43 protein-coding genes and 5 pseudogenes are annotated in these 52,340 nt (G+C 63.2%); 23 read left to right on the forward strand and 25 right to left on the reverse strand.

Annotation, left to right across the window (positions count from 1 at the left end; genetic code table 11):
* Positions 1–726 (forward strand): IS630 family transposase (locus tag AC1D3B_RS34860; protein ID WP_478195238.1); only part of this gene is annotated, 726 nt, incomplete at its 5' end.
* A gap of 26 nt (positions 727–752) precedes the next feature.
* Here AC1D3B_RS34860 and AC1D3B_RS34865 read toward each other — a convergent pair.
* The 4 genes and pseudogenes from AC1D3B_RS34865 to AC1D3B_RS34880 form a co-directional block, all read right to left on the reverse strand.
* Positions 753–983: pseudogene (locus AC1D3B_RS34865) on the reverse strand (Tn3 family transposase); the annotation flags it as partial.
* Between the two features lie 215 nt (positions 984–1,198).
* A pseudogene (locus AC1D3B_RS34870) lies at positions 1,199–1,746 on the reverse strand (DUF4158 domain-containing protein); the annotation flags it as partial.
* A 158-nt stretch (positions 1,747–1,904) separates the two neighbouring features.
* On the reverse strand, positions 1,905–3,533 hold the full coding sequence (locus AC1D3B_RS34875) for a toll/interleukin-1 receptor domain-containing protein (RefSeq protein ID WP_478195239.1): 1,629 nt from the start codon (positions 3,531–3,533) through the stop codon (positions 1,905–1,907).
* Positions 3,530–5,458 carry a hypothetical protein gene (locus AC1D3B_RS34880; RefSeq protein ID WP_478195240.1) on the reverse strand — a complete coding sequence of 643 codons (1,929 nt, stop codon included), beginning with the start codon at positions 5,456–5,458 and terminating at the stop codon, positions 3,530–3,532. The genes AC1D3B_RS34875 and AC1D3B_RS34880 overlap by 4 nt, the downstream gene beginning before the upstream one ends.
* A gap of 195 nt (positions 5,459–5,653) precedes the next feature.
* Between AC1D3B_RS34880 and AC1D3B_RS34885 the strand changes: the two genes are divergently transcribed.
* The 3 genes from AC1D3B_RS34885 to AC1D3B_RS34895 all read left to right on the forward strand — a co-directional run bounded on the left by AC1D3B_RS34885 (position 5,654) and on the right by AC1D3B_RS34895 (position 11,015).
* On the forward strand, positions 5,654–6,211 hold the full coding sequence (locus AC1D3B_RS34885; RefSeq protein WP_478195241.1) for an RICIN domain-containing protein: 558 nt from the start codon (positions 5,654–5,656) through the stop codon (positions 6,209–6,211).
* 366 nt (positions 6,212–6,577) lie between these two features.
* Positions 6,578–9,928, forward strand: a complete 3,351-nt coding sequence (locus AC1D3B_RS34890; RefSeq protein WP_478195242.1) for a LodA/GoxA family CTQ-dependent oxidase — start codon at positions 6,578–6,580, stop codon at positions 9,926–9,928.
* On the forward strand, positions 9,897–11,015 hold the full coding sequence (locus AC1D3B_RS34895; protein WP_478195243.1) for an NAD(P)/FAD-dependent oxidoreductase: 1,119 nt from the start codon (positions 9,897–9,899) through the stop codon (positions 11,013–11,015). The genes AC1D3B_RS34890 and AC1D3B_RS34895 overlap by 32 nt, the downstream gene beginning before the upstream one ends.
* Before the next feature lie 71 nt (positions 11,016–11,086).
* On the opposite strand, the pseudogene AC1D3B_RS34900 reads toward AC1D3B_RS34895, so the two are convergent.
* Positions 11,087–11,380 (reverse strand): annotated as a pseudogene (locus AC1D3B_RS34900) (ISKra4 family transposase); the annotation flags it as partial.
* Between the two features lie 296 nt (positions 11,381–11,676).
* On the opposite strand from AC1D3B_RS34900, the gene AC1D3B_RS34905 reads away from it, so the two are divergent.
* A protein-coding gene (locus AC1D3B_RS34905) for an IS5 family transposase (RefSeq protein ID WP_478195244.1) occupies positions 11,677–12,440 on the forward strand; the annotation gives its coding sequence in 2 pieces (ribosomal slippage) (positions 11,677–11,992 and positions 11,992–12,440; 765 coding nt in all).
* Positions 12,441–12,446: 6 nt separating this feature from the next.
* Here the strand turns inward: AC1D3B_RS34905 and AC1D3B_RS34910 are convergent.
* Positions 12,447–12,749: a hypothetical protein gene (locus AC1D3B_RS34910; RefSeq protein ID WP_478195245.1), complete on the reverse strand. Its 303-nt coding sequence runs from the start codon at positions 12,747–12,749 to the stop codon at positions 12,447–12,449.
* A gap of 80 nt (positions 12,750–12,829) precedes the next feature.
* On the opposite strand from AC1D3B_RS34910, the gene AC1D3B_RS34915 reads away from it, so the two are divergent.
* A complete protein-coding gene (locus tag AC1D3B_RS34915) occupies positions 12,830–14,788 on the forward strand; it encodes a hypothetical protein (protein ID WP_478195246.1) in 1,959 nt (652 codons plus the stop codon).
* 419 nt (positions 14,789–15,207) lie between these two features.
* Here the strand turns inward: AC1D3B_RS34915 and AC1D3B_RS34920 are convergent, their stop codons facing one another.
* From AC1D3B_RS34920 to AC1D3B_RS34930, 3 genes are all read right to left on the reverse strand, one after another.
* Positions 15,208–15,435, reverse strand: a complete 228-nt coding sequence (locus AC1D3B_RS34920) for a hypothetical protein (RefSeq protein ID WP_478195247.1) — start codon at positions 15,433–15,435, stop codon at positions 15,208–15,210.
* Positions 15,436–15,538: 103 nt separating this feature from the next.
* Positions 15,539–16,504: a tripartite tricarboxylate transporter substrate-binding protein gene (locus AC1D3B_RS34925; protein ID WP_478195248.1), complete on the reverse strand. Its 966-nt coding sequence runs from the start codon at positions 16,502–16,504 to the stop codon at positions 15,539–15,541.
* Between the two features lie 335 nt (positions 16,505–16,839).
* A complete protein-coding gene (locus tag AC1D3B_RS34930; RefSeq protein ID WP_478195249.1) occupies positions 16,840–17,892 on the reverse strand; it encodes a LacI family DNA-binding transcriptional regulator in 1,053 nt (350 codons plus the stop codon).
* Between the two features lie 212 nt (positions 17,893–18,104).
* Here AC1D3B_RS34930 and AC1D3B_RS34935 point away from each other — a divergent pair, with 212 nt between their 5' ends.
* From AC1D3B_RS34935 to AC1D3B_RS34950, 4 genes are all read left to right on the forward strand, one after another.
* Positions 18,105–19,073, forward strand: coding sequence for a Bug family tripartite tricarboxylate transporter substrate binding protein (locus AC1D3B_RS34935; RefSeq protein WP_478195250.1), 969 nt, complete (start codon positions 18,105–18,107; stop codon positions 19,071–19,073).
* 48 nt (positions 19,074–19,121) lie between these two features.
* On the forward strand, positions 19,122–20,318 hold the full coding sequence (locus AC1D3B_RS34940) for an L-talarate/galactarate dehydratase (protein ID WP_478195251.1): 1,197 nt from the start codon (positions 19,122–19,124) through the stop codon (positions 20,316–20,318).
* 150 nt (positions 20,319–20,468) lie between these two features.
* Positions 20,469–21,281, forward strand: coding sequence for a transporter substrate-binding domain-containing protein (locus AC1D3B_RS34945; protein WP_478195252.1), 813 nt, complete (start codon positions 20,469–20,471; stop codon positions 21,279–21,281).
* 134 nt (positions 21,282–21,415) lie between these two features.
* Positions 21,416–23,287, forward strand: coding sequence for an enolase C-terminal domain-like protein (locus tag AC1D3B_RS34950; RefSeq protein WP_478195253.1), 1,872 nt, complete (start codon positions 21,416–21,418; stop codon positions 23,285–23,287).
* A 65-nt stretch (positions 23,288–23,352) separates the two neighbouring features.
* Here AC1D3B_RS34950 and AC1D3B_RS34955 read toward each other — a convergent pair whose 3' ends face one another.
* The 8 genes from AC1D3B_RS34955 to AC1D3B_RS34990 all read right to left on the reverse strand — a co-directional run bounded on the left by AC1D3B_RS34955 (position 23,353) and on the right by AC1D3B_RS34990 (position 30,297).
* On the reverse strand, positions 23,353–24,165 hold the full coding sequence (locus AC1D3B_RS34955; protein WP_478195254.1) for a transporter substrate-binding domain-containing protein: 813 nt from the start codon (positions 24,163–24,165) through the stop codon (positions 23,353–23,355).
* 21 nt (positions 24,166–24,186) lie between these two features.
* A complete protein-coding gene (locus tag AC1D3B_RS34960; RefSeq protein WP_478195255.1) occupies positions 24,187–24,915 on the reverse strand; it encodes an amino acid ABC transporter ATP-binding protein in 729 nt (242 codons plus the stop codon).
* Complete coding sequence (locus tag AC1D3B_RS34965; protein WP_478195278.1) at positions 24,899–25,540, reverse strand: amino acid ABC transporter permease; 642 nt, start codon at positions 25,538–25,540, stop codon at positions 24,899–24,901. The genes AC1D3B_RS34960 and AC1D3B_RS34965 overlap by 17 nt, the downstream gene beginning before the upstream one ends.
* 19 nt (positions 25,541–25,559) lie before the next feature.
* Positions 25,560–26,243 (reverse strand): amino acid ABC transporter permease, encoded by a 684-nt coding sequence (locus AC1D3B_RS34970; protein ID WP_478195256.1) that lies wholly within the window; start codon positions 26,241–26,243, stop codon positions 25,560–25,562.
* Positions 26,244–26,479: 236 nt separating this feature from the next.
* Positions 26,480–27,292: a transporter substrate-binding domain-containing protein gene (locus AC1D3B_RS34975; protein WP_478195257.1), complete on the reverse strand. Its 813-nt coding sequence runs from the start codon at positions 27,290–27,292 to the stop codon at positions 26,480–26,482.
* 33 nt (positions 27,293–27,325) lie between these two features.
* Positions 27,326–28,150, reverse strand: a complete 825-nt coding sequence (locus tag AC1D3B_RS34980; RefSeq protein WP_478195258.1) for a transporter substrate-binding domain-containing protein — start codon at positions 28,148–28,150, stop codon at positions 27,326–27,328.
* 42 nt (positions 28,151–28,192) lie between these two features.
* A complete protein-coding gene (locus tag AC1D3B_RS34985; protein WP_478195259.1) occupies positions 28,193–29,272 on the reverse strand; it encodes an Ldh family oxidoreductase in 1,080 nt (359 codons plus the stop codon).
* Positions 29,269–30,297, reverse strand: coding sequence for an NAD-dependent epimerase/dehydratase family protein (locus AC1D3B_RS34990; RefSeq protein WP_478195260.1), 1,029 nt, complete (start codon positions 30,295–30,297; stop codon positions 29,269–29,271). Before AC1D3B_RS34990 ends, AC1D3B_RS34985 begins: the two co-directional genes overlap by 4 nt.
* Before the next feature lie 93 nt (positions 30,298–30,390).
* On the opposite strand from AC1D3B_RS34990, the gene AC1D3B_RS34995 reads away from it, so the two are divergent.
* Positions 30,391–31,362, forward strand: a complete 972-nt coding sequence (locus tag AC1D3B_RS34995) for a LysR substrate-binding domain-containing protein (RefSeq protein ID WP_478195261.1) — start codon at positions 30,391–30,393, stop codon at positions 31,360–31,362.
* A gap of 17 nt (positions 31,363–31,379) precedes the next feature.
* On the opposite strand, the gene AC1D3B_RS35000 is transcribed toward AC1D3B_RS34995, so the two are convergent.
* From AC1D3B_RS35000 to AC1D3B_RS35020, 5 genes are read right to left on the reverse strand one after another with little or no spacing between them, the layout of a single operon-like run.
* The gene (locus tag AC1D3B_RS35000; RefSeq protein WP_478195262.1) at positions 31,380–32,273 is read right to left on the reverse strand and encodes an aldose epimerase family protein; all 894 of its coding nucleotides are present in this window, start codon (positions 32,271–32,273) and stop codon (positions 31,380–31,382) included.
* A gap of 13 nt (positions 32,274–32,286) precedes the next feature.
* The gene (locus tag AC1D3B_RS35005) at positions 32,287–33,873 is read right to left on the reverse strand and encodes an aldehyde dehydrogenase (NADP(+)) (protein ID WP_478195279.1); all 1,587 of its coding nucleotides are present in this window, start codon (positions 33,871–33,873) and stop codon (positions 32,287–32,289) included.
* A gap of 10 nt (positions 33,874–33,883) precedes the next feature.
* The gene (locus AC1D3B_RS35010; protein WP_478195263.1) at positions 33,884–34,177 is read right to left on the reverse strand and encodes a Dabb family protein; all 294 of its coding nucleotides are present in this window, start codon (positions 34,175–34,177) and stop codon (positions 33,884–33,886) included.
* Positions 34,174–34,626 carry a nuclear transport factor 2 family protein gene (locus AC1D3B_RS35015; protein WP_478195264.1) on the reverse strand — a complete coding sequence of 151 codons (453 nt, stop codon included), beginning with the start codon at positions 34,624–34,626 and terminating at the stop codon, positions 34,174–34,176. The genes AC1D3B_RS35010 and AC1D3B_RS35015 overlap by 4 nt, the downstream gene beginning before the upstream one ends.
* A 13-nt stretch (positions 34,627–34,639) precedes the next feature.
* The gene (locus AC1D3B_RS35020; protein WP_478195265.1) at positions 34,640–35,449 is read right to left on the reverse strand and encodes an RraA family protein; all 810 of its coding nucleotides are present in this window, start codon (positions 35,447–35,449) and stop codon (positions 34,640–34,642) included.
* Between the two features lie 173 nt (positions 35,450–35,622).
* Here AC1D3B_RS35020 and AC1D3B_RS35025 point away from each other — a divergent pair, with 173 nt between their 5' ends.
* From AC1D3B_RS35025 to AC1D3B_RS35040, 4 genes and pseudogenes are all read left to right on the forward strand, one after another.
* The gene (locus AC1D3B_RS35025; RefSeq protein WP_478195266.1) at positions 35,623–37,218 is read left to right on the forward strand and encodes an IclR family transcriptional regulator domain-containing protein; all 1,596 of its coding nucleotides are present in this window, start codon (positions 35,623–35,625) and stop codon (positions 37,216–37,218) included.
* A 244-nt stretch (positions 37,219–37,462) separates the two neighbouring features.
* A pseudogene (locus AC1D3B_RS35030) lies at positions 37,463–37,733 on the forward strand (transposase); the annotation flags it as partial.
* 232 nt (positions 37,734–37,965) lie between these two features.
* Positions 37,966–39,321 (forward strand): IS110 family RNA-guided transposase, encoded by a 1,356-nt coding sequence (locus AC1D3B_RS35035; RefSeq protein ID WP_478195267.1) that lies wholly within the window; start codon positions 37,966–37,968, stop codon positions 39,319–39,321.
* A gap of 2 nt (positions 39,322–39,323) precedes the next feature.
* Positions 39,324–40,247: pseudogene (locus AC1D3B_RS35040) on the forward strand (IS3 family transposase); the annotation flags it as partial.
* A 453-nt stretch (positions 40,248–40,700) separates the two neighbouring features.
* Here the strand turns inward: AC1D3B_RS35040 and AC1D3B_RS35045 are convergent.
* On the reverse strand, positions 40,701–41,621 hold the full coding sequence (locus AC1D3B_RS35045) for a LysR family transcriptional regulator (protein ID WP_478195268.1): 921 nt from the start codon (positions 41,619–41,621) through the stop codon (positions 40,701–40,703).
* 113 nt (positions 41,622–41,734) lie between these two features.
* On the opposite strand from AC1D3B_RS35045, the gene AC1D3B_RS35050 reads away from it, so the two are divergent.
* From AC1D3B_RS35050 to AC1D3B_RS35085, 8 genes are all read left to right on the forward strand, one after another.
* Entirely contained in the window at positions 41,735–43,222 is a 1,488-nt protein-coding gene (locus tag AC1D3B_RS35050; RefSeq protein WP_478195269.1) for an aldehyde dehydrogenase, read from the forward strand.
* A 57-nt stretch (positions 43,223–43,279) separates the two neighbouring features.
* On the forward strand, positions 43,280–44,350 hold the full coding sequence (locus AC1D3B_RS35055; protein WP_478195270.1) for an ABC transporter substrate-binding protein: 1,071 nt from the start codon (positions 43,280–43,282) through the stop codon (positions 44,348–44,350).
* A 61-nt stretch (positions 44,351–44,411) separates the two neighbouring features.
* Entirely contained in the window at positions 44,412–45,260 is an 849-nt protein-coding gene (locus AC1D3B_RS35060) for an ABC transporter permease (RefSeq protein WP_478195271.1), read from the forward strand.
* On the forward strand, positions 45,257–46,063 hold the full coding sequence (locus AC1D3B_RS35065) for an ABC transporter permease (protein WP_478195272.1): 807 nt from the start codon (positions 45,257–45,259) through the stop codon (positions 46,061–46,063). The genes AC1D3B_RS35060 and AC1D3B_RS35065 overlap by 4 nt, the downstream gene beginning before the upstream one ends.
* Before the next feature lie 71 nt (positions 46,064–46,134).
* Positions 46,135–47,718: a class I adenylate-forming enzyme family protein gene (locus AC1D3B_RS35070; protein ID WP_478195273.1), complete on the forward strand. Its 1,584-nt coding sequence runs from the start codon at positions 46,135–46,137 to the stop codon at positions 47,716–47,718.
* Positions 47,715–49,316, forward strand: a complete 1,602-nt coding sequence (locus AC1D3B_RS35075) for a phytoene desaturase family protein (protein ID WP_478195274.1) — start codon at positions 47,715–47,717, stop codon at positions 49,314–49,316. The genes AC1D3B_RS35070 and AC1D3B_RS35075 overlap by 4 nt, the downstream gene beginning before the upstream one ends.
* A 23-nt stretch (positions 49,317–49,339) precedes the next feature.
* A complete protein-coding gene (locus tag AC1D3B_RS35080) occupies positions 49,340–50,428 on the forward strand; it encodes an ABC transporter ATP-binding protein (RefSeq protein WP_478195275.1) in 1,089 nt (362 codons plus the stop codon).
* 3 nt (positions 50,429–50,431) lie between these two features.
* On the forward strand, positions 50,432–51,286 hold the full coding sequence (locus AC1D3B_RS35085) for an amidohydrolase family protein (RefSeq protein WP_478195276.1): 855 nt from the start codon (positions 50,432–50,434) through the stop codon (positions 51,284–51,286).
* A 298-nt stretch (positions 51,287–51,584) separates the two neighbouring features.
* Here AC1D3B_RS35085 and AC1D3B_RS35090 read toward each other — a convergent pair whose 3' ends face one another.
* Both AC1D3B_RS35090 and AC1D3B_RS35095 read right to left on the reverse strand, forming a co-directional pair.
* Positions 51,585–51,854 (reverse strand): hypothetical protein, encoded by a 270-nt coding sequence (locus AC1D3B_RS35090; RefSeq protein WP_478195277.1) that lies wholly within the window; start codon positions 51,852–51,854, stop codon positions 51,585–51,587.
* Positions 51,855–52,219: 365 nt separating this feature from the next.
* A partial coding sequence (locus AC1D3B_RS35095; RefSeq protein ID WP_478192473.1) for an IS3 family transposase occupies positions 52,220–52,340 on the reverse strand: 121 nt, incomplete at its 5' end.

Here is a 52,340-nt window from a genome sequence, read left to right on the forward strand (position 1 = left end):
CCCCCCACTGGGGAGAATTCGGTTGCCCTTGACAGGAAGCGCAACGGCCTGAAGCCGCATCGCCAGAGCAGCTTCAAGCTCTCGCGTGACCCGCGCTTCGAGGACAAGCTGCTGGATGTCGTGGGGCTGTACCTCAATCCTCCCGAGCGCGCCCTGGTGCTCAGCTGCGACGAAAAAAGTCAGATCCAGGCGCTCAACCGCACTCAGCCGGGCTTGCCGATGAAGAAAGGCCGCGCCGGCACCGTCACGCGCGATTACAAGCGCCATGGCACGACCACGCTGTTCGCTGCCTTGAACACCCTGGACGGCACCGTGATCTCGATGTGCCAGCAGCGACACCGGCACGCGCAGTGGCTGCAGTTCCTGCGCCTGATCCAGTGCAAGACGCCCAGGCACCTGCAGCTGCACCTGATCGTGGACAACTACGGCACGCACACGCATCCCGACGTGCAGGCCTGGCTCGCCAAGCACCCGCGCTTCGTCATGCACTTCACGCCCACCAGCGCGTCGTGGCTGAACATGGTCGAGCGCTTCTTCCGCGACATCTCGGAGAACCGCATCCGGCGCGACAGCTTCACGAGCGTGCCTGAACTCGAATTGGCGATCGATCTCTATGTAGAGCATCACAACGCCAATCCCAAGCCCTTCATCTGGACCGCCAGCGCGACCGACATCCTGGTCAAAGTCACGCGCGCCAAGGCCGTGCTGGCGAGGGGCAAAAGATAAGTACATATCTGAGTGGCGCGCCACAGTAGGAGCTGAGCGGAATACCGCTCGATGGGGAATCGAAAGATGCCGCGCAGATTGATGCTCTCCAGCCGTGTGGGGGCGATCCGCCCAATGAGTTCGGGCGGCACAACCTGACGTCGATGGGCCCAGCGATCGAGCACTGCCTGCATCTGTGCCGTGTTCCATGCCATCACGATGTTGGCGAGCAGACTCAACGCGTCGGCCACGGCCTGCATCTCGTCCACCCGCCTGGCCGCACGATGAGGTCGGGCAGGGCGCCCAGGTACTTGTGGACGTCAAGGCTCCGAAGCCAATTGATCCGTTCAAGCACCTCGCATCTGGCGCGTCGAGTGCCGAGCGGGCGCCGCCCACACCCAGCTTTGATGGGTAGTCACGCCGGTGGCGTGTGGCTGCGCGATCATTCGGCCCCATTGCTCCGGGGTGTCAGATGGCACCACGCTGCGAATGGACGCCGACGTCTCGGCCTCGAAACGGGCGAGGGCGGTGGCAATCAAGGCGCGGATGGCCCGATCGTGGACGATCAGAAGTCGATGCTCGTACAGCCAACGTCGGGCAAAGACAACCAGTTGCTCACGATCGGCGCACCGGGCGACCTCGTCACTCATCGACCGAACGAGAGCGCGGCGCTAGTGCTCGGTCATCCACCGGAATCCAAGGGCTTCGCAGGCTACTTGCTGGTGGTCGAATAGGGTGCGGCCTCGCCCGTACAAGGTACAAGGCGCGTAGCGAAGCGATCTCGGGAGCATCGACACCCAACTCATTGCCCAGATGGCGCCACAGCGCAGGCGGAACGATCCGAAAGGCGTCGAGCACACGGCCGCACATGCGCAGGAATCCGATGTGCAATGCCAGCCCGAGCTTGAGAGATTCGCCGCGGCACGCGCCGATCAGTTCACGTTCGGCCTGGCTGAAGGTGAAGAACGCCTGCAGCTCGAAACTGCTGATGTCGCGCGGAAGTTCGCGCATGCCCAAGTATGTCGTCTGCCAGCCTTGCATCGCGCGCCTCCGTCAGTGGGGCAGGGACGATACGCCGGTGAAAAGTGAACAGCAACATCAAGATAATCAATGACTTGCGACCCAGCCCCAGCGCCGTTGCTGGCGTTGCGAACCGTCACTGAGTGCACGGAAAACGAGGGGACCCCTCAAAGCGTTGCTTAAGCGACGACGGCCGTTCTCATATCAAAGTGAGTCCGCAATTCATTGAGAAGAGCATCCTGGAACCGTGGATGCGAAGCAGCGTCGAGGTACTGCCGAGTCTGCAGGTAAGTAGCGTATGCAGGTCCGGGGCTCACACCATCAGACAAATGGGCAACCGGTAGAAATAGAAAATCGCGACGTGCGGCGAGCGGAAACGCGTAGTCCAGTTCCCAGCGGCAATAGTCTCGCTCCATATAGTCATCGGACCAGACGCACAGAAAGCACCTGCTTCCCAGGATGCTGAGATTAATGCGGCGAAACCAATTCTGGCCAACGTTGATGCTGCTCTTGTCGAAGAACACGCGTAAGGTCTTGCCGTTTGACAGTGTCATGCTTCGAAGTGGCTCGACGATCTCACGCTCAACCCAGACCGCATTGCTCGGTGCGTGCGAGTAGCTGATGAAGACGTCGAAGTCGGACTTAAATGATTCAGCAGTTGCGCGGCGGGTAAGTGCCGTGAGGATCGTTGCCAGGTTTTCTCGCGTATGCATGTGGCACAACAAGAGTGCAACCAATCCGGCCAGCGCTGGGAATAGGGGCGGAAGTACCCACCCTAGTCGTACTAGCAGCCATTCGCCGAGGGCGAGCGACGCGATCATCGCAAGCGCCGCGCCGGAGTCGACAATCCAGAGGCGGTAGAGCAAGCTGGTCGGCGACCAGATTCGGCCCGCAATGCGAACCCCGAGCAAGTGGAGCACCAGGCTGATCGCAGCCAAACACAAGGCTGCAACCAAAATCCACCCGCCCTGATCTATCGGCTGCACAGCACTCTTTCCATGCGCGCGGAGGCGCAGAAGGTCGGAGAGCGACCACACCAGCAACTCCGGGCCGCTCCACTCGCGGTTCGCCGCCGCCTCAGAACATTGGCCGACAACGTCCCCAGGATGAAGCTGTCGACACTCTCGCGCGGAGCTGGCGACGATCACGAGGCGACCCTCCACGTTTTTCGGCACCCGATCCATGTCCGCATCAAGCGGGACGCCAAGCGGTCCAGACCGTGTTCTCGGAACGCCGATCACCTGATAAGCGGGGAGGACCCATGCATTCAAATCCGCGATCAAGGTGGGTAGATAGGCGAACTCTTTGCCAGTGTCGGGCTGAACGAGCACTGATCGAGAAAAAACAAGTCCTGCTCCTTGTCGAAGTTCCGTATGGCCCACGCCACTCAGCCGGGAATTCTGGTAAATCTCATGCGCTAGAGTGCCTGCTGCTGGATCTGCGTGCATGGCGAAGTAGACTTTCACGCCAGCCTTCAGAAGCGACTCGACACCGCTCGAAATCGCGGCGATTGATTCGCCGTCCTCCATGACCGCTATGTCTACGGCCACACGGTCAGGCGGCGGCGTGCGACTCGCCAGCGTCTCGAGCGTGCTGCCTAGAAGTGCACGGAGCGCCTTGGTTGATGCGTTGTCCGGATTGATATCAGGCAGTTCGAGCAAGATCACACGTGGATCGGCCTCCACCTGCGCCGGCATGAAAACCCTCGCAAAGATCCAGTATTCGATCGGATGCCAATCGCGGGCAAGGAGCATCGTGACGCTTAGGAGTACCACGAAGGTGACCCATTTCCATAGAAGCGATTTCACCGTGGCGCCTCCGCATCGCCGCACGCTGGCAATGTAAGCGGGGGGCCGACCTGTCGAATGTAAGCGGCTGCCGCCGAAAGATCACCGTTTAGTTCGGCCGCAGTCGCTAGGCGTCGAAGCAGGTCTTCGACCCACGTCGGCGACGGCGCTTCAGGCGCGGACGCGCAGCGCTCCCGCATCGCCAGTTCATTTGCACGCGCCAATGTGGCCAACGCCTCTTTGGGCTGGCCCAGTAACAGCTCCGTCTTTCCCAATCCCAGGTAGGCAAAGCGCTGCTCCGCGGAGACGTTGCCCGACACGTTTGCGAACGAGGTCAGTGCGTGTTTGTAGTTGCTCCTCGCGGACTGGTATTCGATCTGTGCTTCCTCGCGCATGCCTTGCTCACCCAGCCAGTCTCCGAGCCTCATCTGAAAGTCCGCCATCCGCCGGGCGACGGCGCCGATCGAGCGATTTTCCCCACCCGGAAAGAGCCGGGACAGCATGCCCAAACTTTCTTCGAAGATCGCGTGGACCTGCATCATGTCGGTGGCAAATTCATCGCGCGATATCGTTAAATCCTTAAACCGTCGGTAGGCGAGTTGTTCCTTGCCCAGTGCCTCGTCCGCCAACATTTGTGCGGTGACGATGTCGTCGCGGGAGTCGAGGATTTCGCGGCGTAGCGCAACCGCTCTCGTGAGGTGCATGTCGGCTTCGGCATAGTCGCCGCGCGCAATGCGTAACAGAACGCCGAGCCCAAAGTGGCTCCACGCCAGGTCAAGCGTCGGGCGCCCATCGGCCGCGGACATCCGCAAGGCCAAGGCACGCTGCATGAAGGACTCCGCCGCGTCAACATCGGCTGCCGGCTTTGCACGGTCGCGCGCGTCGAAGCGGATGCCGCCGTAGCGGCCATAGAGCGCAGCCAGATCGGCCCTTGGCAGCAGCGAGTCGGTGACGTCCGTCATGTCGAACGCCCGCTCAAAATACGCCAGCGCAGATCGATCGCGGTTCTGCTGCCAAGTTTCAAAGCCCAGATCGATCAGGAAGCGGAATTCCCATAGCCGATCGTCCACGGCACTGGCGATCCGAAGTCCCTCTGCAGACAGTTCGGCCGCTTTGGCGGCCTGGTCCCCCAATCGCAGAATGACCGAACTATTGCGCAAAGCCCGAACGAGAATCCTTGGGTCGTTTGTCGCCCGCGCACTCTCAAGTTCCACGGCGAAATGATTATTGGCTTCTGCCCAGTTGTTGAAGCGTAGCGCGAAACGGGAGGGGTCCAGCAGGAACGTCCGTTGGTTGCCCGCGGTCATCGATTCAAACACCCCGACAGTCTCGTCCTCACCACTCGAAGGCGCGCGCAAGCCAGCCATCGTTGCATCAGTTGATTGATCGGTGCCATCAATCAACACGGCCCTGCGCGTTTCCAGTTCGAGGCGACCCTCGCGCAGAGCAATTGAAACGCACGGTGAGCCCGCGGCATCAACGCACGAGGGTGTTGCAGAGACATCAAACAGAGTGCCTTTCGCGACCGCAAAGACCCTTTGAAAGCTGCCGACACCGAAGTAGAAGTCGAGCCGGCCGAGCAGGCTAAAGCCAGCTCTGCCTTGGTCAACTTCGGCGCGCGCAGCGTTCTCCGAATTCTGAAGCACGGTCAATCGCGTGCCCGCCTCCATGGAGATCTCCAGTCTGGGCAACTCTCGCTTGAGAACCAACGTTACTCCGGCGCCGGTTTCGATACGCGTGCCTGCCGACACCGGATCCTTGACAGCCAGACGATGGGTTGGACTGCCTATGGGCGGTCGCACGACAAGGAGGACCGGATCCGAGATCTCATCAACGGCAACGCCATTGTGCGCAAGGCGAGTCACGCGCATCTCGTTCGGGCTCTGGGCCGCAGCCGAATGCAGGAGGATGCAGACCAATCCGAAGGCCAGAATGGTTGCGCGCATAGTTAAGCCCGGATCAAGTTCCGACCCGGCTAGCATAGCGTCCTGGCTGTCGCACTCGACTCTCATAAAGAGCCTATGGCGTACCGGCTATTGACCGGGGCTGAGCTCGGCAGCACGATCTCTGGCGCAAACGACGTCAGGGGTGCGAAAGGTGAACTTCACATCGCCAACTCCTCGCCGTGCATCGAGACCAGCATGAATATTTCAATCAAGACGACCCACATAGCCTCGGCTGTTCTTGTCGCATCTGTGCTCACCGCTCCGGTCGCAAAGGCGGATGACGAAGATGTTGGCTCGACGACGTCGGAGTTGCGAGCCGGCGGAGCGGGAGGCGGACGGAGCGGGCCGCAGCTCTATCGACTTCTTCTCAAGAATGGCGGCCGATACCTGGACCACGGCTGTGGCAGGCAGGTGGTCCTTCGCTCCGGCGGGCGCCGTGGCGATCCGTGCCAATTGTGGCAGATGATTCCGCAAGGCCAGGGATGGTACAGACTTAAGGCCGCCGGAACAAACAAGTTCCTCGACGCCGACCACTGCTCGGCGAAGGTAGGACTGAGCGGAATGTCGGACTATGAAGGAGGCGCATGTCAAGCTTGGCGCAAAGCGGGCAATGCCAACGGCTGGTCACGATTGCAGCTGCGGCATGGCAGCCAATACCTCGACGCGTCCTATTGCAAGGAACTCGTCAGCATGAATCCCGGATCCGACTATGACGGAGGCTCTTGTCAACTCTGGAAGATCGCCCCCGAGTAGCAAACAACGGACGAACGTCAATTGACTGTGATATTCACGGGTTGGCCACCATTCTCACGGCATATTGCAACATCAAGCCCCACCCGCGTGATCGAATCATACTGCGTGCATGCGATAGGCCTGTCAACGGAGGCCGACCTCGCCGGGTCTTGATGTCTATCACGCCCAGCGGACGCCGAAAGGTGCAGCCTGCAAGCTGCGCCACCAGTCGTTCACTGTAGTTCTTGTTTTGCAGGGAATTCCGACGCTTTTAGAGTGCTCGCTTGGCGCATGGGATCCGACCGTCATCAAGCCGGATGACGCGGAGCGCAATCGCAAACTTCAGAATCCGTAGGTAAGCCCTCGGGCTTGTCGAAGGAAACTCCAATGGCCATCACCGAAGTGCGCATCCACCCCGCGATCGGCGTCGCGCGGGTGGGCAACAGCGACTCAGAATTCTTTATCGGGCCCGAGCGCCGCTGGGACCGTGCCGCACCCTCCGGCGGCTACAAGGATCCGCAGTGCCGCATCAAACGCCAAGCCGCGCGCTTTCGCGTCTTCGGCTACGACAACGGCGTGCCAGTCGAACTGACCGCCGCCGACGCGACCATCCTGTGGACCGTCCATCTCGTCAATCGCAAGGCCGTTGCGCCAGGTTTTCCCAATGGAGGTCTGCGCAACGCCAGCTATACCGGTGCCGATCGCGACGCTCTGATCATCGATCCGGGAGCACGAACGCTCGGCGGGCCCGACGGCCGGCAGGTGTTCGACAGCGGCAGCTTCAAGGTCAAGAACCAACCGGCCAAGTCCGTCGCGCTCGGCGAGATCCACACCGACGACGAAGGCCGGCTACTGGTTTTCGGTGGCTTCGGCAGTTCCGGATCGCCCTCCAATCACGCCTTGGGAGGGTTTGCCGACAGCGACGAGTGGCATGACGACGTGTCGGACGGCCCGGTCACCGCGACGGTCACCATCGCTGGCCAGACCTTTACCGCCGCCGGCGCCTGGGTGATCGTCGCGCCGCCAAAGTTCGCGCCGCCGATCGACAACGTATTTCGTCTGTGGGACCTGCTGTTCGACGACTTCGTCACGGCCGGCCAGCTGCAGGTGCCGGCTGTGCCGTCCTATGTCCACGACATCTACCCGATCCTGCAGGGCGCGATCGACATCGCGGCGGTCAACTCGGCGGGCATTGGCCACCACGGATTCACCCACCCGGTGGCAGGCTCTGCCGGACTTGTCAATCGGCTTCTCGCGACCAACAGCTCACACATGCCGCAGCTGAGATCCGTATCAGGCGCCATGGACCTGAAGCTGACCGACAGCCAGATAGCCATCATGCAGAAATGGGCCGCGGGCACCATCAACAACGACTGGAGCAGTGCCTGGGGACGGAACCCGCCACCCGACCTCGCGATCACCCCCGACGGTCTGGACAAGTCGGCCCTCGAGAACTGCGTCGGCGGGGCGCTTTTCCCCGGGATCGAGGCCGGGGCGTTCCTGCACGACGTCACCCGCTTCCTGCCAGTGGTGATGGTCAACGGCGTGCCGTCGTTTCGCATCGACCACACCGTCGTATCAGCCGGCGAGGTCACGCAGAGCATGGCCGTGCCGTGGCAGTCGGACTTCCTCGCCTGCGCCGACTATTGGTGGCCGGTGCCGCGACCGAACCAGGTCACGGTCGCCGGGCAGGGCACCAAGGCGTGGAACCGCCTGGCCACCGATCGCACCGCCTTCGTCGCCGGCCAGTGGAACAGGATGGGCTTCGTCACTCGGCAGGGCAACGACCTGGTGGAGACCGACCGCTGCGACAGCGCAGATACGTGGGTAAGCCTCGTGACGCCCGCGTTGACGTTCCACGATGTGCCCCAAGGGCCGATGGGCACCACCCGCAAGACGGCGCGAGCGATCGTGTTCGAGATCAGCGCGACGGTGCAGGTGACATTGAGCTTCACCGCACCTGCAGACCCCAGTCTCACGCGCTACACCGCGTCGCCCTACATCCAGCCACCCACCGGCGGCGGGACGGCCACGGCTCGTCTGTGGATCATCTACGCAGCGCCCAACGACGCCCACAGCGTCAACGACAGCGTCACCGTCACCTGCGCGCAGACGGGTCAGACCTGGACCATACCCATCAGTGCCAACGCGGTGCCACGCAAGACAGCGGCCGCGGCGCTCGTGCTCGACAAATCAGGATCAATGGGCGAGGACCGCGGCGACGGCCTGGGCACCAAGTCACAAAGCGTGCGCGACGCTGCCAACACCCTCGTCGACGTCATGCTGCCTGGCGATGCGCTGTCCCTCACCGCGTTCGACGACAACGCCTCGGTCCTCGCAGGCCTCACCGCGCTGGGCGATCCCGCAGACCCGTTTGACGCCACGCGGACCAACATGCACGGCCTGATCAACGGCGCAGGCTTGAATCCGGGAGGAAACACCTCCATCGGCGACGGCATCTTCGAAGGACGGGGAACATTGTCCGGCGCAACCGCGCAGGCGCAATCCCTCGTCGTCCTGACAGACGGCAACGAGAACCGCGCCCGGTGGATCGCCGACGTGGCCGGCCAGATCAACGAGAACACGTTCTCGGTGGGCGTCGGCACGGCCGCCAATACCAGCGCCGCGGCCCTGGAGACGATCAGCGGCAACCACGGCGGCTACCTGCTGATCACGGGCGCCGCACTCGGCGGCGACAACGAATTCTTGCTGAAGAAATACTTCCTGCAGATCCTCGCCGGCGTAAGCAATGCCGAAGTGGTACTGGACCCGGTCGGCTTCATCAGCGGGCGGCAGATCCAGCGTGTCCCGTTCGTCGTCTGCGATCAGGACAACCTGGCCGACGTGATCCTGCTGGCGCAGGACCGCAAGTCCCTGCAGTTCCTCCTGGAGACACCCTACGGTCAGCTCGTGGACCCCAACGCGGCGCGCGCCTGCGGCGGACAATTCGTCATGACCGAGCGGGTGTCCTACTACCGGATCCCGCTGCCGCTCTTGATCGACCCAGGCCGGCCCAGCCACGCCGGAACCTGGAATGTGGTCCTCGGCTACGGCCGCGGTGGCGACCCGGGCATCGCGTCGCATCTGGGGCCGAACGCAGTCGCGGCCGGCCGGCAGCGCTACTCCGTGATCGTGCACTCCTGGTCGGATGTCGCTTTCATCGCGGCTGCGCATCAGACGGGTTTCACGCCCGGCGCAGCCGTTAAGCTGAGTGCCGGCCTTAGCACGGCGGGCATCCCTTTCACCGTGGACGCACGCGTGCGCGCGGAAGTCACCCGGCCGGGCGGCACGATGGTGACCGTCGACCTGCAGCCGCAGAACGATGAGTTCGTCGGCAGCTTCACGACCACCGCGCCCGGGGAGTACCAGATCCGGATGCGGGCGGACGGCCGTACCGACCGCGGGCATCGCTTCACCCGGGAGCGGACGCTGTCCGTGGGCGTGTGGCGCGGGGGCGATGCCCCGCCGCGCGGAGGCCCGGGCGACCTCGGCGACGTGATCGAAGACGAGCGCCGCCGGCGTTGTGCGTTCCTGCGCTGCCTGTTGCTGACACTCTCGAAGAACGAGGCGGCCCTCAAGCGATGGCGCGAACTCGGCGTCGATCCCCGCGACTTCCTCAAGTGCGTGGAACTTCTGTGCGGCGAGGAGGCGAATCCTTCGCGCATCACCTCGGGACCGGTCTCCGACGAGGTGCGCAGGCTCGTCGATGAATTGCACCGCACCGTCGGTGGCCAATGACCATGGGTGCACGCCCGTGAGCGGGATGCAGCGCACCTCCGACGTCGCAGTCGTCGGCGGCGGCCCCGCCGGCGCGGTCATCGCGTTGCAGCTGGCGCGCGCCGGCGTGGGCGTGCTGCTGTACGAGCGTTCTCACTACGACGCGTTGCGCCTGGGCGAGACGCTGCCGCCCTCGGTGAATCCGTTGCTGCGCGAACTCGGACTGTGGGACCGGTTCAGTGCACTCGGCGCCCTGGCATCCCACGAGACGGCTAGCGCATGGGGGGGATGCGAGACCGCCGAGCGCTCTTTCCTGTTCAGCCCCCATGGCCACGGCTGGCATGTCGACCGCGCGCGCTTTGATCGCATGCTGGCAGACGCCGCCGAAGAGGCGGGGGCCACGGTGTTACGTGGCTGCCATGTCAGTGCAGTCAGCCTTCACGGCACCGGCCTTCGCGTGGACGCACAAACACCCGCTGCGGAAACACCCGTGCACGTGAGTGCGGTCATCGATGCCACCGGGCGTTCCGCCCGCATCGCGAGAGGCCTTGGCGCCTCACGCGATCAACTCGACCAACTCGTGTGTGCGGCACGTGTCTTTGCCGTGGATGGGCAACCACCCGGCGACACCTTCATCGAGGCGGTGCCCACCGGTTGGTGGTATGTGTCGCCATTGCCCGAAGACCGTCGGCTGATCGCGCTGTTCACTGACGCCCGGCATTTGATCGCAGAAAAGCTCGCAACCGACAGCGGATGGTGTGACGCACTGGAAAGGACCGATCACACGCGAGCGCTCGCACTCGGCATCCCGCAAGGAGAGGTCTGCGTGAGGAGTTGCGCCAGCCACGAGCTGCGCCCGTCTGTGGGCCACGACTGGATCGCGGTCGGAGACGCTGCACTGGCGGTCGATCCGCTGTCTTCGGGCGGCGTCGCGTTCGCATTGCGCAGCGCGGTTGCGGCGGCCCAGGTGGTCCTGTCCGGTGACAGTTCGACATACGAGATCCAAGTCGCCACGGCCGCGAGAGACTATCGCGAACAGCGCGGCCAGATCTACGCGTGGGAACAGCGTTTTTCCGACAACGACTTCTGGCGGGCGCGAGCGGGCTGATGAGCCCACGCAGGTTCGTGCGTTCACGGCGGGAGGTATATCGAATGGACACGAAATCAAGTCGATTTTGCTCATTCGTGCACAAGCAGGCCGCTGACCTTCCAAGAAGCCACCGCGTTGGACGGAAGCCCCGGGTACCAGCGGGCGAAGTCATCGCGGAGTTGGCTGTCGATGACGCGCACCCGCACCTGCAGCAGCAAGTGCGCGCTGCGTGGATCCCAGCGCATTTGCTGCGACTTCGACATTCGCTTGTCGATCAGTTGGTTCACCGCCGACTCCACGAAGGCGCTGGAGATGCGTCGCCCCGCCCGATAGCGCCGGCCGTAGTTGGGCAACGAATCCGAGTTGTTGCGCAGGCAGGTAGCCGAGCAACTCGAGGGTGAGCTTTCGAATCTGACGCGCGGCCGGCTTGCGGCACACCGTCGACTTGCCCGCATCGTGGCCAGGCGCCGCATGGCTTCCGGCGCTCGACCATGCCAAAGCCGCCACTTCAATCCGCCGGCCAGCCTCGACAGCCAATCGTGGTCAGCGGATCTGCGCTGACTGGCCGTTGGTCGACCATGCACGACGGCGTTGAGCTTGGCCACCCGTCGTCGCAGGTGGTACTAGGGCGTGTTAACACTAATTGAGTTGACCATGGATGACGAGAGATACTTCATGCATGGAGATCACACCAGCCCAATTCGCCCAGATCGAGCACTGCCTGCCTCTGCAGCGCGGCAATGTAAGTCTCTCGAATTTTGACGTGTTGAATGCGATCCTTTATGTTGCAGAGCACGGATGCAAGTGGCGCGGCCTGCCCAAGCGCTTCGGCAACTGGCACACCATCTACACGCGCATGAATCGGTGGTCCAAGAGCGGCGTGCTGGATCGCGTGTTTGCCGAGCTTCAGCAGGCCCAGGTCGTGCGCATCAAGATCGAGGCGGTGTCGCTGGACAGCACTATCGTGAAGGTTCATCCCGATGGCACTGGCGCGTTAAAAAAAACGGCCCCCAGTCCATCGGTCAATCTAGAGGCGGGTGGACCACCAAGATTCATATGGTTGCCGCGGATGCTCGAACGGCCGTAACGTTTTCCCTCTCACCTGGCCAAGCGCACGACGCGCCCGCAGGACGCGCTTTGCTGAGCAGCTTGGGTGCACCCGACCGACCTCTCCACCTGCTCATGGATCGCGCCTACGAGGGCAATGAAACACGGCAGTTGGCACTCGATCTGGGCTTCATTCCCGTCGTTCCGCCCAAGCAAACCCGGATGACGCCATGGGAGTACGACCGAGCGATGTACAAACGTCGCAATGAGATCGAACGCCTCTTTCGGCGCCTCAAAGGCTACCGCCGGATCTTCTCTCGCTTCGAAAAACTCGATGTGATGTTCATCGGCTTCATCAGCTTCGCGCTGATCGCCGACGGACTTCGTTTGTGTTAACACGCCCTAGTCCAGAATATGCCTCGCGCGGGGCAGCGTCGACAGTTGCCACTGGCGGAGCTGGATGTTGCCGTCGGTGAACACCTCCATCGGCAAATCCTGTCTGCCGAAAGCGCCCAGGACACGTTTCACCCGCTCGTGACAGTGTTCGTCAACCGTTCGGACGAACGCCACACTGCGCTGACCGACGCCGGCGCGCATGGCGCGGCCGGCGACGACCTCGAACGACTTCTCCTCGTCGGGGTGGCAAAGCCGCAGGTAGCCGCCGTCCAGGCCAACTGTGGTGACGTTCGCGCTACTTTCTTCCAATTCAGCCGCCTCGGACCGGATTTCGCGTTGCCGCTGCAGGCGCGTACCTGTGGTAATGGGTTCGCCAAGCGGAGCGATCCATGTCGGTCATTGCTGAGATTGAGGCGAGGCTTGGCTCTGGTACTGCCTTCACCATCGCGCAACTAGGCGGTGCTGCCGCGATCGCTGCAGAAGCCGATGCTCTGGTCAAGGCTCCATACCTTGACGTGCTCGTTTCACTTGCCTCATCCGCCGATACGAAGGACGAATCGATTCTGGATGCCTTAGTCCTGAGGGGATTTCGAGAGGGCTCCAACGCGCTTCCTTTCCGAGACGCTGCAAATGCCGTTGTGGACAGCGATGCACTCCGCATGCGGATCAGTAAAGCGCTGCAGCCTGTTCTGGCACAGCGCGTAAATGAACGCCAAGGCGTTGCAGACGGACTCGTCGCGGCCTATGCCCTCGAAGCAATGTTTCGTCTCGCGCTGTCGGGTGCCATCAGCAAGTATCAGACGCTTGGATTGATGACGGAGTTGGGCCCAGAGAAAAGCGGTCTCTTTGCAGAGCATGCTGCGAAGCTCACGGGTGCGGCATTTCACATCTGGGGCGAGCAAGATCTGCTTCATGCGCTTGATCGACTACTCACCAACGAAGATGCAGAAGGCGAGGCAGCATTCGAGTTGGGTCTCGCCCATCTCGCCCAAGCGCTTGAAGGAGACTCCCTCCCGAAAATACTAGAAGGCCTGGAGACCGCACGAGTATTCTTCTCGCACGCGCGCCGAGCGGATGAGGATCGCGCTGACGCTGCGGCATATTGCTCATCAATCGATCTGATACGGGGATTTGCAACGGGTGCCGCCGCGGTCGCATTGCGAGGTCCCCTGGAAACCTTGATGGCAGCGGTAGCCGACAGGACTCGGCTCTTGCAATTGGGCGTCCTCCCCTCGTGGCTCAAGCCACGTCAGGATCGCGACATTCAGTGGGCAAGATTTCTTCGGACCGTCGAGTGCCTTGCGAAAGATCTGGAGCGACCAAGCTGGCTCAACGCCTGGGCGGTTATGGATCGACTGCTGGACGTTTACGACGCAGACCGGGCCATTTGCGCTGGTGCAGGTCTTGATGCATTACTCAGACCGCGCATCGAAGCTGCGTTTGCCCGTGAACGCGGGCTCCTTAGTCACCTTGACGATCTCCTGTGTGAGCCTGGCTGGCTGGAAGCGCATGGCGAGGCCTCTAGGACGCTACGCGTGCGTATCGACGAACTCGTAAAAGGCGCTGCACCGTCGGGAAAACCAAAGGAGGGCGCCCCGTACCCCCAACTCCGGCGCGTCCTCCAAGATGATCAACGAGTGGGGGAAATGCCAGCCGACTTCGCCGAACGTCTGGAAGGCTTGCTCGTCGATCGTGCGCGACGAAGCGAACACATCGTTCATCCCGTCGTACAACGTATTCTTTCTGATGTTCGCGTCGCCTTTGCCCAATGCTCAGACTACAACGGCATAGTCCGAGACGATTTCGATGAGCTCGTGCTTCAAGTTGTCCTTTTCTGCAAGGATCGCCAGGACGCAGGTCTCAAGGAGTTGGGGACGCGCGGTGCGTACCTGCGGGATTCAAGCGCGACGGAATTTCAGTTCCAGTCGGATCTTCGGGAGTGGCTGTCCGGAAATTTTCGGCGCGGGGATGTGAGAACGGAAGTCGGAGGCGTCGCGGCCGGACGCGCCGACATTTACGTCGGGTTTGGTACACATCGTTTCATCATCGAACTCAAGCGACATCACGGAATAGTCAATGAGGACGTGGCTCGCCAGTACCTCGGTCAAGCGGGCTCGTACCAGGGTACCAATGTGAAGCTTGGGATGCTCGGTGTTCTAGAGCTCGTGAATCGTGAGGGGCCACCCGCAAGCCTGGAGGAGTGCATTTGGTACGACGCAATCGTCCCCAGTAGTGGGACACGAGTGGCGCGCCACCATGTAGTGTTTCGCGTTCCCGGTGTACTTCGTTCTCCGTCAGCGCTTTCGGCGAAAGCAGGTAAGTTCGTCAGCGACAGCGCCTCGAGCTAGAACCTGTCACGCGATACGTTCGAAATTGATCGCCGGGCGGCGGGATAGATCTTTCGATATGCTTGCACCTGATTGATGATGATGTCGAAAACGTCGATGCCCCGCAAATCGCTCCATCTCCCGCGCCAGCAAAAGATCTGGGTTTCTGACGGTAAAAGCGACGGTATGGACCCATGTCGATCACAGCCAAGTCCTTTTACCATGCGGGTTTAGACGGCCTGTTGATGATCGAGTGGGGCCACAGGGGGCTTCGGCGAATTCTGGCGAAACAGAGCGTTGTTGGTAACCGCTCATAGAGCCTTTATGCTCGCGACGGCTTTGCGCGGCCTGCTCTTCCGCCGGCTTAGTTGTCGACCGCGTGTTCCGGCGGTGGCAGCACCCAGCCGTCTGATTGCAGGAAGGTGAGTACGTCGTCGTAATCATCGGTTCTGGCCGATGCGGCCGCGCAGGTGCTGCCCTCGGGCCAGGCACTGAACCAGGACGTGCTCGACCGCTTGTTGCGCGGCAACAGCTAACAGGGTGCGCCGGCGCCCGGGACGCTGGAGACTGAACGCCAGCGGCGGCCTGCGTTTCTCCGGCAGCGCCTCGCTCGACACTATCGACCCGGGTACCGGGAAGTCCATGCTGGCGGGGCTTGCGCTGGGCATGCTGGCCGCCCGTGCGATTGCATGCATTTGCCGAAGGGGCTAATGCAAGCCGACGACCCCGCTCCAAGCCCGTTGCTTTGCGGCGTTGTCCGGGTCTACGCAGTCACTCGATGCGCGCGCCGGTTGACTTCACCAAGGCGCCAGCCGCCTCGTAGTCTGCCTTCAGCATCCGGTTCAGTTCGTCGACTGTCATAGTGCCGGGCTCCATGCCTAGGCGCAGAAGTCGGTCCTGCACCGCCGGATCGGCCAGCGCGTTGCCCACTGCAGCATGGAGCTTGTCCACCTCTGCCTTGGGCATGCTGGCAGGCGCGAGCACGGCGAACCAAGTGTCGTACTTGAACCCGGGTACCCCGGACTCTGCGACGGTAGGCACATTGGGCATGAAGCGCGAACGCTTGCTGCCCGTGTACGCCAGCAGCTTGATGCGTGGGTCGTTGACGAAGCCTGTGAGGCCAATGGTCGCGGCCATCGTGCCTTGCGCGCGACTAGCTAACACCTCGTTGACCGCCTCGCCGGTGGCCTTCATCGGGATGTGCTGCATCTGCGCACCCGCGGCCGTAAGGAATGCTGCCATGCCCAGGTGCGTAGCACCACCATTGCCTGCGGACGAGTAGTTGAGCTGCCCGGGCTTGCTCTTGATCAGCTTGACGCAGTCCTGCAGCGTGTTGATGCCCAAGCCGCCGGGCGCCGCGATTATGAAGCCGGAGTTGCCTACATAGGCGACGCCGGTGAAATCCTTGATAGGGTCGTAGCCGAGGTTGCGGTACAGGTAGGCGGCGAAGTTGTAGCTGGCCGCCGTCATCAGCAGCGTGTTGTTGTCGGTGACCCTGGCGGCCGCAGCGGTGCCGACGCTGCCACCCGCACCGGGTCGGTTCTCGACGATGACCGTGGCGTGCAGTTCCTTGGCCAGTTCGGCGTTGAAGCTGCGTGCCACCGTGTCGAGCACAGCGCCGGTGGCGTAGGGCACCACCAGCTTGATTACGCGCTGGGCCGACGCCGGCGCTACCACCCCGGCCGCCAGCAGAAGCGCAAGCGCCGCGGCGCGCGAGGGGTTCCACAGGGCTTTCATGGCCGCACATTGAGCTGAGCCTGTGTCTGATCTATCCCAGGGATCGGCCCCGCTCGCGGCTGGCAGTGCGCCTTGCTGAAGGATTGCGGGAACAGTTCCTCTCGGAGACTCGGAGCGTAAGACGGGCCCACCCCGCCAGCACACGTTCGGCCCCACAGTGAGGCGTGAGGCTGTAATGGGCACTGATCAATGCATGCACCGACGCCTGCTCTATCTAGAACGCCTTTTATGTGAGTTGCTGCTGTTCCTGCGTCTGGCGTCCTTTTGGCAATGTCAATGACGGTTAAGGCCCGTTGGAAAGCCGCCCGGACCAAATCGCCGATGGCGCACTTAAATCACGTGCTGCTGCGGGCGATCACTTCGAAGCCGATGTCCACGCATTGCGCGCCGGGGTCTTCGCCGGCCAGCCGCGCCAGCAGCATCTGCCCCGCGCGCTCGCCCATCTCGGCGCGGCGAATGCGCACGGTGGACAGGCGCGGCGAGGCGGCGCGCGCGATCGGCATGTCGCCGAAGCCCATCACCGCGATGCGACCGGGCACGTTCCAGCCGCGCAACTGACACTCGAAGAGCAGGCCAGCCGCGAGCAGGTCGTTGTTGCAGAACACGGCCGTGATGTCGGGGCGCCGCGCCAGCAGTTGCGCGAGGCGCGGTCCGGCGTCGTCGATCTGCACCGGCGGGCGGATCAGTTCGGCGGGCACCTCGCCCGCACCATTCGCGGCTGCTTCGGCGCGGAAGCCTGCGAGACGCAGGCGCGAGCGTTCTTCTTCGGCACCGATGAAGGCCAGAACTTTGTGCCCGCGCGTCAGCAGGTGCTGTGCTGCGGCGCGGCCCGCGCCGATGTTCGAAAATCCCACCAGCATGTCGACCGGCGCCTCGCCTCTCGCGCCGGGCACGTCCCAGGTCTGCACCACCGGTACCCCGGCGCGGCGTAGCTTGAGCCGCTGGGCGCTGGGCTGCGCGATGCCGGTGAGCACCAGCCCGTCGACGCGCCGGCCAAGGAATGTGTCGATCAGCGCGGCCTCCTCGCTTTGGCGATAAGCGCTCTGGCCCAGCAGCAATTGGTAGCCGCCGTCGGCCAGCGTTTGTGCCAGCGCCTCGAGCGTTTCGGAGAACACGAGATTTGAAATGGTCGGCACGATGGCCGCCACGATGCGTGAGCGCTTCGAGGCCAGGCTGCCCGCCATGAGATTGGGCACGTAGCCGAGCCGCTCGACTGCGGCGCGCACGGCGGCCAGCGTGTCGGGTGAAAGCTTGCCGGGCGTGTTGATGGCACGCGAGACCGTGACCAGCGACACGCCGGCTTCGCGCGCCACGTCGCTCATGCGAGCGGTGGCCCGGGCGGTTTCGGCAACGGAATCGGCGGAGGAGTCGGTCGTAGAGGCAGGCATGGCAAGGCGCTGTCGATCATAGCCTCGGCCGGCAGCGAAAACCTTTACCAATGAAAGCGCTACCAGTCTGTCCCGCCGCGTCCCACGCTATGGGAATAGTTGGAGTAAAGCCCGGAGAACCCGGTCTATCAGGGCCTGTCCGGAGACCAAAATGAAAGCGCTTCCATCAACAAGCATCGAACAAGCGAATCCAACGCACAGGAGACAAATCCATGTTCCGCAGAACCCTTCTTGCCGCCCTGGCCTTGACCGGCCTGCAGGCCGGCGCCGCCCACGCCCAGGACGATTACCCCTCGCGTCCCGTGAAGCTCATCGTGCCGTTCCCTGCGGGCGGCACCAGCGACATCATGGGCCGCCTGATTGCCGAGGTGCTCGGGCGGCAGCTCAAGCAGCCGTTCATCGTCGACAACAAGGGCGGAGCGGGCGGCGCCATCGGCACCGATCAGGCGGCCAAGGCGCCGGGCGACGGCTACACGCTGCTGCTGTCGGGCATCGGCAGCAACGCGATCATCCACGGCTTCTCGCCCAAGCCGCCGTATGACTCGAACCGCGACTTCGTCCACGTGTCGCAGCTTGCGGCCGGGCCCAACGTGCTGGTGGTGAACCCGTCGTTCCCGGCGAAGAACTTCAAGGAGTTCGTCGCCTGGGTCAAGGTCAACCCGGGCAAGTTCAGCTACGGGCAGGTCAACGCCTCGTCCGGCCACGTCACCACCGAATACCTCAAGCAGGTGGCGGGACTCGACATGGTGGGCATTCCGTACAAAGGGAGCGCACCCGCGCTCAACGACGTGCTGGCCGACCAGATTCCCGGCATGTTCACCAACCAGGACTCGGTGCTGCCGCACATCAAGGCAGGCAAGCTGCGAGCCCTGGTCGTCACCAGTGCGCAGCGCAACCCGCTGTTCCCCGAAGTGCCTACGGTGGCCGAGTCGGGCTACCCCGGTTTTAGCGCCGTGTCATGGACTGGCCTGTCGGCGCCCAAGGGCACGCCGAAGGCCGTCGCCGACAAGCTCGAAGCCGCCATGGTCAAGGGCTTCGCAGAGCCGGCGGTGCGTGCCAAGCTGGAAGCCAACGGTTTCGTCGTGGTGGCTTCGCACGCGGCCGACTACACACGCTTCGTGCAGGACGAGACCGTGCGCTGGACCCAGGTGGTGCAGAAGGCCGGCATCAAGCTTGACTGAATGCGTGCCCCTGTTTTTTCCTTGTTCCTATTTCTGAAAGTGATCGAAATGAAAGCCGTTGAATCCAACATCGTTTCCTACGCCAAGGTGGCCGAAGGCGCGCGCACCGCGGCCGACGCGGGCGACCGCATCGACTGGATCAAGGTATCGCTGATGTACTTGCCGCTGGCCACGCCGGTGAGCGACGCCAAGGTGCTCACGGGCCGTCAGAAGCCGCTGACCGAGATCGCCTTCATCTTTGCCGAGATCCGCACGCGCGACGGGCACGAAGGCATCGGCTTCGGCTACAGCAAGCGCGCGGGCGGCCCCGGCATGTACGCGCATGCGAAGGAGCTCGCGCCCAACCTGCTGGGCGAAGATCCCAACGACATCTCGCGCCTGTTCACCAAGCTGCTGTGGGCCGGCGCCAGCATGGGCCGCAGCGGCCTCACGACGCAGGCCATCGCGCCCTTCGACATCGCGCTGTGGGACCTGAAGGCCAAGCGCGCGAAGCTGCCGCTGGCCAAGCTGCTGGGCGCCGAGCGCGACTCCGTGCAGTGCTACAACACCTCGGGCGGCTACCTGCACACGCCGCTCGACCAGGTGCTCAAGAACGTGGCCATTTCGCGCGAGAGCGGCATCGGCGGCATCAAGCTCAAGGTGGGCCAGCCCGACCTGGCGATCGACATCCAGCGCGTGGGCGAAGTGCGCAAGCTGCTGGGCGATGCGTTTCCGCTGATGGTCGACGCCAACCAGCAGTGGGACCGCCAAAAGGCCACGCGGGCTTGCCGGGCGTTCGAAGACTTCGACCTCACCTGGATCGAAGAGCCGCTCGATGCCTATGACTTCGAAGGCCACGCCCAGCTGGCCGCGCGCTTCGACACGGCCATTGCCACCGGCGAGATGCTCACCAGCTTCGGCGAACATGCGCAACTCATCATGGCCGAGGGCAGCGATTTCATCCAGCCCGACGCGCCGCGCGTGGGCGGCATCACGCCCTTCCTGCACATCATGAACCTGGCGGCTTTCAAGGGACGCAAGCTGGCACCGCACTTCGCGATGGAAATCCACCTGCACCTGGCCGCAGCCTACCCGATCGAGCCCTGGCTCGAACACTTCGAATGGCTGGGCCCGATGTTCAATGAGCAGATGCACCTGAAGGACGGGCGCATGCACGTGTCGGACCGCCCGGGTCTGGGCTTCAGCCTGAGCGAGCAGGCACTGAAGTGGACGACCGAGACGCAGGAGTTCGGCAAGCGGCCCTGAGTCTGCCGTCACCGCCGCCGTGTCCCAGCGGGTGGGGATTTTCGGCCATTGCGCCCGCGGGGCCGCACGCCGCGGCCGCGCGGGCCTCCTAGCATCGGCGGAGCGCAGGGCGTCGTCAGTCGCCCCAATCGCGCATCCACAGGAGACACCATGATCGACCGACGCACTTTCACCATCGTCAGCGCCTGCCTTGCAGGCGCGCTGGCATTTGGCAGTACAGCTGCCCACGCGCAGAGCGACACGCTGGCACGCATCCAGCAAGCCAAGAAGATCCGCATTGCGCTCGACCCCAGCATTCCGCCCTGGTCGTTCAAGAACGACAAGCTCGAGATGCGCGGGTCCGAATACGAGACCGCCAAGATGCTGGCAGAGGACCTCGGGGTTGTGCTGGAGATGGTGCCGACCAACGGCGCCAACCGCATTCCGCAACTGATCACCGACAAGGCGGACATCGTGGTGGCCGCGATGACGATTACCGCCGAGCGGCAGAAGGTCATCGACTTTTCGCTGCCGTATTCGGGCACGACCACCGCGGTCTCCGCGCCGCGCGGCATGGCCATCAAGACCATGGCCGATCTCGCCGGCAAACGCGTCGGCGTCGCACGCGGTACCTCGATGGACACCGACTTGACCGCCGCCGCTCCGAAGGACGTGGAGATCGTGCGTTTCGAGGACGAGGCGACCACGCTGACCGCGGTGCTGAGCGGCCAGGTGGACATCGTCGCGCAATCGGTCACCCTCAACGAGACCGTCAACAAGCGCAACCCGGCGAAGGCGCTGGAGACCAAGATCGTGTTGCGCAACAACCTGCACGGCATCGGCATGCGCAAGAACGAGGCGCGGCTCAAGGAATGGGTCGACCAATGGGTGAGGACCAACATGGCCAATGGCAAACTGGCTGCAGTGTTCAAGAAGAATCAAGGCATCGACCTGCCCGCTGCGGTGGCACAAGCTTCGCGTTAGGCGGACGGCGGCGTGCGCGTCCCGCCATCTGGTACTGCTGGCGCAGCCGAGTGCGCGGCGCTCCCCGGCATGGACAGCTGCGTTCGACAATTGCGACACCCCGCGACGCGGGCTCAACCGAGACCTTTTCAAGCATGAAACGTATTGCGATCACGGGCGCCGCAGGACTTGTGGGAACCGGCCTGCGCGCACAACTACTGAAACGTGGCTACCGTGTGCTGTCGCTGGACATCAAGCCGATTCAGAACATTGCGGTCCATGAGGAAGCTGCCGTCATCGATATCACCGACCAGGTGGCCATGACGCAGCGACTGCAGGGCTGTGACGCCGTGGTGCATCTTGCGGCTTGCACCACGGATGCCCCCTGGCCCGAGCAGGTCAAGCTGAGCGTCGAGGGCTGCATCAGCGTGTTCGATGCCGCGCGCGATGCCGGCGTGCGCCGCGTCGTCTACGCCAGTTCACACCATGTGGTGGGCCTGCATCCGCGCGCGCCGCATGGGCCGCTGATGGGCGACACCGCCATCCTGCGGCCCGACAGCCGCTACGCCGTGGGCAAGGCCTTCGGCGAGTCCCTCGGCGCGCTGTATGCCTACAAGTACGGCATGCAGGTGCTGGCAGTGCGCATCGGCAATGTCAACACGCGGCCGATCGACCGGCGTCGCCTGGGCAGCTGGCTCAGCTCGCGCGACCTGGGCCAGCTGGTGGCCATCGGCATCGAGCATCCGGACATCGGCTTCGACATCGTCTACGGCATTTCCGACGCCGAGGGCCGTCATTACGACAACGCCACGGCTTACGCGCTGGGCTATGTGCCGCAGGACAGTTCCGAGGGCTGGGACGAACAGGTACTGCGTGACGATCCACTGCCCGCGCCCGGCAGCGCCGCGGTTGCTGCCTGGCACGCGGGGCGCGGCATGAAGATCGCGCAGATCGACGTCATCGAGGCCGTCATCCCGTTCGACGACGGTGGCAGCGGCATGGGCATCACGCCGGGCCGCTGGGATTCGCTTGAGTTCGTGCTGGTGCGGGTGGAGACCGACACGGGCTTGGTCGGCTGGGGCGAATGCTTCGCCTATTCCTGCCGCGCCGCGGTGGCCACGGCCGCGCGCAGCATGGTCGCGCCGCTGTTGCAAGGCCGCGAGCTGGCGGCCACGCCCGAGGCGCTGATGCTGGAGGTGCAGCGCCGCCTGCACCTATTCGGCCGCTACGGCATCACACTGTTTGCGATCTCGGGCTTCGACATCGCGTTGTGGGATATCGCCGCAAAGGCCCAGAGCCGGCCGCTGCATTCGCTGCTGGGCGCCGCGCGCCGCAGCGAGATTCCGGCCTATGCGAGCCTTGTGCGCTATGGCGATGCGGCATTGGTGCGCAAGTACTGCCATGAAGCCATTGCCCAAGGCTATCGCTACATCAAGCTACACGAGATCGAGCCCGACATAATCTGCGCCGGCCGTGCCGCCATCGGGCCGGACATCGGCCTGTCGGTGGACGTCAACTGTTCCTGGTCGGCCGAGCAGGCCCGCGAGCGCATCGCGATGCTGCGCGAAGTGGACGCGATGTGGATCGAGGAGCCGGTGTTCCCGCCGGAGGACATCCGGACCCAGGCGCAGCTGAACGCTGCGTTCCCGGTGGGGGCTGGCGAGAACGCCTGCACGCGCCACGAATTCGCGCGCATGCTCGAGGCCGGCGCGGTGCGCTATGCCCAACCCTCGGTCATCAAGGTCGGCGGCGTCACCGAGTTCGCGGCGGTCGCGGCGCTTTCCGAGGCGAAGGGCGTGGCGGTCATGCCGCATTCGCCGTACTTTGGCCCCGGATACTTCGCCACACTGCAACTCAGCGCGGGGCTGGCCGGTGAGCCGCTGTTCGAGCACCTGTATGTGCAACCCGCTGCCGATCTGGCCCTGGGCGGCACGCCGCTGCCGCAGCAAGGCATGGTGAGTATTCCGCAGGTCCCAGGCCACGGTTTCGAGCCTGACCCTCAGGTGCTGGCGCGCTGGCGCGTCTAGATCCCGGTCTCCAAAGACAAAGGCCATTCCCGCATACGCGGGGGTGGCCTTTTCTGCAGGGCGCCTCAACCGCCCTTGCTCAGCTCGGCCGGCAGGTCCGTGCCATGGAACTTGCGGTAGATCGCGTTGAGCTTGCCGTCGGCCATGTGGCCCTTGACCCATTGGTCCAGGTAGGCCTTGAGCGCGGTGTCGTGCTTGCGCAGGCCGATGCCCACCGGGAACTGGGTGAAGATGAACTTGGGTTCGATCTGGCGAGCCGGGTTGCGCGCGGCCACGGCCGTCAACGTGGCCGGCTCCTGCACCACGATATCGACCTGGCCGCTGGCCAGCGCTGTCATGCTGGTGGCTTCGTCGTCGAAGCGCAGCACCTCCACGCCCAGATCCTTGGCCTTTTTTGTCAGTTCCACGTCGCCAGTGGTGGCGCGCGTGACGCCTACGCGCTTGCCCTTGAGGTCCGACTCGCTCTTGAGCACCACGTTCTTCGGTGCGCCGACGATCTGCACAGCGCTGGCGTAGGGCTGCGAAAAGTCGATCACCTTGAGCCGCTCGGGCGTGATCGAGAAAGTCGACAGCACCACGTCCGCCTTGCGCGTCTGCAGGAAGGGAATGCGATTGGGGCCCGTCACCTCGACGATCTCCAGCTTCACGCCGAGGTTAGCGGCCAGCAGCTCGGCAGCCTCCATGTCCGAGCCGGTCATCCTGAGCTTGTCGTCCTTGTAGCCCCATGGCGGGCGGCCGAATTCCAGGGCGACCTTGAGGGTCTTGGCCTGGCGGATGGTGGCGAGGGTGTCCTGCTGGGCGTGGGCGGGCAGGGCACCTGCCAGCAGACCAGCCGCGCTGAGGGCCGCCACGTGAAAAATCTGTCGCCGAGAAATCACGGATATTCCTTGTGTAAAAAATCAGGCGTCGGCGCTGACGAACTGCGCCAGCTCCGGGGTCGAGGGCTTGCGCAGGATGTCGGCGGTGCCGCTCTCGTGCACCTTGCCGTCGCGCATGTAGATCACCTTGTGGGCCACGTTGCGCGCGAAGGCCATCTCGTGCGTGACCAGCACCATGGTCATTCCGTCCTTGGCCAACTGCTCCATGACGCGCAGCACCTCGCCGGTGAGCTGCGGGTCCAGCGCGGAGGTCACCTCGTCGAACAGCATCAGCTTGGGTTCCATCGCCAGGCTGCGGGCGATGGCAACGCGCTGCTGCTGGCCGCCCGAGAGCTGCTCGGGATAGGCCGACATCTTTTCCTTCAGGCCCACCTTAGCCAGCACCTCGGCGGCGATCTCGCGGGCCTCGGACGCCTTGATGCCTTTGACCGTGCGCGGCGCCAGCGTCACGTTCTGCTCCACCGTCAGGTGCGGGAACAGGTTGTAGCTCTGGAACACGATGCCCACGTCGCGGCGCAGCTTCTTCACGTCCAGGCGCGGGTCGTGCAGCGCATGACCGCAGACCGTCAGCTCGCCCTGATCGATCTTCTCCAGTCGGTCCATGCAGCGCAGTGCCGTGCTCTTGCCCGAGCCGCTCTGGCCGATGATGGCGGCCACCTGGCCCCGTTCCACCTCGAAGCTGACGCCGCGCAGCACATGGTTCGTGCCAAAGGTCTTATGGATGTTGCTGAGTTCAACGACGGCTGACATTGAGCTTCCTTTCGAGCTTGCGGGCCTGCCGGGACAAGGGATAGCAGACCGCGAAATACAGAAGACCGGCCAGCCCGAAGTACAGGAATGGCTGGAACGTGGTGTTGTTGAGGACCTTGGCGTTGTAGGAGAGCTCGGTGAAGCCCACCACCAGCGAGGCCACGGACGTGTTCTTCACTATCTGCACCATGAAGCCCACGGTGGGCGGCGTGGCCAGCCGCAGGCCCTGCGGCAGCACCACCAGCCGCATGCGCTGCACGCGCGACAGGCCCAGGCATTCGGCGGCCTCCCACTGCGACTTGGGGACGCCCTCCAGGCAGCCGCGCCAGATCTCGCCCAGGTAGGCGCCGGCATAGAAGGTCATGGCCAGCGTGGCCGCGAACAACGGGTTGACCGATTGCATGCCCAGCAGGCTGGGGCCGTAGAAGCACAGGCCCATCAGCACCAGCAGCGGCAAGCCCTGCATGAACTGGATGTAGGCCTGTGTGACGCGGGCGACCACGCGCAGTGGCGAGATGCGCGCCAGCGCGATGACCAGGCCGAACAGCCCGCCGAACAGGAAGGTCAGCAGGCTCAGCAGCACTGTGCCCCACAGGCCCTGCAGCAGCGAGCCGATGTATTGCATGTTCACGGTGCGGGCTCCCTCAGATCGGCGTGCCGAGCCTGCGCCGGCGCGTGAACAGGGCCAGGTTCAGCAGCCAGAAGGCCACGCGCAGCAGCATCGACAGCGCCAGGTACACGATGCCGAGCACCACGAACACCTCGAAATTGCGGAAGGTGTCGCTCTGCACGCGGTTGGAGATGCCGAACAGCTCCTCGACCCCGACCGACGACAGGATGCTGGAGGCCAGCATCAGCAGCACGTACTGGCTGGCCAGCGACGGGTATACGCGCTCCATGGCCGGGCGAAGCACCACATGCAGATAAACCTGCGCGCGCGACAAGCCCAGGCATTCCGCCGCCTCCAGCTGCCCCGGCTGGATCGAGTCGATGCCCGCGCGCATGATCTCGGTGGTGTAGGCGCCGATGTTGACCACCAGCGCGATGATGGCGCCCACGAGGATGGGCAGGCGCAGGCCGATGCTGGCCATGCCGAAGATCAGGAAGTAGCTCTGGATCAGCAGCGGGGTGTTGCGGATGGCTTCCACATAGCCGGCCACGATGCGTTGCAGCCAGGTCGGCCCGCTGGTGCGCGCGATCGCGCACAGCGTGCCGAACAGAAAGCCGATGACGGTGGCAAAGAAGGCCAGCCGCAGCGTGACCCAGGCGCCTTCGGCGAACAGCGGCCAGAACGCCAGCACGGCGCCGAAATCGAATTCGTAGTTCAAGGAGTGGACCTCGGGTGAGGCCGCTGCGTGGCGCGGCGCCGGCAGCGGAGAAGAAAGAAGGCAGAGCTCATGGTGCGAGGAGAAGGCGTCCCACCATCCGGACAGGTGATGGAAGACGCGTGCCGGGAATGCTAAAGAGCACCCCGGTGTTCGGGACGTTCGGGGTTAACCCGAGTCGCCCGGATTCGTCCCGATGGATGGGACGCAACCCCTTGCGTGGGCGTGCGGACCAGCGTTTAGGAAGCGGGCTTGAGCACTGCCGCAGGCAGATCCGCGTCTTGGTGTTTGCGGTAGATCGCCTGCAGCTTGCCATTCTTGAGTTGCGCCTGGATCCAGCGGTCGATCCACTCCTTCATGCGTATGTCGCCTTTGCGCAGGCCGACGCCGAACAGGGATTCCTGCAAGGGCAGCTTCGGCTCCAGCTGCCGCGCGGGTGCCTTCTGGTTGATCAGAGCGATCAGCGTGGTGGCCTGCGCGATCACGTCCATCTGGCCGCTGACCACGGCGGTCATGGTCGTGGCCTCGTCCTCGAAGCGCACGATCTCGGCGCCAGGCGGTGCGAGCTTCGTCACGTCGGCGTCGTTGGTGGTGCCCCGCGTGACGGCGATGCGCTTGCCCGCCAGGTCCGCCGGCGTACGGATGACCATGGACTTCGGTGCGGCGACGAACGTGGAGATGCCCGAGTACGGAATGGAGAAGTCGATCGCCTTCAGGCGTTCGGGCGTGATGGTCATGGCCGAGATCACGATGTCGGCGCGGTTGGTGATCAGCAGCGGAATGCGGTTCGCCCCGTTGGTGGTCACGATCTCCAGCTCCGCGCCCAGGTCCTTGGCCAGCAACTGGGCGGTCTCGGCTTCCGAGCCGGTCACCTCCAGCTTGTCGTTCTTGTACGACCAGGGTGGTACGTTGAGATCGATCGCGATGCGGATCTTGCGGCTCTCCTGCACTTTGGCGAGCGTATCGGACTGGGCCAGGGCGGCAGGCGCCCACAGGGTGAACACGGCGGCGCACAGGGCGCCGAGGAAGTGGCTGGAATGGCGCATGGTCATGGCGGTGTCCTGGATGTCGGTCTTGGTTGGGGGTCAGGCGCCCGCGGCACGCGCGACCTCAGGCGACAGGTCGGCGTTGTGGTGCTTGCGGTAGATGGCATTGAGCTTGCCGTTGCGCAGGTTCTCGCGCACCCAGTCGTCCACGCGGGCCTTCAGGCGTGTCTCGTTCTTGCGGATACCGATGCCGGTGAGGTTGGTCTTGACCACCAGCTTGGGCTCCATCGCCAACTCCGGCCGGCGCTGGTTGACCGGGGCCAGCAGGGCGGGCGCCGTGCAATAGAACTCGGCCTGGCCGCTGAGCACCGCGGTGATGGCGGTCGCATCGTCGTCGAAGCGCACGACCTCGGTGCCGGGCTTGGCGACCTTGGTCAGCTCGGTGTCGTTGGTGCTGCCGCGCACCACGGCCACCTTGCGGCCCACCAGGTCGTCCATGCGGACCAGCTGCGTGGCGCGCGGTGCCCCCACGATGACCTGGATGCCGGAATACGGCACCGAGAAATCGATCACCTTCTCGCGTTCCGGGGTGATCGACAGGGTGGAGATCACCAGATCGGTCTTGTCGGTCAGTACGTACGGGATGCGGCTGGCCGGATTGGTTGGCACGATCTCCAGCTTGAAGCCCAGGTCCTTGGCCAGAAGTTCGGCGACCTCGACCTCCGATCCTGCGAATGCGAGCCTGGCGTCCTTGGCGGAGTAGGGTGGCGCGGCCGGGTCGATCGAGATGCGCAGCACACCGCTCCTGGCGATGCTGTCCAGCGCGTCGGCATGGGCAGGCGCCCAGGCCACGCCGGCGAGCGTGCAGGCGAGGGCGGCCTGTAGCCAGGTGCGGCGAAGGTTGGGTGTGGGACGGTGGTGCATGTCTTGTCTCCTGGTCGTGTTGTGTGTGAAAGGAAAATGGATTCAGGCCGGCTGGGCGTCGCGCTGGTTCAGCGCCTGCGGCAGCGCCAGGCCACAGGCCGAGGCGTACGGCGCCAGGCCGTCGAGGATGGCCTGGTCCAGCACCACGCCCTCGGCCAGTACGGTGCGCTGGCGCGCCATGGCCTGGTCGCCGGGCACGCGCACGCGGTCCACGCCAGGACGCGGCGGGTTGGCATGGCAGGCTTCGATCAGCCAGTCGGTCTCGTCGGTGAATGCGCAGCGGCCACCGAAGGCCGCCGGATCCAGCACCTGCAGGAAGGTGTTCATCACGGTGCCGGTGGGACCGTCACGGCGACCATAGCCCGACAAGCCCTGCGTCAGCGACTCGACGAGCAAGGCCATTGCGTAGCCCTTGTGGCCGTGGTCCAGTCCCCCGACGGGCAGCAGGCTGCCGTCGCCCTGCAGCAGCACGGCAGGGTCGTCCGTGGGCTCGCCGTGTGCGTCCATCACCCACTGGCCCGGCAGCCGGCCGCCGGCCTTGGCCACCTGCGTCGAACGCTTGATGGTGGTGATGGAGCAACTGATGTCCAGCAGGACAGGGTCGCCGCCGCTGGGCATGCCGGCGGCCAGGGGGTTGGGGGTGAATACACCGCGCGTGCCGCCAAAAGGGGCAACGCCGCTGTGCGCGGGGCCCGAGCAGGCCAGAACCACCATCAGCCCGCGCTCGGTCAGGCGCGGCAGGTAGGTTGCCAGCGCGCCGGTGTGGTAGCCGTTCGCGATGGTGCAGGTGACGACGCCGTGCGCCTCGATGCGCTCCAGGGCCACGTCGATCGCGCGGTCGATGAGCCAGGCGCCCGGCAGGCGCCGGCCGTTCCAGGCCACGCAAGCGCCGCGGTCGGACAGCACCTCGGGCTGGCCGTGCAACGCCATGGCGCCGCTGTGTGCCTCCTGCAGGTACCAGGAGGCGATGGCCAGCCCGTGCGTCGTGTGGCCCATCATGTCGGCCGTGACCAGCGAGCGCACCACGCTGTCGATCTTGTCGGGTGCGAGACCGGTCGCCTCGAACAGTTGGCGCGCGAACGCGCGGACGGCGGCGACGTCGTAGCGCAGGCCCTCGCTCACTGCGCGCTCCTGCCGGCGGCTTCGTCGACCATGTCGAACAACGAGTACTTCGGCGTATAGCCCAGCAGTGCACGCGCCTTGGCCGCGCTGCCGTGCGTGCGGCCCAGTTCCACGGGGATGCGTGCCTCGACGTAGCGCCGGCCGGTGGCCTCGGCCAGATAGGGGATGAACTCCGCGAGGCTGACCGGCGTGGCGGGCGCCAGGTTGAATGTCTCGCCGATGGCCTCGGGCTTGTCGTGGATCAGCAGCAGGCCCTGCACGATGTCGCGCACGTCGACCAGTTCCTGCGTATGCGGCTTGCCGTCGGCGTCGCGTGCCAGCAGCAGCGGCTCGTCGGGTGCGACCAGCGGCTCCAACACGTCCAGGATGCTGCGCAGTTCGGCCTGGCTGGTGGCGCCCGCATGGTGCGTGCTGCTGGCCTTCAGGCTGCGCACGCGGCCGTTCACGTAGAACGCCGCGCTGGAGTATTCGCCATTGGGGTCCAGCAGCTCGTGCGCAGCCTCGATGTGCGAGAACACCGCCGTGCTGATCTTGAGGTTGGGCTCGGAACGTGCGTAGAACGCGGCCATGTCCTCGCCCAGCAGCTTGCTCAGCCCATAGAAGGTGTAGGGCTCGCGCGGGTGCAGTTCGTCGGTCGGCCGGTAGCGCGCGAAGCGCGTGGGGTAGACCTGGTCGCTCGACGCGAACACGAGGCGCACCGGCCGCTTGGCGGACTGCTCCGCAGCGGCGCGCAGCACGTTGTAGGTGCCAACCACATTGGCGCTCCAGATCAGGTCGCGCGCCTGTGGCTGGAACGAGATGGCGGCCGCCATGTGGAACACCGCATCGGCGCCCTCCATGGCCTGCCGCACCGCGGACAGCTCGGCCAGGTCGCCCACCACGCAGTCGATGCCGACGTCGCGCGTGGCCGCCAGGTTGCGGTCCTGCGGCAGTGCCAGCGTGCGCACGCGCCAGCCCCGTTCCAGCAAAGCACGCGCGAGCGTGCCACCGACGCGCCCCGTGGCGCCTGAGACGAAAACCTGCATGGGATGTCTTCCTTCGAGTGTGTTGAACCGGCCCGCACTGTAGGAGGGATGCCATCCAATTAATATTGAAGAAATTTCCGGATTTGATACGCAATGGTTATCAGCAGAGACGATGCGCTTGAGCAGGCCGCGGAGCGCGCGAGGCATCGACTGGTGGGCCGCTTGCGGCTCAAGCATCTGCGCCTCATCGACGCGCTGGCGCGCACCAGCAGCCTGCGGCAGGCGGCAGTGGCGATGAGCCTCACGCAGCCGGCGGCCAGCAAGATCCTGCAGGACCTGGAGGATGTGCTGGGCGTGCAGTTGTTCACGCGGCGCGCGCGCGCGATCGAGATCAACGACTTTGGCCGCTTCGTCGCCGTGTACGCGCGCCGCGTGCTCGGCGAGACGCAACGCTTCGGTGCCGACCTGGACACGCTGGTGCGCAGCGGCCATGGCACGCTGACCATCGGCGCCATCATGGTGACGGCGGCCGGCCTGCTGCCGGCAGCGGTGCTGGAACTCAAGAAGACGCGGCCCGCAGTCTCGGTGCGCATCGTCGAGTCCTCCAGCGACCGGCTGCTGGCAGACCTGGCGAAGAACGAGTTCGACTTCGTGCTCGCGCGCTTCGTGCGGCCGCAGGACAGTTTGCAATTCGAACTGATGCCGCTCAGCGACGAGCCGCTGTGTATCTTCACGGGGCGCGATGGCCGGGTCTCGCAGCGCTCGCGCAGCCTGGCCGACCTGCATGGCCTGCCCTGGGTGATCCAGGATTCACCCACGCCGACGCGGCGCTTGCTGGAAGCTGAGTTCGGCGGCGAAGGCCTGGGACTGCCGGCCGACTTGGTACGCGTGTCGTCGGTCTACACCATGCTCAACATGGTCGAGAAGGCGGGCATGGTTGGCGTGCTGCCGCGCGCCATGGTCGACAACGAGGGCGAGCGCTTTCGCGTCTTGCCGGTGCGGCTGAAAAGCGCGCTGTCGCCCTACGGCATCGTCACGCGGCGTGGCATGGAACTGACCCCGACGGCGCAGGACATGATGGCCATCCTGCAGCGCCTGGCGCGCAAGAAGCCGCGCCGCGGTTGATGGCGCGGCGCGCCGGTTCACCCCAGCACGATGTCGAGCTGCCCCTGCAACTGCGCGCCGGGCGCCAGGATGCGGGTGCCTGTGCCCGCCACGTTGCGCGCGTGCAGGTTGAAGCCGTCGGGCAGATGGCTGACCGGCTCGATGCACACGTTTGGCGCGTTCGCGGGCCGGTGGATGACGAGCTGGTCCATCGCGCCGCTGGCGAGCAGCAGGACGGGTCTGGCCTGCGCAGAATGGATATCGAGTGTGCCGGACCAGTCCGCAATGAAGTGCGTGACCTCGCCCGCCGCGAAGTCCGCTGCGCCCACCGTCCAGGGCTGACGATCTCTGCGATCGGCCGCGGGCTCTCGCGGCAGGTAGTCGGCGTCGAACGGCCAATCGGGGCCGGCATCGAACCGCACCTGGTTGTCGGCCCGGTGCACGAAGTACGGGTGCAGGCCCACGCCGCCCGGCATGTCAGCGTTGCCCATGTTGCGCAGTGTGAGCGCGATGCGCACGCGGCCCGGGTCCAGCGCGACGTCCATGGTCGCCTCGAATGCCCACGGCCAGTGCGCGTCGGCGGCGTGCACATAGGCCAGGCGCGCCCGGCTCTCCTCGCATGTCAGCAATTGCCAGGGCCGGCGCTGGGCGATGCCGTGCAGCGTGTGGGGGCCGCCCGCGTGCGGTGTCAGCGCCCAGTCGCGATCGGCGTGGCGCAACCGGGCATCGCGGATGCGTCCGTTGTAGGGCACGAGCGGGTAAATGCCTCCCTTGGCCCATCGGTCAAGGTCGTCGTGCTGCTCGGGATAGGGCTGCAGTACCTGCTGCAGGGTGCCGTCCGGCGCAGCCAGCGTGCAGGCGGTGATGCGCCCGCCGGCGGCAGGCAGCAGGCGCAACTCGGAGCGACCGGCGTGCAGCCTGACGGCGTTCATGGCCAAGCCGCGCTCAGGGTTGGCGCAGAGCGCCATCGACCATGCGCCACAGTCCCAGCGGATTGGCCTGCTGCAACGCGGCGGGCAGCAGTGCGTCCGGCAGGTCCTGGTAGCACACGGGGCGCAGGAAGCGCTCGATGGACTCGGCGCCGACCGAGGTGAACATCGCGTTCGACGTGGACGGGAACGGGCCGCCGTGCACCATCGCGTGGCAGACCTCGACGCCCGTCGGGAAGCCGTTGACCAGGATGCGGCCAGCCTTGCGTTCGAGTATCGGCAGCAGGCGGCGTGCGTCCGCATGGTCGGCGGTATCCAGCTGCAAGGTCGCGGTCAGCTGGCCTTCGAGTTGCTCGGCCACCTGCAGCATCTCCTGCAGGTCGCGTGCGCGAACGACGATGGCGGCGGGGCCGAACATTTCTTCGCGGAGCGTCGGCGTGGCCAGGAACCGTGCGGCATCGGTCACATACAGCGCGGCCTGCGCGGCATTGGGCCGATCGCCCGCATCTGCCCCGACCACCGCCGTTTCCACACCGGGCGTCGTGCCGACTTTCTGCGAGCCGGTCTGGTAGGCCGCGTGGATGCCGGGCGTCAGCATGGTCTGCGCAGGTGTGGCGGCCAACGCATCGTGCGCGGCCTGCAGAAAATCGGCGAAGCCGGGGCCGTCGCAGGCCAGCACCAGACCGGGGTTTGTGCAGAACTGGCCCGCACCCAGGACCAGCGAGGCCGCGAACCCTTTGCCGATGGATTCGGCCCGCTCGGCCAGTGCCGCCGGCAGCAGGAACACGGGGTTGATGCTGCTCATCTCGGCATAGACCGGGATGGGTTGGTGCCGTGCATTGGCGATCTTCTGCAGCGCCAGGCCACCTTGGCGCGAGCCCGTGAAGCCGACGGCCTGGATGGCCGGGTGAGCCACCAGCGCCTCGCCGATCTGGCGGCCGGCGCCGATCAGCAGCGAGAACACGCCCTCGGGCAGGCCATGGGCCTGCACCGCCTGCTGCAGCGCGCGGCCCACCAGTTCGGACGTGCCCAGGTGCGCGCTGTGCGCCTTCACGATCACGGGCGCACCCGCGGCCAGCGCGGCGGCCGTGTCGCCGCCGGCCACCGAGAAGGCCAGCGGGAAGTTGCTGGCGCCGAACACCGCCACCGGGCCCAGCGGCAGCTTGGCCAGGCGCAGATCGCCGCGCGGCAGCGGCCGGCGCGTGGACTGGGCCGGATCGATCGTGGCCTTGAGGAAATGGCCGTCGCGCACCACCTTTGCGAACAGGCGCAACTGGCCCACCGTGCGGCCGCGCTCGCCCTGCAGGCGCGCGATGGGCAGGCCGCATTCTTCGTGCGCCCGTGCGATCAGCGTGTCGCCGAGCGCCAGGATGTTCTCGGCGATGGTTTCCAGGAAGGCCGCGCGCGTGGCCAGCGGCATGCTCCGATAGGTGTCGAACGCCGCAGCGGCCAGTGTGGCCGCGCGGTCCACGTCGGCCGCGTCGCCCAGGCCGAAGCTGGGCTCGGCGATCTCGGCGTTGGTGGAAGGGTTGAAGGCGCGCTGGGCGCCGGCGCTGCCGCGCACGGCGCTGGCGCCGATGAGCATCTCGCCGGTGAGGATCATGGTAGTCATGTCAAACGGTGTAGTCGACGGCGGCCCAGTCGAAATAGGGCTTCAGATCTGCGAGCAGGGCCTGGTGCAAGGGATGGAACAGGTACTCGTCGAGCGCTGCGGCGCTCTCAACCTCGGACTCCAGCACGTAGTCCCAGCTGATGGGGCGCACGAGTTCGTTCGCGGCCACACGCCAGTGGCGGATCACGGGAATCTGCGCGCCCAGGGCAGCCATGCGCTCCGTCAGCACGCCTTCACGCGCCGGGTCCTTCTGGATGCCCGTCTTGCGGCGAAAGAGCACGACGTGGCGGATCACTTGGCAGACCCTTCGCTCTTGAGCGCGTAGCCACGCCCGGCGTAGTCGAAGTCGACCAGTTCGTTGATGGGAGTGCCCTTGTCGGCCGGCGAGGCGTAGTAGGCGCGGATCTCCTTGATCTTGCCGTTCTCGAAGTCGTACCACTCGGCGCCGCGCAGTGCCGTGCCGCTCTTGTTCTTCCAGTGCGTCCACTCGATCATGGCCTCGGGCTTGTCGTGACTGATCAGGATGCGCTCGATGGTCCATTGCGAACCCAGCGTCTCCACGCACCAGATCCATTTCTTCGCGATGGTGTCGGCCGTGCGCCAGGGCACCTCGGGCAGGCCGGCCGGGAAGTAGTGCACCGCGTCGGGCGTGAAGCAGTCGATCAGCCCCTGGTAGTCGGCCGCATTGCAGGCGTCGAAGTAGCCGCGGATCAGGCCGTCGTAGTAGTCGGGGGTGTAGGTCATGTCTCTTTCCGGTTCAGCGTGCGCCGGCGGGCTGCACGGGCTTGATCTCGGGGCGGCCGGCGGCCACCCATTCCTTGTGCTGGCGGCGCGTGGCGTCGCTGGGCGGGTACAGGCCCCACAGCGCCTCGCCGGCCTGCACGCGCAGGGCCAGGTAGGCCTCGATGTCATCGCGCTTCTCGCACAGGTCGGCCATCTCCTCGGCCAGGTGGGCGGGGATCACGGTGATGTTGTCGCCGTCGCCATGGATCACGTCACCGGGGTAGACGGCCACGCCGGCGCAGCCGATCGGAACCTGCAGGTCGGCCACGTGGTGGTAGCTCAGGCGCGTGGTCGCGGTCACGCCGGTGCACCAGATCGGAAAGTCCATTTCCTTCAGTTCGGTGCCGTCGCGAAAGCTGCCGTCGGTGACCACGCCGCGCGCGCCGCGCATCATCATGCGGGTGATGAGCATGTTGCCCATCGATGCGGCGCGGCCGTCCTTGTTGCTGTCGATCACCAGCACGTGGCCCGGTTCGATCTGCTCCACGCCCACCCACTGCAGGTTGTCGGCGCTCGGCTCGGTCGTGAGGTTGCCGTACACGTCGACGTCTTCGCGCGCGGGAATGAAGCGCATCGTGTAGGCCCGGCCTGCGAAAGCTTTGATCTTCCTGTTCAGCGGCGTCAGGCCGTGCAGCACCGGCTGGCGAAAGCCCTTGATGTAGAGCTGCGTGGTGAGCGAGCCGCTCGTGGCCTTGGCGAGGCGCTCGAGCACCGCATCGGGCACGAACGGAGCGGGGGCGCGCTGGGGGATGCTGGCCAGCGGCTTGGGCAGGGACGTCGTCATGAAGCTGTCTCAAATGATGGGATCGGGCGAGACCACAGGTCATCGCAAGGGTGGAATGCTCACTGTAAGGAGAGAGGTCCAAAAATAGAATGGGCCGCAGTTGCGTTGCCGCCATGCACGGCACACCCAGTACCGCTATCTGAGACAAACAGGCAAACAAGGGCTTCATCACCATGGCCACCACTCCCGGCGAGGGCACCGGTGCCCTCGAAAAGGCACTCGACGTGCTCGACGCCATCGGTTCCGCGCCCGAAGGGCTGGGCCAGAGCGAGCTGGCCGAACAGCTCGACCTGCCGCGCACCACTGTCTACCGCCTGCTTGCCACGCTGGTTGCGCGCGGACTCGTGCGGCGCGATCCGCTGCGCAAGGTCTACTGCCTGGGTTTCCGCTGCTTCGAGATGGCGCGCCAGGCCTATGCCATGCCCGACCTGGTGGCGGCCGCCGCGTTCGAACTGCGCGCGCTGCGCGATCTCACGGGCGAGACGAGCTATCTGGCCGCGCTCGATGGCCGCGAAGTCATTTCGCTGGAGCGCTGCGACGGCGCCCACAGCCAGCGCTCGGCCGCCGTGCTCGGCCAGCGCAAGCCGGTGCACTGCACCAGCCAGGGCAAGGCCATTCTTTCGGCCATGCCCAATGAGGCGCGCGACGCCATCGTGCGCGACGCGGTGCTCAAGCCGTTCACGCCGCTCACCATCACCGACCGCCGCCGCTTGCAGGCCGAGCTGCGCATCACCCGCGCGCGCGGCTACGCCATCGACGATGAGGAGATCGTGCTCGGCGTGCGCTGCGTGGGTGCGCCAGTGGTCGATGCCGCAGGGCAGGTACGGGGGGCAATCAGTGTGGCGGGACCGGCCTACCGACTCACGCGAGCGCGGCTCGAGCTGCTCGGCCCGGAAGTGGTCGAGGCCGCGCGCCGCGTCGGTGCGCAGCTGCAGCCGGCCGGCAACGACCCGGCGCCGAGCACCGAAGCAGCGTTGACGGCACTGCCGGGGCACTGGGCATTTCATGGCGCGCACCCGCTCTGGTCGGCCGATGGCAGTCGCTTCTGGTGGGCCGATGCGCTCGCGCCCTCTGTACACCTGCATGCGGACGGGCAGGACTGCGAGGTGGCGACGATCGAGGCGCCCGTGGTCGCGTTGCTGCGCCATGAAGACGATGTGATCGCGGTGCACGAGCATGGCGCGCAGCGCATCTCGGCCGACGGGCAGTCGTTGCCTTTCGAGCTATGGCTTGCGGGGCAGGTGCTCGCAGCCTGCAACGGCGAGAACGGCACGATCTGGGCCGCGCTGGCCCTGCCCGAGGCCGGCTCCGCCATCGGCTGCCTGCGCGGCGACGGGACGCTCGACGTGCAGTGGCGCATGGGCGAGACAGTGCAGGCCCTTGGCTGGCACGCGCGGGAGCAGACCCTTTACGCCACGGCGCCGGGCTCTGGCTCGATCCTTCGGCTCCAGCCAGGGCAGGGCGCGATGCGCCGCCTGGCGACTGTGCCCAAGGGGTCGGGACGCGTGAGCGGGTTGGCGTTCGATGCACGGGGGGGAATCTGGACTGCGCTGTGCGACGGCTGGTCGGTGGTGCGTTTTACCGCCGACGGGCAGCTCGATCGGGTGATCGGCCTGCCCGTGCCGTGCGCGACCGACTTGGCGTTTGCACCGGCTGCCGAAGGCGAGGAGAGCGAGAGGCTGGTCATCACGACCGCGCGGCACAGTGTGCCGCTCGACACGCTGACAAGCGCCCCGTTATCTGGACGGCTGTTTGCGCTTGTTATATGAATGAGTGGCCTTCGGAGCATTGCTGCGGTCGCCTTGGCTGGAATCCAGGCAAGTTGAAAATCGTGGCGGTGCTGACTGTTGCGGGATTTCACTCATCTCTCTGACAGCCCGCTTCAAGTATCTTGCGTGTGATAAGGATAGGTCACACTGGGCAGCCGACCTAGCCCGATTGCTGTTGCTGAGCTTGCCCCTGAGCGACGTAGTCCGTAGCTGAAGTTGAAAATGCAGTCATGGAGCACGAGAGATGAGGAAGAGCGACGAAATCAAACACCGCGCGCGGTGCACGTTGGAGTTCAAGCAGGAGGCCGTTCGGCTGGTCAAGGCAGGCCAGGAGGCGTCGGTGACGGCGCGCGTTCTCGGCATACCCAAGGCGACGCTGGGCAACTGGGTTCGATTGGTCCGACAAGCGTGACCTGCAGGGCGCGGGCGATCGGCCAGTGAGTGCCGAGCAGATGGAGTTGGCGCGGCTGCGGGCCGAGTTGGCGCGCGTGAAGATGGAGCGTGACATCCTAAAAAACCGCCCACGCGGCGTGCCGCGCCCCTCATGGATAGAAACACGCAGCAGTGCCTAGACTGCGAGGGCGCTGGCCAGAGGCCGCTCGCTTTTTGGAGGGATTTGTCCCCGTTTTGAAACCTGGCCCAGGGGAAGCTGCGGACCCAACTGTGGTGGCACCTCGTGTGACCCCGTTGAGGAAATTGATCTCATCCGAGTCCCCGACCGGCGCGCTCAACCTTCAGGAGGTGACCATGTCAAAACGATCCATCAAGCTGGCGGGCCTGCCCGTGATTCATGGCCGCGCGGCGGGCATCGACGTCGGCGCTCGATTCCACGTTGTCGGTGTTGCGCCCGAACTGTGTGACGAGGCGGTGCAGACGTTCCAGGCCTTCACCGGGGATATCGAGCGGATGGCGGACTGGCTCGTGTCGATCGGTATCAAGACCGTGGCCATGGAGTCCACCGGCGTGTTCTGGGTGCCCGTGTACGAGGTACTGCAGAGTCACGGCCTCGAAGTCATCGTCGCCAATGCCCGTGAGGCTCGCGCGGTGCCGGGCCGCAAGAGCGACGTCAACGACGCGCAGTGGCTGCAACGACTGCATGCCTGCGGCCTGCTTCGCCCGAGCTTCCGCCCCGAACGCGAGATCGCTGCGCTGAGGGCCTATCTGCGCCTGCGCGAGCGGCATCTTGACTACGCCGCTGCTCATATCCAGCACATGCAGAAAGCGCTGACGTTGATGAACCTGCAGCTGCACCATGTGGTCAGCGCCGTGACTGGCGTGACAGGGATGAAGATCATCCGCGCCATCGCCGGGGGCCAGCGCGATCCAGGTGTGCTCGCCACGATGCGCGACGTGCGTTGCAAGGCCAGCATGGCGACTGTGCGCGCAGCGCTGGTCGGCAACTACCAACCTGAGCATCTCTTCGAGCTGACCCAGGCGCTGGCCTTGTACGACTTCTACCAACTGCGTCTGGGCGAATGCGATGCCCAGATAGAACGCACGCTGGCCAAGTTGAACTCCGACAAGCAAGGCCCCATCGAGCCGCTGCCCCAGCCGCGGCACAAGACGGTACAGCCCAATGCCGTCAACTTCGATACGCGGGGACCACTGTACCAACTCACGGGCGTGGACCTGACGCAGATCCACGGTATCGGGCCCTACTTGGCGCTGCGCTTGATTGCCGAGTGCGGGACCGACCTGAGCAAGTGGCCGACGGCCAAGCACTTCACGTCGTGGTTGACCTTGGCGCCGGGATGCAAGATCAGCGGCGGCAAGGTACTGTCCGCGCACACGCGCAAGACGACCACCCGGGTGAGCGCGCATCTGCGGCTCGCCGCCGTCACCGTTGGTCGAACGAACACCGCGCTGGGTGCCTTCTATCGACGTCTGGCCGCCCGCGTTGGCAAGGCCAAGGCCGTGACTGCGACCGCGCGCAAGATTGCGGTGCTCTTCTACAACGCCATGCGGTTCGGCATCAGCTACCAAGATCCCGGGGCCGACCAGTACGAGCGCCGGTACCGCGAACGGGTCGTCAAGCAATTGCACCGCCGTGCTGCAGAGTTCGGCTTCACCCTCCTGGAGACAGCAGACCAGAGTGTTTCTTAGGAAGCGACGGCGTACTTTGCAAAGGAATCACTGTGAAGTACGCCTGGGTCGCCAAGAACAGGGCGACGTGGCCGATCACGATGACGTGCGAGGCGCTGGGCGTCAGTGCCAGCGGCTACTTCGAACATCAGCGTCGGCGCAGATCTGACCAGCCCGCCGGCCCGGCGATGGACGGCTCAGCAACGAGGCACTGCTGGCGCACATTCGAGCTATCCACGCCGAGGTCAAAGGTGAGTACGGCTGGCCGCGGATGTGGAAGGAACTGCTGGCGCGCGGCGTCCGCGTGGGCAAGGATCGAGTGCAGAGGCTCATGAAGACTCACGGCATCAAGGCGCGAAGCAAGAGAAAGTTCGTCGTCACCACCGACAGTCGTCACGATCTGCCGGTGACGCCGAATCTGCTGGCACGAGACTTCACGCCTGCCGCGCCAGACCACGTCCGGAGCGGCGACATCACCTACGTCGCCACCGACGAAGGCTGGATGTATCTGGCGGTGGTGATCGACCTGTTCAGCCGGCAGGTGGTGGGCTGGAGCATGCAGCCGCACATGCAGGCCAGCCTGGTGACCGATGCGCATGGCGTGGTTCCGGCGTCATCCCGCGCCGGGGCTGATCTTCCATTCGGATCGGGGCAGCCAATACTGCAGCCACTCGTTCCAGGACGCACTGGCCAGCTATGGCATGCGTTCGTCGATGAGTCGCAAGGGCAACTGCTGGGACAATGCGCCCACGGAGAGCCTGTGGGGCAGCCTCAAAGTGGGGAGGCTGTATGGCAGGAAGTTCGGCACGCAGCGCCAGGCAATGGACAAAGTGGTCGACTGGCTGACGTTTTACAGCCACCGCAGACTTCACTCCACACTGGGCTATGTCAGCCCGATGAGGTTCGAAGAAAGCTGGCACGCGGGCCAGTCAAAGAAAGCCACGTAACCGAGTGGCTACGGACTACGTCGCTCAGGGGCAAGCTCAGATTGCTGATTGTTCTTGACCAACGCGCTGTTTGTGACGCCTTCAACATGCCGTCGACCACGCCTCTTCGAGAACTCGCATCCTCTGGAGATGTTAGGAAATTTGTAGCTGAATCGCTAAGACTGCTCTCCGAAGAATCATCGGGTAGCTCTACCAGGGCCGAGCGCGCTCCAATTCTTGCTGAACCACCTTCGATAGAAGTCGGCGAACTCACTGAGAAGGGTTCCTTAGGCCAGCGCATGATACTTGTAACGCGGCTGGCCGACGTTGACACACTTTATACCGAAGAGCCAAACCCAATTGTGATCTCGCGTACGTGAGCCACTGCATAGGCTGGTTCAATAGCGCCTCGCCTTCCGCATTCAAGCGCTGCAGTACGAGGTCGGCGCAAATGGATTTCATCGAACTCGGGTGCTATAGGCTCTGGAAGAGCGATCCGGGTTGCTCGCACAACGTCTGGGTCGTCGCCTGCAGGTCCTTCAAAAATGTCTTCGCCATCATGGAAACGGGGCGGCCCTCGGAAAAAACCACGGTCGGCGCCAAGTCAATCGTCGGCAGAAAGGGCCTCACGGTCAGGCTGGGGAACACTTTGTCCAGCAATGGAAACGAATCGAGCAATCCCACGCCGTTTCCACCCTGAATCAATGCGTAGGCAGAGTAGGTCTGGTTGACCGTGAAGGTGATCTGGCACCGCCTTTCCGAGCGACGGAACACTTCCCTGATGTGGGCATTCGTTGCGGTGTCGTCCGGGAATGTGATCAGCGTTGCAGCGTCCAGATCTTTCGGTGCGATCACACTCAGGTCGCACAGCGGATTGTCCGTTCGGAGCACGCATCCGATCTGCGTCTTGCAGAGTTCGAGCAACCCGACGCCTTGATCTTTGGGACTGATGTCCAGCAAACCGAAGCTGACCTGGCCCAGTCGAACCCGTTCGAGAACGTTTTTGGTGCTGAGCACTTCGACGTCGAATCGAATCCTCGGATGGCGGGCGTGAAAGCTGGTCATCGCCTGGCTGAGCACCGAAGCGGACAGGTTGGAGACCGTGGCGAGTGCGATGCGTCCGGTGTGGCCTTGCCGCACCTCTTCTGCCAGGTTTTCCAGGTGGCTCATGTTTCCAAAAATTCGCTGGATCTCTGGATGAAGAAATGCGGCCTCCTCGGTAGGCACAAGCCTGCCTTTGAGGCGAATGAACAGCTGGATGCCCAACTCTTCTTCAGCGAGCTGGACGGACTTGGTGATGGCCGGCTGGGTGACGTGGAGCATGCGGGCTGCACCAGACACAGACCCGCTGCGTATGACCGCGGCAACGGTCGACAAGTGGCGCATGTTGAGCATTCCAACCCATTCCAAAAAGTTTGTTTTCAGCCAAAGAAATACGTTTGGACTTTATATATTGCGGATCATAAACTTTCTTTGTCACAAAAAATTCACACTGGAACGAGGTTCAAATGGTTGAAAGCATCGACTGGGTTTCACGCGCATCGGCACTCAAAATCGAGACGCGTGCCTACATCAACGGTCGCTACGTGGACGCAAAAAGCGGCAAGACTTTTCGCTGCATCAATCCAGCGACAGGTGCGGAACTCGGGCAGATTGCGGCCTGCGATTCCGCCGACGTCGACGTGGCTGTCGCTTCTGCCCGCAAGGCCTTCGAGTCCGGTGTGTGGTCCAGGATGGCCCCGCTGGAGCGCAAGAAGGTCATGCTGAAGTTCGCATCGCTCATTCTTGAGAACCGCGAGGAACTGGCGCTTCTCGAGACCCTCAACGTCGGCAAGCCGATCACGAGCGCGTACAACGGAGACATCGTGAGTTCCGCCACCACAATCCAGTGGTACGCCGAAGCGATCGACAAAATCTATGGTGAAGTCGCCCCCTCTGGGCACGACATGACCACGCTGGTCATTCGTGAGCCGCTGGGTGTCGTGGCGGCCGTGGTCCCCTGGAACTATCCGCTGTCCATGGCCTGCTGGAAGCTCGGCCCTGCCTTGGCGTCGGGCAACTCGGTGGTGTTGAAGCCTGCGGAGCAGTCGCCGCTGACGGCCATCCGCCTCGCCTCCATTGCCACGGAGGCGGGCCTGCCGCCTGGTGTGCTGAACGTCGTTCCGGGCCTCGGAGAAACTGCGGGGAAAGCGTTGGGCCTTCACATGGACGTCGATGCGATCGGGTTCACCGGATCGACCGCAGTCGGCAAGCTCTTCATGCAGTATTCCGGCCAATCGAACATTAAGAGGATCGGTCTGGAATGCGGCGGGAAAAGCCCTCACATCGTGCTCGCCGATTGTGCTGACCTGGATGCTGCGGCGCAGGCCGTTGCATCCGGCATCTTTGCCAACCAGGGACAGGTCTGCAACGCGGGCTCGCGCCTGATCGTCGATGAAAAGATCAAGGACGCGCTGCTCGAACGAGTTGTCGCGCTTGCGCAAGCACTCAAACCGGCCGATCCGCTGATGGCATCCACCCGGCTCGGTGCGATCGTCAGTCGTCAGCAGCTGGACACCATCCTTTCTTACGTCGACATCGGCAAGAAGGAGGGCGCCTCGCTGGTCGCTGGTGGAAGCCAAGCGATGCCCGACTCTGGCGGCTTCTTCATGCAGCCAACGATTTTTGCCAACGCCGACCAGAATATGCGGATCGCCCAGGAGGAAATCTTCGGCCCCGTACTGTCCGCCATCTCCGTGTCGGGCTTGGATGAAGCGGTGGCCGTCGCCAACAACTCCAACTATGGCCTTGCCGCCGGCATCTGGACCGACAGTGTGAAGTCTGCACACCGTGCGGCACGAAGCCTGCGTGCGGGGGTGGTGTGGGTGAATTGCTTTGACCGCGGCAACATGTCTGCGCCCTTCGGCGGCTTCAAGCAGTCCGGCTCGGGCCGCGACAAGTCCCTGCACGCCTTCGACAAATACACCGACTGGAAGTCAGTCTGGATTGCCCACTGAAGCAGCTTTCCCCGTTCCCTTGACCCCCCAACCCCTTTGGCCTCGAATGGAAATAGCATGAAAACAGAATTATTCAGTGTTTCGTCGCAAGCTAGCCGCGTTGGCCGCCGAACGATTGTGAAAGCAGGGGCTGCCGCAGTCGCCGCCAGCGCGTTCAGCTGGAGAACGTCCCGCGCCGCTCAATCCATCACAGTCACCTGTTGGGGTGGGGACTATGAAAAAAATGTCAGGGAAGTCTTTGCGGTACCTTTCACCGCAGAAACCGGCATTGATGTGAACATCGTCAACAACGCCGATCTGACCAAGCTCAAGGTTCAAGTCAGGAACAAGAACGTATCGTGGGACGTTTACGACAGCATCGGCCCCCACATTCTTTCTGCTTCGAAGGACGATTTGTGGGAGCCGATCGACACTTCGATCGTGTCGACCAAAGATTTGATCGTTCCCGGCGGCAAGGACTACGTTGGTACGTTTCTCTTCGCGGCTGGTATCGCCTATGACCCCAAACGCTTCCCGGAGGGGAAGTATCCAAAGAACTTCAAGGAGTTCTGGGACGTCAAGGCTTTTCCGGGCCGCCGCGCCCTGCGCCCGCGCGTCAGCGAAATGCTCGAAATTGCCTTGGTCGCCGACGGTGTGCCGCCCAACCAGTTGTATCCGCTGGATGTGGAACGCGCATTTAGAGCGCTGGATCGAATCAAGCCCGCCGTGCGCAAGTGGACTGAAACCACCCCAGAGACGATTTCTCTAGTGATCAACAACGAGGTCGATTTTTCCTACAGTTTCATTACCCGGGTCATTCCGTCGCAAAAGGCCGGCAATTCGATCGACATGCCGCTCGAGCAGACCGTCAATGCCGTCGAATACCTTGCCGTTCCCAAATTCTCGAAAAACCGGGACGCTGCGATGAAATATATCGCCTTCGTACTTCGTCCTGATCGGCAGGCAGAGTTCTCGAACCGAATGTTCTTTTCGCCAAACAACCGGCTCGCACAAACCCGGGTTGCCGCCGCCACCCAGAAATATCTGCCGGATATGGAGAATCCGAAAAATATCATCATCAACGATGCGTGGTGGGCGGACAACTTCGAAAGTCTGCAGAAGCGATTCACGGCCTGGATGCTGACCTGACCGCGACAGGGTGCCATCCCACCGGGCGGCACTCTTCAACCCCCACCACCTAGGAATTACAATGTACTTGCTTGGAAGAAAGCAGGCAGTCATATTGCTTTGCCCGGTTCTACTGATACTGCTTGTGTTTTTTATATACCCGTTGTTCGTGGTATTTCAGAGCAGTATCACCGCGAACGGAGAGTTCAGCGGGGCCGCGTACAAGGGATTGTTTGCAACGCCGCTGTTTTCGCAGGTACTCAAGACGACCCTGCTCATTTCATTTATTGCCACATTGATAAGCACCAGTGTTGGCTACTGCATCTCAGCTCACATTGCTGGACAAAGCAAAGGCAAGCGTCCCTTTTATCTGACGCTGGTCATGCTTCCATTGTGGACGAGCGTGCTGGTGAAAAGCTTTGCCTTGACGGTGGCATTGGGAGATAGCGGCGTTGTCAATCGCTTTCTGATGGACATATTTGGCGAAGGTGCGGCCGTACAGCTGCTGTTCAACCGGACCGGCGTGATTCTGGGGATGGTCAACTATCTCTTGCCCTTTGCGGTCTTTCCGATCTTGGCGTCCCTTCTGACGATCGACCCGGCGTTGCCTCGCGTCGCCGAGCTGATGGGCGCCAGCCCGTTGAGGATTTTTACCAAGATCACTTTGCCGCTCACCGTGCCCGGCGTGATCGCTGCCGCCCTTATGAACCTCACACTTTCGATGGGCATGTTCGTGACGCCAGCGCTGCTGGGAGGTCGAAAGGACTTGATGATGGCCAACCTGGTGGAGCTGTACACCCGCCAAATTCTGGACTGGGAAGGGGCATCGGCCATCGCAATGATCTTGCTCGCGATTTCCGGCGTTCTGATCCTGCTGCTGCTGAAAATGCAGGGGGGTGGATCCATCAAAGCGGTGGAGAAGGCGGCATGAAATCGTTTTCTTTATCGAAGCTGAGATATCTCGCCTTGCCTCGTTTGATTGCAACATTGGGCTACCTTTTTCTTGTCAGTCCGATTGCGATCATCGTGGTGGCCTCATTCGGAAGCGGCCAAGAATTGCAGTTTCCGCCGAAACAGTTCTCACTGGATTTGTACAAGCAGTTCTTTGGCGACCATGCCTGGTGGTTGCCTGCCCTGCGGAGCGTGGGTATTGCGATATGCACTGCACTACTCGCGCTCGCTGTGACGATCCCCGCCAGTTATGCCATCAGCCGCACGTCTATCAAACAGGTGAAATGGATTCAATTGTTGTTTATCAGCCCGATGCTTGTTCCGGTCATCTCGTTGGGACTGGGCATGTACATGTTTCTCTCGAAGGTTCATCTCGATAACACTCTTGTGGGGATTGTGCTTTCTCATTGCGCGTTGGTGATTCCGTTTGTCTATATTTCGATCAGCGCCGGACTGAAGCACACAGACCCGACCTTGGAATCTGTGGCGATGCTGATGGGGGCAGGAAAGGTGAGGATTTTCTTTGCCGTGGTACTTCCGCAGCTGAAGCCGTCGATATTGGTGAGCGCACTCTTTGCACTTCTGATTTCTTTCGATGAGGTGGTCGTCGCCTATTTCATCAGCGGACCGGAAACCACCACTTTGCCGGTAAAAATGTACAGCGCCCTGCGTTGGGAAGTCTCGCCAGTTCTCACCGCAATTTCTACCCTTCTGACCGTGGTGTCTTTGGCCGCTTGCCTTGGAATCATGGCCCTCGAAAACAGAACCGAGAAGTCCTCCTAACCATGGCTTATCAAAACACTATATCGTCCATTGTTCCCAGCGTGAGTAAACGTCGATCTCACGTCGAAAGCATGGAACTGCCAGTCAATATCCATTCCCTGCTGAAAAAAGCTGCCGAAGAAGCTGGCGATCAGACGCTGTGGAATTTCTTCGAACTCAAGGAAAGCATGTCGTACAAGGATGTGCTCTTGAATGTGGACAGATTGGCCGCCGGGTTCCAGCAATTGGGAATTGTCAAGGGCACCCATGTCGCGGTGATGCTGCCCAACCGCCCATCAATGCCGTTGTCTTGGTTCGCCCTAGGCACTTTGGGTGCTGTGATGGTTCCTGTCAATACCAGCTACATGAACCGCGAACTGACGTTTGTTCTGAATAACAGTGATGCGCAATTCCTGGTGACTCACGACAGCCTGCTGGGTCTGGTGCGTGAGGTCCTTGCTGGCGGGGCGGTGAAACTGAATTCCGCACAGGTGATCGTCGAGGGAGCCAACCAGGAGTTCAGTTCGTGGAACTCGGCGTTGGCCACCGAACCACGTGCTGCGGTTCCAGCGGACGTCGGGCGTCATGATTTGTTGAATATCCAATATACGTCTGGCACCACCGGTTTCCCGAAGGGATGTATGTTGACGCAGGAGTATTGGTTGACCAGCGGCATCGTCAATGCATTTCGTGACGGCCGCGTTTATAAAAACATCCTTGCTCCGACTCCGTTCTATTACATGGATCCGCAATGGCTCTTGCTTATGGCGATCTATCAACGAGGAACGCTGTTCGTCGCCAACAGGCAAAGTGCGACAAGGTTCATGGACTGGGTGCGTGATTACAAGATCAATTTTTGCTTGTTCCCTTACTTGGTATTCAAGCAACCCCCCACGCCATCCGATGGGAACAACGAGGTGGTCAGGGCGAACGTGTACGGAGTTCCCAGGGACATCCACAGAAGCATCGAGCAGCGTTTTGACCTCGTCGCCCGCGAAGCTTTCGGCATGACCGAGGTGGGGCCGGCGATGTCGATGCCGATCGAGGCCACCGACATGGTCGGATCGGGCTCTTGCGGAGTTCCTTCTCCCTATCGCGAATGCCGGATTGTTGACGAGGAGGGCAACGATGTGGCTCAGGGGCAACTGGGCGAACTGCTCATCCGTGGCCAAGGCATCATGCTCGGGTATTACAAAAACGATGAGGCGACCAAGAATGCCTTTCTCGCGGGATGGTTCCGCTCGGGCGACATGTTTCGACAGGATGAGCGCGGTTATTTCTACATCGAGGGCCGCTACAAGGACATGATCCGGCGCAGCGCGGAGAACATTGCCGCGCGAGAGATCGAGGCGGTCATGAATGGAATCTCTGAGGTCAGGGAGTCCGCTGCTGTTGGCGTGACCGACCCCACGCGGGGCGAGGAGGTCAAGGCTTATGTCGTCGTGAAGCCCGGTGTGACCAAAGATATTGAAACTCTGAAATTGATTATCGCGGGCTGTCAGAAGAATCTCGCGAAATTCAAGGTGCCCCGGTATTACACATTCATCGATGATCTTCCCAAGACTGCGTCATTGAAGGTTGCCAAGGCAACGCTTCGGGAGAAGAAGTCAACGGATGAGCAAATCTATGACCGCGTAGCCGATGCATGGATCGGCGCAAGCGTGGAGCGATCATGAGCGATATGTTTGACGCGATTATTGTTGGCGGTGGGCATAATGGGCTGACATGTGGCGCTTATCTGTCGAAGGCAGGGTACAAGGTGTGTGTACTCGAGGCCAAGAGCCAGATCGGTGGCGCAGTTGTCACTGAGGAGTTGTGGCCGGGGTATCACGTCTCCACGGCCTCCTACCTCATGGGGCTGCTTCAACCCAAGGTCATGCTGGATCTTGACTTGAAGGCGGAGGGACTGGAAGTTTTGAAAATGCCACCCACCTTTCAGCCGCTCGGAATTGACGATGCATTTGTCTTCTACGAGGACAGAGCCCGCCTGAAAGCCGAAATCGCCCGCTTCTCCGAATCGGACGCCGCGGCCTACGACGGCTATGTCGAGCACATGACGCAGCTGAGCGCTTCGATCAGGGACATGCTTTGGCAGGTACCGATCGATCCCAAGACAACCGGCATTGCCGATCTCCTCGAATTGGCCAGGTTTGCCTCGACCAACCGCAAGTTGGTCGACAACTTGTATGGCGTGTACGACATCATGACACTCAGCTCTTACGACTTCTTGAGCCGATGGTTCAAGTCCGAGGACGTCAAGGCTGTCTTGGGGTTCTATTCTTCTGCCGCCGGCGGAGTGACGAGCATGAAGACTGCGGGCTCGGCCTACATCCTGCTGCGGGGATTTTTGCGGCAGAACACAACGCCAGCCGGTGGCACCGGCATCATCCGAGGCGGCATGGGCTCCATCAGTAACGCGATTGCGAGTGCGGGGAAAAAGGCTGGCATGACGATTCGGACAGGCGCCGAAGTCGACGAAATAGTGGTTTCGGACAACGTGGCGCGTGGTGTCAGGTTACGCGACGGCTCCGTGGTCAAAGCCCGCGTTGTCGTGAGCAATGCGCCTGCAAAGATTACTTTTCTAAAGCTCTTGAAGTCGACACCCTTGCCGCCGCAGGTGGTGACCGATGTTTCCAACATACGAGACAAGTCGACTTCCTACAAAGTGCATCTCGCCTTGAGCGCGCTGCCGAAGTTCTCGAAGTTCGATCCAGAGAAGGCCGGTTTCCCATTCCCCGTCCTGACGAAGATCGGCCCTTCGGTCGACTACATCGAGCGCTCGTTCGATGGCTCAAAGTATGGTGAGTACGCCCAAAACCCATGCCTGGCGGTGCTGGTCCCATCGGCTCTCGATGACACGCTTTCGCCGCCGGGCTGCCACGTCGTCAGCATCTTCGGATCTCATGCCCCCTACATGCTGAAGACGGGCCCGTGGACGGAGGCGGACAGACGGGCTTTGTACGAGCGCACGATTTCAGTGTTGGAGCGACACGCACCAGGCATCCGAGAACTCATCGTTCATCACCAGATCATGGTGGCGCCCGACTTCGAGAAGGTCTTCAGGCTCCCCGGGGGGCATGTCCACCACGGTGAACTGAGTGCTGACCAAATATTCTTCAAGCGACCGATCGCCCACTATGCGGATTACCGATCGCCCGTCACAGGGTTGTTCCAATGCGGGGCTTCGACACACCCGGGCGGTGGAGTTACCGGCGTGCCCGGCCATAACGCTGCACGTTGCGTTGGCAAATATCTCAAGAAACTGAAGCGCTGACGATCGCTTATTCGGAGCAAATCATGGCAATGGTTCAACTACGCGGCGTGTCCAAGACGTACGGTTCTTCAACCGCACTCGAATCCATCGATCTCGATATCAGGAAGGGCGAGTTTCTGACCTTGCTCGGTCCCAGTGGTTCGGGAAAGACGACGATTCTCAACCTTATCGCGGGCATTATTTCCCCGACAGGTGGACAGATCATGATCGACGGCAAAGATGCGACGCAACTACCGCCGGGCATGCGCCAATTGGGCATGGTGTTCCAGAACTACGCCTTGATGCCCCACATGACGGTGTTCGAGAACATCGCATTTCCCCTGCGGGTTCGCAAGCTGTCCAAGGATGTGATCGAGCAAGAGGTCAACGATGTCTTGAAGCTGGTCCGGCTTCCCGATGTCGGAAAACGCAAACCGAAAGAGCTTTCTGGCGGGCAACAACAACGCGTCTCGCTCGCACGTTGCATCGTCTACAACCCTGCATTGATTCTGCTCGACGAGCCGCTGGGCGCGCTCGATAAGAAGCTGCGCGAGCAGATGCAGCTCGAGATCAAGCGAATCCACTCTGAACTTGGCATCACCATGCTGAATGTGACGCACGATCAGGAGGAGGCTTTGACGCTGTCGGACCGCATCGTGTTGATGAACGGCGGAAAGATCGAGCAGATCGCCAAGCCGACCGAGTTGTACTTCGCGCCGAAGACGGTGTTTGCTGCCGCGTTCATCGGCGATGCCAACTTCTTCAAAGGGGTGGCCTCGGCATCGGGCGCAGGAACTATCGACATCCAGACCGATTACGGTGTCGTGGCTTGCGCTGCACCTTCGACATTGACTTCTACGGGCCAAGCCATGACCGTGCTCGTACGGCCGGAGAACGTCGAGCTTGAGGAGGCCAAGCGATCGACGTCGATGACCTTGTTTTCGAACCAGTTCGAGGGCACGGTGATGGATCATCTGGTACTCGGCGCGACCATCAAGCACCGGGTATCACTGCCGGATGGAAAAGAGATCACCGTGCAGCATGTCAATCACCCGGGTACGCGGATCTTTGCCAGAGGTGATGCTGTGAAGCTGAGCTTTGAGGCCACCAGCGCGCTCGCGCTTGCGAGGTGATTCATGTTTATTGATTTCGCCAGCCGACCCCCCTTGCCGCAGTTCACGGTCAACTCCGATCACATGGCCAATTACCGCCGCGTGTACAAATCGAGCGAATCCCTGATCTCTTCGGAATTGGGAGAGGAGGCATTGACTGCTTACTTCGAAATGTATGACGAGCTGGGCGCAACCGGCGTCGTGATCAAGGCGCGAGACGCGACTTCGACTTTTGGATTCAAGGTCAGCAATGAAGCGGTTGCAGACTTCTGCCAGCGCTACGGTTCACGTTTCGTCGGATTTGCTGCGGTCGATCCACATCATCCGGACGCGGTGGCCCATCTTGAATATGCTGTCCGGGAACTGAAGCTCTCGGGCCTGAATGTGCAAGGCTTCGAGAACCATTTGACCATCAGCGATCCAAAGCTGATGGACCTCTACAAGAAGTGCGAGGAGCTTGGAATTCCCGTCAATATTCACGCGGGGATGAATTTCTCTACATCGAGCAAGGCGACCTATGGGCACCCGCTGGGGCTCGATGACGTGCTGATGGCTTTTCCTGACTTGCGGGTTTGCGCATCGCCTCCGGGCTGGCCATGGACCATGGATCTGGTTGCCATGGCGTGGCGCCATTCCAATCTCTGGTTGGGTATCAGTGCGATCAGGCCCAAACTGATGACCAAGGCCAACAGCGGCTATGAGCCGTTGCTACAGTACGGACGTTCCATTCTCAAGCACCGGATGATTTTCGGCTCTGGTTATCCGATGATTCCAGTGAAGCGGTCGGTCGAGGAAGTCGACGAGCTTTCGCTGCCTCAGGACGTGAGGAACGCGTGGCTGGGCGGCAACGCGGCGGAATTCCTTCGCCTAGCTGACTGATTGCGGTTGGTTGTGGGTGTTGAGCCTCATCCAACTCGGTGAGAGGCTGCCGAGTTGGCCGTCGGCTGTTCTCAAGGTGGGGAGTCCTCGCTCGCGCTGAAGGGCACCACCCGAACCAGGCGGCCGGTCTTCGGCGATCGCTGGGGCCCCGACGAGCCTATGCCAATTCACACTGTTCGTCCTGTCAACCCTGAAGGAAGTCAGTCCAAATGAGGGTCAAATTTCGGCCGGCGCCAAGAGGCCGCGCGCCGGCGCGACACCGTGCTCGACCCGTACTGGCGTCGCATGTGTCCTGGATTCAGCGCAAGCATTCCAACAGCACCTGAAATGCCGGCGCAATCTGTTCGTCCTGCACGCAGGCATAGCCCAAGAGCAGCCCGCGCCGGGTGCCGCCACGCGCGTAGTAGCGCGAAAGAGGTCGCGTCAGCACGCCGCGCCGTTCCGCCTTCTGTGATATGGCCACGTCATCGCAGTCGTCGGGCAGACGCAAGGCCAAGTGCAACCCAGCGTTGCTCGATAGGGGGTCGAGGAACGCCGAGCCAAGGTGTTCGCCGATCAGGCTCGTCAATAGCGAGCGCCGCCGCGCGTAGACAACGCGCATCCGGCGGATGTGTGCAGCGTAGTGTCCCCCGTCGGTCAGTTCGGCCAGCGCTGCTGGCGTGATCGCGTGGCCTTCGCGATAGCGGTCCGCATGCGCGGTTCGAAACGGTTCGGCCAGTGCTTTCGGCAGTCCCGACGTAGATCACCGGGCTGTCGGCCTCCAGCCCCTGCATTGCGGGGATCGGCCGGCCGGCGAAGCGGAACTCGCTGTCGTAGTCGTCTTACACGATCCAGGTGCCCGATGCACGGGCGAAGTCGAGCAACTCGCGCCGCCGCGTGTCAGTGGTAATTCAATAATCCCCAGTCGGGGGTGCGGCAGAAATCTTGGACTGGTTATGCCGCGAGCCCCAGGCTTTTCCGATATTCAACAGGACTGAGAGCGCCGAGGGAGAGCTTGATCCGCTTCTCGTTGTACCAGCGGATGTAGGAGTCCAAGGCCAGGGTGAACTGCTCG

It is taken from the genome of Variovorax sp. P5_A3, assembly GCF_056400665.1.

Excerpts from the sequence above, each read along its gene's own strand:
- AC1D3B_RS34880 (WP_478195240.1), bottom strand. The coding sequence starts at position 5,458 with ATGCGCGCAACCATTCTGGCCTTCGGATTGGTCTGCATCCTCCTGCAT.
- AC1D3B_RS34885 (WP_478195241.1), top strand. The coding sequence starts at position 5,654 with ATGAATATTTCAATCAAGACGACCCACATAGCCTCGGCTGTTCTTGTC.
- AC1D3B_RS34890 (WP_478195242.1), top strand. The coding sequence starts at position 6,578 with ATGGCCATCACCGAAGTGCGCATCCACCCCGCGATCGGCGTCGCGCGG.
- AC1D3B_RS34895 (WP_478195243.1), top strand. The coding sequence starts at position 9,897 with ATGAATTGCACCGCACCGTCGGTGGCCAATGACCATGGGTGCACGCCC.
- AC1D3B_RS34915 (WP_478195246.1), top strand. The coding sequence starts at position 12,830 with ATGTCGGTCATTGCTGAGATTGAGGCGAGGCTTGGCTCTGGTACTGCC.
- AC1D3B_RS34920 (WP_478195247.1), bottom strand. The coding sequence starts at position 15,435 with ATGCCCAGCGCAAGCCCCGCCAGCATGGACTTCCCGGTACCCGGGTCG.
- AC1D3B_RS34925 (WP_478195248.1), bottom strand. The coding sequence starts at position 16,504 with ATGAAAGCCCTGTGGAACCCCTCGCGCGCCGCGGCGCTTGCGCTTCTG.
- AC1D3B_RS34930 (WP_478195249.1), bottom strand. The coding sequence starts at position 17,892 with ATGCCTGCCTCTACGACCGACTCCTCCGCCGATTCCGTTGCCGAAACC.
- AC1D3B_RS34935 (WP_478195250.1), top strand. The coding sequence starts at position 18,105 with ATGTTCCGCAGAACCCTTCTTGCCGCCCTGGCCTTGACCGGCCTGCAG.
- AC1D3B_RS34940 (WP_478195251.1), top strand. The coding sequence starts at position 19,122 with ATGAAAGCCGTTGAATCCAACATCGTTTCCTACGCCAAGGTGGCCGAA.
- AC1D3B_RS34945 (WP_478195252.1), top strand. The coding sequence starts at position 20,469 with ATGATCGACCGACGCACTTTCACCATCGTCAGCGCCTGCCTTGCAGGC.
- AC1D3B_RS34950 (WP_478195253.1), top strand. The coding sequence starts at position 21,416 with ATGAAACGTATTGCGATCACGGGCGCCGCAGGACTTGTGGGAACCGGC.
- AC1D3B_RS34960 (WP_478195255.1), bottom strand. The coding sequence starts at position 24,915 with ATGTCAGCCGTCGTTGAACTCAGCAACATCCATAAGACCTTTGGCACG.
- AC1D3B_RS34965 (WP_478195278.1), bottom strand. The coding sequence starts at position 25,540 with ATGCAATACATCGGCTCGCTGCTGCAGGGCCTGTGGGGCACAGTGCTG.
- AC1D3B_RS34975 (WP_478195257.1), bottom strand. The coding sequence starts at position 27,292 with ATGACCATGCGCCATTCCAGCCACTTCCTCGGCGCCCTGTGCGCCGCC.
- AC1D3B_RS34980 (WP_478195258.1), bottom strand. The coding sequence starts at position 28,150 with ATGCACCACCGTCCCACACCCAACCTTCGCCGCACCTGGCTACAGGCC.
- AC1D3B_RS34990 (WP_478195260.1), bottom strand. The coding sequence starts at position 30,297 with ATGCAGGTTTTCGTCTCAGGCGCCACGGGGCGCGTCGGTGGCACGCTC.
- AC1D3B_RS34995 (WP_478195261.1), top strand. The coding sequence starts at position 30,391 with ATGGTTATCAGCAGAGACGATGCGCTTGAGCAGGCCGCGGAGCGCGCG.
- AC1D3B_RS35000 (WP_478195262.1), bottom strand. The coding sequence starts at position 32,273 with ATGAACGCCGTCAGGCTGCACGCCGGTCGCTCCGAGTTGCGCCTGCTG.
- AC1D3B_RS35005 (WP_478195279.1), bottom strand. The coding sequence starts at position 33,873 with ATGATCCTCACCGGCGAGATGCTCATCGGCGCCAGCGCCGTGCGCGGC.
- AC1D3B_RS35015 (WP_478195264.1), bottom strand. The coding sequence starts at position 34,626 with ATGACCTACACCCCCGACTACTACGACGGCCTGATCCGCGGCTACTTC.
- AC1D3B_RS35020 (WP_478195265.1), bottom strand. The coding sequence starts at position 35,449 with ATGACGACGTCCCTGCCCAAGCCGCTGGCCAGCATCCCCCAGCGCGCC.
- AC1D3B_RS35025 (WP_478195266.1), top strand. The coding sequence starts at position 35,623 with ATGGCCACCACTCCCGGCGAGGGCACCGGTGCCCTCGAAAAGGCACTC.
- AC1D3B_RS35035 (WP_478195267.1), top strand. The coding sequence starts at position 37,966 with ATGTCAAAACGATCCATCAAGCTGGCGGGCCTGCCCGTGATTCATGGC.
- AC1D3B_RS35045 (WP_478195268.1), bottom strand. The coding sequence starts at position 41,621 with ATGCTCAACATGCGCCACTTGTCGACCGTTGCCGCGGTCATACGCAGC.
- AC1D3B_RS35050 (WP_478195269.1), top strand. The coding sequence starts at position 41,735 with ATGGTTGAAAGCATCGACTGGGTTTCACGCGCATCGGCACTCAAAATC.
- AC1D3B_RS35055 (WP_478195270.1), top strand. The coding sequence starts at position 43,280 with ATGAAAACAGAATTATTCAGTGTTTCGTCGCAAGCTAGCCGCGTTGGC.
- AC1D3B_RS35060 (WP_478195271.1), top strand. The coding sequence starts at position 44,412 with ATGTACTTGCTTGGAAGAAAGCAGGCAGTCATATTGCTTTGCCCGGTT.
- AC1D3B_RS35065 (WP_478195272.1), top strand. The coding sequence starts at position 45,257 with ATGAAATCGTTTTCTTTATCGAAGCTGAGATATCTCGCCTTGCCTCGT.
- AC1D3B_RS35070 (WP_478195273.1), top strand. The coding sequence starts at position 46,135 with ATGGAACTGCCAGTCAATATCCATTCCCTGCTGAAAAAAGCTGCCGAA.
- AC1D3B_RS35075 (WP_478195274.1), top strand. The coding sequence starts at position 47,715 with ATGAGCGATATGTTTGACGCGATTATTGTTGGCGGTGGGCATAATGGG.
- AC1D3B_RS35080 (WP_478195275.1), top strand. The coding sequence starts at position 49,340 with ATGGCAATGGTTCAACTACGCGGCGTGTCCAAGACGTACGGTTCTTCA.
- AC1D3B_RS35085 (WP_478195276.1), top strand. The coding sequence starts at position 50,432 with ATGTTTATTGATTTCGCCAGCCGACCCCCCTTGCCGCAGTTCACGGTC.